The organism is Sinorhizobium terangae, assembly GCF_009601505.1.
Taxonomy (GTDB): Bacteria; Pseudomonadota; Alphaproteobacteria; order Rhizobiales; family Rhizobiaceae; genus Sinorhizobium; species Sinorhizobium terangae.
The window spans coordinates 117,844-166,108 of the sequence record NZ_WITC01000090.1 but is presented as its reverse complement, the minus strand read 5'-3'; the positions used below and the strand labels follow the sequence as shown (position 1 = coordinate 166,108).

Here is a 48,265-nt window from a genome sequence, read left to right as displayed (position 1 = left end):
ATCAAAGAGCTACAGCGCCGTGCGTCCTAAAGGACGCACGGCGCTGTAGATCACGATGTTTTTAGGTCGAATCGATCTAAAATCATAAACGTGATGATTCTAATGAGACGCGGGATACGGGCGGAAAACCGCTCACACCTTTCCTCATCCCGCTCTAACGATTGATCAGCCACAGTATGACCGAGAGCACGATGCTGAAAAGCAAGCCGGTGGTGATCGGGATGTATATGGTGAAATTCTCGCGCTCGATGAGGATATCGCCGGGCAATCGACCGAGGCCGATACGCGTGAGCCAAGGCCAGAAAATACCGACCGCAACGATAACAAGTCCGACGATGATCAGCACACGGGACATGGCGAAGGCACGTCGTATTTCACGTATTCAGCAGCCAACATCATGTTTGAATTCGCAACGCAGAGCAACGCGCGACAGCGCCGCGCGTCTTATCAGACGCTTTAGATCAACATTGGTGATGGTGCGCTCCGCACCGACCGCACCGACGCTGACAGTGCTCGTCGGGGCGGTACCGGCGAAGGTGTAGGTCGTGCCGCCGATCACGGTGTTGGGCGTTGCCACCGCAGCCGAGACGGTCGAACCATTGCCGAGCACCACCGCGCCGTCGAGACCGAAGGCGGCCGTCACGCCGCTGCCAACCACGAATGCGTTGTTGGCGGCGATGGTGTTGTTGCTGCCGAGCGAATAGAGCCGGAGCCGGTAGTTGTGTTCGGATCGCCGATGGCGGCGGAATTTGCGCCGCTGACGATATTGCCCGTGCCGATGCTGATGCTGTTTGCACCGTCGCCTGCGCGCCAGTGCCCATGGCGATGGCGCGCAGGCGATCGGCCTGCTGTTCATCTTCTCCGGCATCGTCAGAATGCTGCTCAGCATAAGCCGCTGGCGTTGGGCAGGATGGACCATGATGCTGTCGGGAGTCTTCGGCGCCGGCGCAGGGTTGGTCATTCTGGCCGAATTCCCGAAGATGGCTCCTTGGGTCCTGGCGCTCTTGCTCGGGATCGATTTCCTGGCGCATGGCTTGGCGTGGCTGCGATATGCCTATTTCCCGCAGCCGAATGGAGGTGAAGACAAAGCGGCTTCACCTCCCGCATGACCGGACTGCAGCGATCACCGCTCAAGCCGCAGCGCGATCCTGCTGCCTGTTTCCTCGGATGCCGGCTCTCGTCACAGCACCCTTATCTTTCAGCCGCAAGCAGGCCGGAGGCCATTGACCGGAAAGCGTCGATGGCCTTTGGCAGGACTTCCTTCGGATTGTCGCTGGCGGCAACCCAAAGGGCTGCGTTCAGCGCCGCACCACTAAGGAGTCTCGCCGCGGCCTCCGCGTCAACCGGTTTGAAAACTTCAGCTTCCAGCAACCGCTCCACTGTCAGCCGTGTCGCATGAAGGCAACTGCTCTGACTGGGCCATTTCGACGGATCGCCGAGCACCGCAGGTCCATCGAGCAGTACGACCCGCTGCACTTCAGGATCGAGGGCCATCTCGATATAGGCGATGCCCTCGGCGAGCAGCCCCTGCCAATCGTTTTCTGCCCGAGCGCCGATCTCTTTGGCTCGTGAGGCCATTTCACCGTCAATCTGGTTTACGACCGCAGCCAGAAGCCCACGCTTGTCTCCGAAATTGTGGTAAAGCGCGCCTCGCGTCAGGCCGACATCGGCTGTCAGCTCGTCCATAGATGCCCCGGCATAACCCTTCTCGGCGAAGGCCTTTCGCGCCGCGGTAATCAGCTTGGCGCGATTCTCTTCCATCATCTCGTGGCGGCGTTTTGCCATCCTGCCCTCAAATTTCATATACGCTACGTATGTTGATTGACATACTCGTCGTATCCGAATTAGTCTGTATACGCGACGTATATCCAATAAGGCGAAGTTTGTGAAGCTCCCCGCAACGTCGCGCGTATCTCATCAGCTTCAAAGGCGCCAGCAATTTCAAGGAAACCAGACAAACGACCAAACGCGATGCGATCTTTCCCGCAAACAGACATGCTCTTTACGAGGCGCACGGCTATTCCGCGGCGATCCGGTCCGGCGACCTGTTGTTCGTCTCCGGCCAGGTGGGCAGCCGCGAGGATGGAACGCCTGAACCGGACTTCGGACGCCAGGTGCAACTCGCATTCGATAATCTTGAAGCGACCCTGAAGGCGGCAGGCTGCACCTTCAACGATATCGTTGACATCACAACCTTCCACACCGATCCCGAAAGGCAGTTCGAGACAACAATGGGCGTAAAGAACAGGATATTCAGCGAGGCTCCCTATCCGAACTGGACGGCAGTCGGTGTCAATTGGCTCGCCGGCTTTGATTTCGAAATCAAGGTCATCGCGCGCGTCACCGACGCTGTGCAATCCGTCCGGTAGCGGCAGCCTTCGGCGCCGCGTCCAAGGAGCGCATAAAGGACCGCCAGATCGCATGTCCGTACCCGGGGGCGGAGTTTCCAGCGGCCGACGGTGCGCCGATCAGGTTGAGAGGCGGGAACGGCTGGCGCGAAGTCTGCCGCGCCGACCCGTTCAACTCGCGCTGCCATAGCGAGAGGCGGAGGTATCGCGCACGCGATCGGCGAGTGATCGGGCCTGCATCTTGCGCATCAGGTTGCCGCGATGGATTTTGACGAACAAGTGGCTTTGCGAAATCCGGTTTCGGCGATGGGAAGCGGGAAGATCGATCCACTGAGGTCATCGCCCGAGACAGCCATCTGTTCAAGACCCCCCGCAAGGAAACTTACCGGGTCGGACCGAGACGTTGCTCCGAGCCAGTGGTTTCCTGTCCGGAAAAGCGCCGCGGCCGGCACCCGTCCAGGAAAAGGCGCGCGCAATAGCGAGCCCGCTCGGCGATCTCGGCGCGATCTGGCGGCCTACGCTGGCCCAGCATGACGGCGCGCTGCGGTTCCATGATCATCATGCCTCTGAGCATTCCGATGGCTGTCGACGGATCGTCGATCTCGATTTCTCGGCGGTCGAGCTGTCGCTTCAGCCACGCCTCCATGCTTTCGGTCGTGCGACGGATGGCGAGCTCCGAGAAAGCCGCGGCGATCTCCGGAAAGCGATCGCATTCGGCGAAGACGAGACGAAGACTTAGGACCGTGTCCTCGTCCAGGGTCAGGGTCCCGTAGGTGAAGAGTATGTGCTCGAGGGCTCGCTCGAGCGGAAGCATGTCGAGATGCTCCTCGTCCAGTTCCAGCATATAGCGCGAAATGCGCTCGGAGATGACACTTCCGAACAACTCCTCCTTGGTTGGGATCAAACGATACATCGTCTTGGTGGAGACGCCGGCGCGCTCCGCCACACGTGCCATGCTGGCGCCGGCATAGCCATTGGCGTGAAACTCCTGGCGCGCGGCGTCAATGACCAGCCGTCGCGTCTCCTCGTCCGGCCGGATCTGCGGTCGTCCGCGGCGTTTTGCGACTTTGGTATTATGGACCATGATCATTTTCCAAATTCCGTTGACTTCCGGAATATTCCTGCATATTTTAGAAAATGTCAATTTTCCTAATTTGCGGACGGCGCATTTCGCCCGCGACACCGGGAAGGAATCGGACATGAGCCAGCACCAGTCAGTCTTCACTGCCGAGAATCCCTTGCCTACTGCCGAGGCGGCGCCGGGGATAGACATGCCCCGCGAGCTTGTTCCCATGCCTCCCGCGACGGCTGCGACTGGGCCGAACGCGTCCCGCAAGCGCTGGCTGCGTGCCCTGCTGTTCGCGTCGGTGGGCGTCGCTGCCTTTGCGGGCGCAGCCGATTTCGGGTGGCAGTACTGGACCGTCGGCCGCTTCGAAATTTCGACGGACGACGCCTACGTCAAGGCTGACAGCACGACGATTGCTCCGAAGGTCTCCGGTTACATCGCCGCGGTGCTCGTGGGCGACAACGAGCCGGTAAAGGCGGGGCAGATCCTCGCCCGCATCGATGACCGTGACTACAAGGTCAACCTCGAGCAGGCAAAAGCCGAGGTTGAGGCGGCCGAGGCCAATATCGCCAACAAGCAGTCGGCTCTCATCGCCCAGCAATCCGCGATCGACGCGGCGAAGGCGACGGTCGAGGCCGATAAGGCCGACGAGACCTTCGCCGAGCATGACGACAAGCGCTATGCCGAGCTCGCGAAGCAGGGTTTCGGCACCGTTCAGAACGCGCAGCAGGCCGCCTCCCGCATCGCCGCCGCACGGGCGGCGGTGACGCGCGATAGCGCAGCGCTCGCCAATGCGACCAAGCAGCTCGACGTGATAAAGGCCGAGCTCGCCCAAGCGAAGGCGGCGCTCGACAGCGCCAAGGCGGCCGAGGATCAGGCCGAATTGAACCTCTCCTACACCGCTCTCACAGCGCCCATCGACGGCGTGATTGGCAACCGCACCTTGCGTGTCGGTCAATATGTCCAGGCGGGTACGCAGCTTATGGCGGTCGTGCCGACGGATGCCGCCTATATCGTCGCAAACTACAAGGAAACCCAGCTCACCGACGTCCGCCCCGGACAGAAGGTGGAAATCGAGGTGGACACGTTTCCCGGGCTGGTCTTCAAGGGGCACGTGGACAGCATCTCGCCGGCGAGCGGCCAGGAGTTTGCGCTGCTGCCGCCGGACAATGCCACGGGCAACTTCACGAAGGTGGTGCAGCGCATACCTGTGAAGATCGCGCTTGATCACGACAGCCCGGCTTCGGTGGTGCTGCGGCCGGGTATGTCTGTCTACCCGACCATCGACACCAAATCCACCGCGACCGAGGTTGCCTCGGTGCCGAAACACATAAACTGAGGGCGCCAGACGCCCGTCTCACCAGCCAAAACTTGGCAGGAGGGTGCGATGTCCAACACGACGCAAACGCTTTCGTCCGGCTCTCCCGGCATCGCGACGGCGTCTTCTTTCGAGAAGGCGAGCACCACGGCTTGGATCTCAGTGCTCGCCGGCCTGATCGGCGCGTTCATGGCGATCCTCAATATCCAGATCACCAATGCCTCCCTGCTCGATATCGAGGGTGGCATCGGCACCGGGGTCGACAACGGCGCTTGGATATCGACCTCCTACCTGATCGGCGAGATCGTGGTGATCCCCCTCACCGATTACCTCAGTCGGGTCTTTTCCTTCCGGCGCTACATGCTGGCGAACGCCGTCCTGTTTCCGATTTTCTCCGCCGCCTGTGCCTTCGCCCATGATCTCGGCTCGATGATCGCGCTGCGCGGCCTGCAGGGCTTCGCCGGCGGTGTGCTCATTCCGATGGCTTTCACCATGGTGCTGACCAAACTGCCAAAGGCGCAGCAACCGTTCGGGCTGGCGCTGTTTGCGCTGTCGGTCACCTTCGCGCCGGCAATCGGCCCGACCATTGGCGGCTACCTCACCGAAAACCACGGCTGGCAGTCCATCTTCTTCGTCAATACACCGCCCAGCCTCGTGATGGTCATCGCGCTCTATTTTACGCTCGAGAAGAAGCCCATGCAGCTTTCGCTGCTCAAGGAAGGCGACTGGGCCGGCATCGTCACTATGGCGATCGGGCTTTCGGCGCTGCAGACGGTGCTCGAAGAGGGCAACAAGGACGACTGGTTCCAGTCGCCGTTCATCGTCAAGCTCGCCGTGACAGCAGCCGTGTTCCTCACCGCCTTCGTCGTCATCGAGCTGACGGTTGCAAAGCCACTGGTTCAGTTGCGCCTGCTCAAGCAACGCAACTTCGGCGTGGGCGTTCTCGTCAACGTGCTGGTCGGCGTCGCGCTGTTCGGCACTGTCTACATCCTGCCCCAGTACCTCGGCCAGGTGCAGCGTTATAATGCCGAGCAGATCGGGTTCGTGCTCGCCTGGACCGGCTTGCCACAGCTCCTCATCATTCCGCTCGTGCCGCTGCTAATGAAGCGGTTTGACGCACGCTACATCGGCTTCGTCGGCATCAGCATCTTTGCGGCAAGCTGTTTCATGAACATTACCCTGTCGCTCGATAGCGCCGGCGACCAGTTTTTCGTGCCCAACATCGTGCGCGCCATAGGTCAGGCGTTAGTGTTGACGCCAATCACCGTGATCACGACAGCCGGCATTGCCCCGAGCGAGGCGGCTGCCGCTTCGGGCCTTTCCAACATGCTGCGCAATTTGGGTGGTGCAGTTGGCACAGCTACGCTCGCAACGGTATTGACCAAGCGCGAGCAGTTCCATTCGAACATCATCGGCCAATCCGTCACGATTTATCGCGATGAGGTGCGCGACAGGATCGGCGATTTGACGCAATACTTCATGGCACATGGTGTTTCCGACATCGCTGTTGCGCAACACAAGGCGATCGCCGCGATCGGCGCGACGGTGCGCCGCCAGGCTCTGATCCTCGGATTCAGCGACACGTTCGCCGTGATCGGAACGGTCCTTGCGCTCGCCGCCGTCGTGCTGCTCTTTACGAGAAAGATCCAGGTCGGAGCCGGCGCTGCGGGCGGCGCCCACTGAGCGGTCGATCGTCTCTCGCGGCAAGGTGATCAAATGAAGTGGCCTGCCCCAACGCGTCCTGGCGATACATGCACGTCGAGAGCGAGGTCGTCGAGATCACGCCTTCCCGCTCGAGGCCCGATCGGGGCATTGCAATCATTCTAAGCCGCACGATCAACCAGCGTGGCGAGGTCGTCCAAATTCTCGGATAAGGGTGCTTGGGAAAGGTTGATGGCGGACAGAGAGGGATTCGAACCCTCGATACGCTTTCACGTATACACGCGTTCCAGGCGTGCGCCTTCAACCACTCGGCCACCTGTCCATCCTTGAAGCAGCCGCTGGTCAATCCGGCTGGATGGGGAAGAGCAAGCTCTTCCGGCGTGCGCCGGACGAAGCGGCGGACGGGCGCGATATATACCGATGATCGACGCGGGATCAACTGCTTTCTGACAGTTTATTGACATCTTGTGCGATGGCCTTGGCGAAGTCGACCGTTGCACTCGCAACTTGCGGCGACTATTTCTTGGCGCACAAGCGTAAATGATCGGAGAAGCGCGCATCGGCGCGCATCGGGCCATGGAGGCCGAAGGGACGAAGATGCGGTTGCTGCTGAGGCTTGCAAGCTTTCTCGCGCTGGCGGTGGCCGTGCTTGCCGGGACCGTCGACGCGATCCAGTCGGTTGCCGCCTCGCAGCCGGCAATGACCTCGCTCGCCGATGCCATATCCGCCCTTGGCCCGGATGCACTCAACTGGGTGCACGGCCTGCAGCGCACCGACGCCGGCCCTGCCATCTGGCTGGCGGCGCTGCAATGGCTCCTTGCCCGGCCCGCTTTCGCGGTGTTCTTGGCGCTCGCCCTGCTGCTGTGGATGGCAGGTTACAAGAAACGCCCCGCCGCCGGGCGATTTGCCGCCTGATCGCGGCTATAGCGCCGAGTCTGGTTAGATGCGCGGCGCTGTAGGAACGGCGTGCCGATTGCCCCCTGGAATGAGCGTCCGGCGACCTCTCGCCGGGCGCCGTATCTTTTTTACCATCCGAAAAATTTTGAGTGTTTTTTTGCGGAAGCCGTGCAAGGATGCGCCCACCCAAGCCTTAACAAGAGAGGGGCGGGTTGCGCGGAGGGGGCCTTGGCTGGGCTGCCGCCAGACCCGATAAGATCAATAGCACAACAGGGCTGCACGATGAAAAAAACCATTCTCGGTCTCTTTGCTTTCTCCATGATGTCCGCGACGGCACTGGCCGCCGACATCAAGCCGGCGATCATCTACGATCTCGGCGGCAAGTTCGACAAATCCTTCAACGAAGCGGCATTTAACGGCGCCGAAAAGTTCAAGACCGAATCCGGTATCGAATACCGCGAATTCGAGATCGCCAACGATGCGCAGCGCGAACAGGCGCTGCGCCGCTTCGCCAGCGACGGCAACAGCCCGATCGTGATGGCCGGCTTCAACTGGGCGGCATCGCTCGAGAAGATTGCCGCGGAATATCCGGATACGAAATTCGCGATCATCGACATGGTGGTCGAAAAGCCGAACGTCAAATCGATCGTCTTCAAGGAGCAGGAAGGCTCCTATCTCGTCGGCGTGCTTGCCGGTCTCGCCTCCAAGTCGAAGACAGTCAGCTTTGTCGGCGGCATGGACATCCCGCTGATCCACAAGTTCGCCTGCGGCTATGTCGGCGGCGCCAAGTCGGTTGGCGCGGACGTCAAGGTGCTCGAGGCCTATACCGGCACGACGCCGGACGCCTGGAACGATCCGGTCAAGGGCGGTGAAATCGCGAAGTCCCAGATCGACCAGGGCGCGGACGTCGTCTACCACGCCGCCGGCGGTACCGGCGTGGGCGTGCTGCAGGCAGCAGCGGATGCCGGCAAGCTCGGTATCGGCGTCGACTCCAACCAGAACATGCTGCAGCCAGGCAAGGTTTTGACCTCGATGCTGAAGCGCGTCGACGTCGCCGTCTATGAATCCTTCATGGCGGCCAAGAACGACAAGTTCGAGTTCGGCATTTCCAACCTCGGCCTCAAGGAAGACGGCGTCGGCTATGCCCTCGACGACAACAACAAGGCCCTGATCACGCCCGAGATGCACGACGCGGTCGAAAAGGTGAAGGCCGACATCATTGCCGGCAAGGTCCAGGTGCACGACTACATGAGCACCGAATCCTGCCCCTACTAATTGCGGTGACCTGACATCAAGAGGCCGCCTGCTTCGAGTGAAGCAGGCGGCCTTTTCGTTCGACTGTTACGGATCTTTGCGCGTCTCAAAAGACGCGCGGCGCTGTCGGCGGAGCATCATGAAACGCGGCTTGCGCCCCGTTCTCTCGACTGGCTTAGTAATGCGGCGGGCGGGTCACCGGTATCGCATCGCGCGTCTGCTCCTCGAGACTCAGGAAGCGCTCCGTCAGGCGGTCGAGCTTCGCCCGGGCCTGTTCGACCACCTTCCACTGCTCGGCCAACTGGTCCGACAGTTCCTCGATGACCTTCGTCTGGTGCGCCACCATTTCTTCGAGACGCGTGATCCGGTCGTCTGCGTCGCTCATGTGATTGCTCCTGCGCCTGTGGTTATCGGCAAGTTGTCCAAGACGAACGCGCTGTCAAGCGATCGACACTACGCGCCGACTGCCGCCTTTTGAGGCGAAAAACCGGGATCGCGTGCCGAAAGCCTCTTGTGGAGATGCACCATCATGCCGGCAGCAAAGAGCGGTGTCAGCAGGTTGAGCAGCGGCACAGTCAGGAAGGCCGCCAGCACAAGCCCCGCCAGAAACACGGTCGAGCGGTGCTTGACACGAAAGAGCCGGGCCTCGGCAGGCGGACGATAGCGCATGGCGGCGAACTCAAAAAATTCCCGCCCGAGCAGATAACCGTTGACGAGAAAGAAGGCGATGAGATTGACGCCCGGCACGAGCAGCAGCAGGAGCGCAACGATGTTGCCGAGGATGACGACGCCCAGGAATTTCGCCGATCCGGTCATCGCCGCCACGAGCGGCAGCGGCTTGCCCGGCGCGCCATCGGGATAGTCGCGCGTCTCGATCACCTCGGCAACGTCATCGAGGAAGAAGCCGGCGATGAGTGCGGTGACCGGCGCGAGCAGTAGGGCGAGCGCCAGAGCCAGGCCCAGACTCGCGAAGATACCAACGATGAATGTGAGCCAGCCGGCCCATTCTGGCGTGCCCGGCATCAGCGTGTCGAACCAAGGCAGCGCCAGCCAGACGAACAGCTCGCGCACCGCAAACCAGAGTGCGACGAGCGCCAGCAACGTCAGTCCGATGACCTTCCAGAAGACCGCGCGGGTCTCCGCCGCAAAGAGATTGGCGAAGGCAAGCCGCGCCGCATCGAGAATCATGACCGCTCTCCATCGAGAACAGCGCCGCGCGTCAGATAAGACGCGCAAAGGACGCTGCAGCACTTTCAGTTGCTGCATGTTTCATCCTTCAATCGGGCTATGATTGACGGAAACATGCAGAAGGTGGCTCAAGCCCATGTAGGCAGGTCGATTGCGAACGGCAAGATAGGCAGCAATTGCCGCCAGCGACGGTCCACGGGGCGCTGCAAGCCGTACCGCACCGCCGTCTCGCCACGCAAAAATCGCGGATCATTCTCCCCGCCGCTGGCAAACGGGGCGCAGGGCGATATGCTATGCCTAAAATCGATGCAGGGCTGCGTTGCGCCGGAAATGTCCCGCGGCCAGCCAGGGAGACCAAATGACCAATCAGAAAACGCTCGCGAGCCTCGCGGTCCTTGTTCAGTCGGGCAAGCTCGATCCTGTCAAACTCGTCGAAGAGACGTTTCATCGCATCGAAGCGCATCCGGACCGGTCGATCTTCGTTGGGCTGACGCGCGACCGCGCAATCAAGGAAGCGCAGGCCGCCTCGAGCCGCCTCAAGGCCGGGCGCTCGCTCGGCCTGCTCGATGGGCTGCCCGTCGCCTGGAAGGATCTTTTCGACCTTGCCGGCAGCGTGACGACGGCGGGTTCCGTCGTCTTCAAAGACAACCCGCCCGCAGCGGCGGACGCTCCCGTGGTCGGCGCGCTTGCGGCCGCCGGCATGGTCAGCGTCGGCCGCACGAACATGAGCGAGTTTGCCTTCTCCGGCCTCGGCATCAACCCGCACTATGGAACGCCGCGCAATCCTGCGTCGCCCGATGTGCATCGGATCCCCGGCGGCTCTTCCTCCGGTTCGGCCGCGGCTGTCGCCGCCGGCCTTGTGCCGCTCGCGATCGGCACGGACACGGGCGGCTCGGTACGCATCCCGGCGGCGATGACCGGCATCGTCGGCTACAAGGCGACGCGCGGCCGCTATGCGATGAAGGGCGTGTTTCCGCTCGCCGAGAGCCTCGATGCGCTCGGCCCCCTCTGCCATACGGTGCAGGACGCGGTGTGGGCGGATGCCGCCATGCACAGCCTGACGGCGCCGGTCATCCGCCGCGCCGAGCTTGCCGATCTGTCGCTTGTCATTCCGGAAACGATCGTCTTCGACGAGGCCGAACCGGAGGTGGTCGCGGCCTTCGAGGCGGCGATCAAGAGGTTGGAAGCAGTCGGCGTCAGAGTCAGGCGCGCAGCCTTCCCGAGCTTTGCCGCCGTGTTCGATCTGATGGCGCGCCATGGCGCACTGGTGACGGCTGAAGCCTACGCCCTCCACCGCGAGCGCCTCGCCGGCCCCGAAGCGGCAAAGATCGATCCGCGCGTAGTCACCCGCACCCGGCTCGGCGAGAAGATCACCCTCAGTGATTACATCACCCTTCTCGACGCACGCGATCAATTGATCCATGAAACGGTCGAGAGCCTGGCGCTCGGCGAGCTGATCGCGCATCCGACATTGCCGCATGTCGCCCCGCCGGTCGCACCGCTTCTTTCCGACGACGAGCTTTTCTTCAAGATCAACGCGAAGACGTTGCGCAATACGTTGATCGGCAATTTCCTCGATTTCTGCGGCGTTTCCATCCCGTGCGGGACGGGCGCTGCCGGCATGCCGGTCGGCTTCCTCCTCTCGGCGCCGCATCACCAGGACGACCGGCTGCTTGGCGCGGCGCTCGCTGCCGAGGCGACCATCCGGGGTGAGGCATGATCATCTGCTTCGACATCGGCGGATCTGCGATCAAGGGTGCCATTACGCACTCGCCGGAACGGATATTCCCTCTGCCGCGGCGCACCACGCCGCTCAACGACTTTCGCCGCTTTGTCGCGACACTCGAGTCGGTGCTCGACGAGGCGGGCGGCCTGCCGCAACGGGTGGCGATCTCGATTACCGGGGTCATCGATCCGCAGACCCGCCGGATCAAATGCGCCAACATTCCCTGCATCGACGGCCGGGAGCTTGCCGCCGAGCTCGAGGCGGCCTTGCACCTGCCCGTGGTGATAGCCAATGACGCCGATTGTTTCGCGCTTGCCGAGGCCGGCATCGGTGCGGGGCGCGGTCACCGGATCGTCTTCGGTGCGATTCTTGGTACCGGGGTCGGTGGCGGCCTGGTGGTCGACGGCAAGCTGATCAATGCCGATGGCGGCTTTGCCGGCGAATGGGGGCATGCGCCGGCCGTCGCCTCCGAGGCGGGACATCCGCCCATTTCCATACCGATCTTCGACTGCGGTTGCGGGCAGCGCGGCTGCGTCGACACCGTCGGCGGTGCGCGCGGGCTCGAAAGGCTGCACATGACAGTGCACGGCAAGTCCCTCTCCAGCCACGAGATCATTGAGGCCTGGGAGAATGGGGATGAAGAAGCAGCGCGCACGATCGACGTTTTTGTCGATCTCGTCAGTTCGCCCCTGGCGCTCGTCATCAACATAACCGGCGCGACCGTCGTGCCGGTCGGCGGCGGCCTTTCCAACTCGGAAGCCCTGCTTGGCGAAATCGACGGCGCCGTGCGCGACCGAATCCTCCGGCAGTTTGATCGGCCGCTGGTCGTGCGCGGGGAATGCCGGCTGGAACCGGGCCTGATCGGCGCGGCGTTGCTCGGCTTTGGAGGAAAGGGCGCATGAGCGGCATCCTGCTCGAAGTCTGCGTCGACGACCCCGACGGCCTGGCGGCAGCGATCGAGGGCGGCGCCGATCGGATCGAGCTCTGCTCGGCCCTTGCCGTCGGCGGCTTGACGCCAAGCCCGGGATTGATGGCGCTCGCCGGTCCCCCTCCGGTGCCGGTCTACGCAATGATCCGCCCCCGTCCCGGCGATTTCGTCTACGGCCCAACCGATCTCGACGCCATGCGCCGGGACATCGATGCGGCCCGCGACTCCGGGCTTGCAGGGGTCGTCCTCGGCGCATCGCTCGCAGATGGCCGGCTCGACGCGCGGATGCTCTGCAAGCTTACCGGCCACGCGGCGGGATTGGGGCTGACACTTCATCGAGCCTTCGATCTCGTTCCGGATTTCGCCGAGGCGATAGCGATCGCAGAAGATTTGGGATTTGAAAGGATTCTGACCTCGGGCGGCGCGAAAAGCGCGCCGGAAGCGGTCGACACCCTGGCGCGCCTCGTCGAACTGGCGGCAGGTCGGATTTCCGTGATGCCCGGCGCCGGCGTTAGCGTCGACACGATCGATGCGCTGCTGCCGAGGCTCGCCGTAACGGAGGTCCACTCCTCCTGCTCCGTTCGTGAGCCGGCTCAGGACCCGCGGCTGGTGGCAATGGGCTTCGTCTCGGGAGAGAGGCGCCGGACGGATGCGGCGACGGTCAAGGCACTGAAGGCGCGGATTGGTACCGTCTGCATCTAAATTGAGTCGAACCGCCCGGAGATCACCCCTCCCCAACCCCTCCCCACAAGGGGGAGGGACTTAATCCGCCGCACCGTCTTCGCGCCCTTTTCCGCGTTGCGACAAACCCGGTGGTTCAAGGATGGTGGGCCGTTGCGCCGGCGCAAAAGCCCCTCCCCCCTTGTGGGGAGGGGCTGGGAGAGGACTCAAAGCCGCCTCCACTAATCCCAGCTACAGCCGAGGCATTACGCCGAAAAGACCTGCTCTCCGCCGATCCAGGTGGAACTCATGCCAAGTTCCGGCGTCAACAGCACGAAGTCGGCGTCCGTCCCGGGCAAGAGCCGTCCCTTATGGGAGGCAATGCCCATGACATCGGCCGGGTAGGCGGAGGCCATGCGGATCGCCTCCTCGATCGGCAGGCCGAGTTTTTCGTGTACGAAGCGGACCGAGGACAGCATGTCGATGTCTGCTCCGGCAAGCGTCCCGTCGGCAAGCGTCAGGCGGCCGCCCTGGCGCAGGATTTCGCGGCCGTTGAGATGGAAGGTGGTCATGTCGGTGCCGATCGGCGACATCGCGTCGGTCACCAGGAAAATCTGCCCCGGACCCTTCTTGCCCCTAAGCGCGATGCCCATCGACGCCGGATCGACATGGAAGCCGTCGGCGATCAAACCGGCATGCAGCGTGCCCGTCGCGAGCGCCGCGCCGACGACGCCGGGTTCGCGGTGGCCGAGACCGCTCATCGCGTTGAAGAGATGGGTGACCGTCCGGGCGCCGGCCCTGGCGTAGCTGCAAGCCGTGTCGTAGCCGACATCCGTATGACCCAGGCTGACGACGACGCCGGCGTCACAAAGGGCGCGCACCTGCTCTCGCGTCGCGTTTTCCGGGGCAACCGTCACCATCAGGCAGCCCAGGGCACGCGCGCAGGCGACCATTTCCCCAAGGTCGGCATCGTCCATCGGGCGAATGAGCGACGGATCATGCGCCCCCTTGCGGGCGATCGAAAGATGCGGGCCTTCAAGATGCAGGCCGAGAAAGCCGGCGACGGCAGCCTTCTTCGCCTCGAGGCCGGCCTGAATGGCCGCAGTCCGCACTTCGCGGGTGTCGGTGATCAGCGTCGGCAGCAGCGCGGTGGTGCCGAATTTCGCATGCGCGGCGCAAATCTGCCGAATGCCGTCGAGCGTCGGTTGCTCGTTGAGGAGCGCGCCGCCGCCGCCGTTGACCTGCAGGTCGATGAAACCCGGAACGAGAAGCAGGCCGTGTGCGTCGACCATATCGGCATCGGCGGGTGCGGCGGATGCCGGAACGATCGCCTTCACCCGGCCCGCCTCTACAACGAGGACCGCGCCGTCGTGCCAGTCGATGCCGTCGAAGATCCGCGCGCCGGTGATTTTCTTCTTCGCAGTCATCGTGTCTCCGTTACCTTCTTGAGGCTTTCCGGTGCATCCGGATTGAGGCCGCGCGAACGCGACCAGGCTTCGACGAAGCCGTAGAACGGCAGGATCAGCGTCAGCGCATCGGTGATCGGATGTCCCGTTTCGACGAAGGGCAGGCGTTTCGCCTTCTGGGCCCGCGCCGAAGTGACATGCACGACCGCACCCTTGGTGCTCATGCCATCGGCGCTTTCGACCACCGAGGCCTCTGCCGCGTCCCGGGCGGCGAGCGCCAGCACCGGAAATTTGGCGCCGACCAGCGCCACCGGACCATGCAGCACCTCCGCCGAGGAATAGGCTTCGGCATGCATGCCGGACGTTTCCTTGAACTTCAACGCCGCTTCGCTGGCGATCGCCAGCGCCGGGCCACGGCCGAGCACGTAAAGCGATTCGGCCTCGCCGAGATCGGCGGCGAAATCCTGCCAATCGAGCTTCACAGCCTTGGCGAACTGGTTCGGCAGGTCGGCGACGGCACGCTTGAGTGCCGCGTCTCCCGTCCATTCGCCGAGTACGGTGAGGCCCGCGACGATCGAGTTAACATAGGACTTTGTCGCGGCGACGGCGAGTTCGGGACCGGCAAGAATATCGAGCGGATGGGTGCAGGCCTCGGCGATCGGCGAGGGCACCGTGTTCGTGAGCGCGATCGACACCGCACCGGCGCGTGTCGCCGATTGCGCCATCGCCACGATGTCGGGACTCTTGCCTGACTGGGAAATCGCGATTGCCGCCGCGCTGCCGAGTTTGAGGTTGGCGCCATAGATCGAGGCGAGCGACGGCCCGAGCGAAGCGACCGGGCGCCCGGCCGTGAGCTCGATCGCATATTTCAGGAACAGCGCCGCATGATCGGAGGAGCCGCGGGCGATCGTCACCAGGAACGCGGGATCCTTGGCGTTCAGCGCCGCACCGGCCGCTTTCAGCGCGTTGGCAGAACCCTCCAGCAACCGCGCAGCGGCTTCCGGGATCTCATCGATTTCTCGCCGCATGTTGGTTTGCATCATCCATTCCTTTTTGTTGGCCATTTCCTGGCACGGGCGGATCAGGACTCCGAAAGCGTCAGTTCCGCGACAAAGTCATAGGCATCGCCCCGATAGAGCGAGCGGGTGAATTCAACGACGCGTCCGGACGCAAGATAGGAGACACGTTCGATCGAAAGGCCGGCGGCGCCGACCGGAACGCCGAGCATCGACGCGTCGGGATCCTTGATATTGCAGGCGGAAATACGCTGCACCGCCCGGACGGGTCGGGAGCGGGTCTTGTCGAGGGCGGCATAGAGCGACGAGGTCACGGCCAGCGGATCAGGCAGGAATTCGGTCGAGATGCTGGCGCGCTCGATCGCCAGCGGCATGCCGTCGGCGATGCGCAGGCGGCCGAGACGCGCGACCAGGGCATCGGCCGGAAGACCAAGCGTCATCATTTCGTCGGGCGACGGATGGAACAGTCCCCGCTCCAGCCACTCCGCCCGTGCATTCAGGCCGCGCCGGGCCATGTCCTCGGTAAAGGACGTCAGCCTCGACAGCGATTGCTCGACACGCGAGACGGGCCTGACTACGAAGGTACCAGAGCCATGCCGGCGCACGAGCAGCCCATCGCGCACGAGGTCATCGACCGCTTTGCGCACTGTCACCCGGCTGATATTGGCATAGTCCGCGAGATCCCTCTCCGGCGGCAGCGCATCTCCGTGGTTGAGCTTGCCCGAGAGGATCGCCTCCTCGAGCGACTGCCGGAGCTTCAGATAGAGCGGGCCAGCCCCGCCCGACTGCAGGCTTTCCAGCGGCAGGATGGCGGCAAGCTGCTGGGTCATGCACCAACCTCCGGCCTGGAGCCGAAGCGTTGGGCAGCGAGCGCCACCGCTCCGGTTAAGGCGTCGGCCTCGGCTTCGACAAAATGCTTCTGGTGGCGTTCGGCGAGCCACGGCCGATAAAGCGGCGCCAGACCGCCGAGCAGGCAGAGCCGCTCGCTTCCTCTCGACACCACCACGTCGAGCGCCTCGTCGACAGTGGTCGCAGCTGCCTTCAGCAGGCGCAGCGCCACGGCATCGCCGCGTGCGGCATGTTCGAAGACGCGCGGGGCGTAGCGTCCGAATTCGCCGGGCCTGGCCAGCCGTGCGAAGTCGACGACATCCCTCGGATCGTTGTTGAATTCTGCCATGACGGAGTCGGTTATCGGCGAGCCGTCGTGGATACCATCGAAGGCAAGCAGGCTTTCCTGCAGCAGCGCATGGCCGATGCGCGCACCGCTGCCGTGGTCGCCGATCGTGAAGCCCCACCCGCCGATATAGCTCACGGCCTCGCCGTGGCGCGCGATATAGATGGTACCCGTACCAAGAATGGCGACCGCGCCGTCCTTTTCGCCGAGCGCGCCCTGAAGCGCGATCAGTCCATCGGACTCGATCTCTGCCGCCGCAAAGGGAAGGCGCCGCTTCACGTAATGCACGGCATCGCCGACATTGTGGCCCGCAACACCCAAGATCGCGCTGGCCGCGGTGATCCCAGACGGATCGAGGCCGGCATCTTCAAACGCGGCCCGCGAGGCTTCGGCTATATTCGCGAGTGCCGTCTCCGGATCGGTAAGGATATTTGCGGCGCCAGCCTTTCCGCGGCCGAGAATCCGCCCGTCCGGCGCGGCCACGGCCGCCCGGCAACTCGTTCCGCCACCATCGATTCCGATCAGATAAGACGTCATGGGCACCTCCGTCAGATAAGATACCAAAAAAAGACCAATAACCAAGCGAGATTTCCTCAAGCGTCTAACATTTGAAATAAATCATTGTTTTTTCGCGGCTATTTTCAGCATCTACCGCCCAAAACCACAAAACTTAAAATTCTCCTAGACAATTGGTATTTTTTTGGCATTAATTCACGGGAGAGGAGACACAGCCAATGCCGTCAGCGAGGACCGAAGAGCGCCACGACAAAGCCAAGGGCCTGGATGTGATGCATCCCGCGCTCGCGCTTCGACTGCTCGCCGCCGGCCAGCAGGCCGCGGCGAAATCGGTCGATGCGGCGATCGAGCAGATCTCGGCAGCGGCAGCGCTTGCGGCGCAAGTCCTCTCTGCCGGCGGACGGCTTGCCTATGCGGGGGCGGGAAGCTCCGGCCTCATGGCGATGGCCGACGCACTCGAACTGCCCGGCACCTACGGCATTCCGCAGGCGCAGATCGTCATTCTTCTCGCAGGAGGCGCGGCAAGCCTTACCGATCTCGCCGGTGGTTACGAAGACGACATGGATCTCGCTCGCGAGGATGTGCGCAACGCCGGGATCGCGGCCGGTGACTGCCTCATCTCCGTCTCCGCCAGCGGCTCCACGCCTTATGCGCTCGCTGCCGCTGACGAGGCAAAGAAACGCGGCGCAAAAGTCATCGCGATTGCCAACAATGCCGGCGCGCCGCTTTTCAAGGACGCCGACGTCTCCATTCTGCTGCAGACGCCGCCGGAAATTGTATCCGGCTCGACCCGGATGGGCGCCGGCACGGCGCAGAAAATTGCCTTCAACATGTTTTCGACGCTGGTCGGCATCCATCTGGGCCACGTGCTCGACGGCCACATGGTCAACCTGCGCGCCGACAACATCAAGCTGCAAGGGCGCGCAATGCGCATCGTCTGCGACATCACCGGCGTCAGTGCTGCCGAGGCCGGCCGGCTGATCAAGGCGGCCTCTGGCTCCGTCAAGGTAGCGATCCTGCTCGCGTCAGGGGCCGACAATGTTGCTGCCGCCGAAACGGCACTCAAAGACGCCGATCAGAATTTGCGCCGGGCGATCGAAACCGTCTCGCGCTGATAAAACTGGGATCCAAACCGCGCCGTGGCGCGCCTATAAAAGGGAGAACATGCATGACCCGCACAACAATGAAAGGCTTGCTGCTCGCGTCGAGCATCCTCGGCTCGGCCGGGCTTGCGCACGCAGACACCACGCTCACCATCGAGAGCTGGCGTAATGACGACCTGGCCATCTGGCAGGAAAAGCTGATCCCCGCCTTCGAGGCGAAGAATCCGGGCATCAAGGTCGTCTTCTCGCCGTCCGCGCCGACGGAATACAACGCCGCCCTCAACGCCAAGCTCGACGCCGGATCCGCGGGCGACCTTATCACCTGCCGACCCTTCGACCCTTCGCTCGAAGTCTACAACCGGAAGCACCTCGCCGACCTCACCGACCTGCCCGGCATGGAAAACTTCTCCGATGTCGCCAAAGCCGCCTGGACAACTGATGACGGCAAGACAACCTTCTGCGTGCCGATGGCTTCGGTCATCCACGGCTTCATCTACAACAAGGACGCCTTCGAACAGCTCGGCCTCTCCGTTCCGACGACCGAGGAAGAGTTCTTCGCCGTTCTCGACAAGATCAAGGCGGACGGCAACTACATCCCGATGGCGATGGGCACCAAGGATCTCTGGGAAGCCGCGACGATGGGCTACCAGAACATCGGCCCAACCTACTGGAAGGGCGAGGAAGGCCGCCTGGCGCTGATCAAGGGCGAGCAGAAGCTGACCGACGAACCATGGGTCGAGCCTTTCCGCGTGCTCGCCAAGTGGAAGGATTATCTCGGCGACGGCTTCGAGGCCCAGACCTATCCGGACAGCCAGAACCTCTTCACGCTCGGTCGCGCGGCGATCTATCCGGCCGGTTCTTGGGAAATCTCCGGCTTCAATACCCAAGCGCAGTTCAAGATGGGCGCCTTCCCGCCGCCGGTGAAGAAGGCCGGCGACACCTGCTACATCTCCGACCATAACGATATCGGCATCGGCCTCAACGCCAAAAGCCCGAATGCCGAGGCCGCCAAGACCTTCTTGAGCTGGGTCGCCTCGCCGGAGTTTGCGGAAATCTATGCGAACGCGCTCCCCGGTTTCTTCAGCCTGAATTCCACGCCGGTGAAGATGTCCGATCCGCTCGCCCAGGAGTTCGTCTCCTGGCGTGAAAAGTGCAAGCCGACGATCCGCTCGACCTACAAGATCCTGTCGCGCGGCACGCCGAATCTCGAGAACGAGACCTGGGTCGAGTCGGCGAACGTCATCAATGGCACCGACACGCCCGAGGCGGCTGCCAAGAAGCTTCAGGACGGCCTCGACAGCTGGTTCAAGCCGGCCAAGTAACGATGAAATGGGCGCGTGATCCCGCGTGGCTCACGCGCCCCTTCTTCTCGCACGAATTTGCCGTCGTGCGCTGTGAACGACGCCGTATTTGTGTTTGGGTATCCGGCGAGAAGCCGGACGTGAGGGGACCTGGGAGCTCGGCTCAGCCGGCATTTTCCATGGTCGAGGCGGTGCCTTCGCCTGCACCACACCCTCATACTCGGCCTACAGCGCCGCACGTCTTTGGAGACGCGCAAGGGACGCTGTAGCACTTTGAATTGCTGCATGTTTTATCCTTAAATCGGTTGGGATTTAAGGATAAATGCAGTAGCCGGGCACCCGCGCCACGCTCCAGTGGAGAGGCGCAAGGGCGAACCGATCATGACCGGAAATCCCACGTTCGGACAAGATCGCCGAACGTGAAGGAGGACCTGAACCAAGGGACTGGGACGTCTCGACGCGTCATGCGGGCGCGCTGTATTTCGGATGAAACCGGAGCTGTGCCGATAACGGCCAGCCAGATTTAGAGCGGGCCAGAGGGCGATGAACGCAAGCGACACCAAAACGATGGACATCAGCGAGATCAAGCGTCCCCGGCGCTGGCACATCCTGGTATTCCTGCTGCCGGCGCTGATCGTCTACACCGCGGTGATGATCCTGCCGCTGATCGAGACGCTCAGGCAGTCCTTCTTCAACACCGTCGAAGGCCAGTACACTTTCGTGGGCTTAGGCAATTTCAAGGTGCTCTTCGGCGACCCGCGCTGGGCGGCGGACTTCTGGAATGCGCTCAAGAACAATTTCATCTTCTTCCTGATCCACATGGCGGTGCAGAACCCGATCGGTATTGCGCTCGCCGCCATGCTGTCGATCCCCAAGCTGCGATTCAGCGCCTTCTATCGCACCGCCATCTTCCTGCCGACGCTCCTATCCTTCGTCATCGTCGGCTTCATCTGGAAGCTGATCCTGTCGCCGATCTGGGGCGTCGCACCATTCCTGCTCGATACCGTCGGCCTGAAATGGCTGTTCGCGCCCTGGCTCGGCAAGCCGGATACCGCCCTGATCGCGGTCTCGCTGATCTCCGTCTGGCAATATATCGGCATCCCGATGATGCTGATCTATGCCGCCCTGCTCAACATTCCCGACGAGGTGATCGAAGCGGCGGAATGCGACGGCGTCACCGGCCGGAGCCAGTTCTGGAAGATCAAGCTGCCCTTGATCCTGCCAGCGATCGGCATCGTCTCGATCCTCACCTTCGTCGGCAACTTCAACGCCTTCGACCTGATCTACACCGTTCAGGGTGCGCTCGCCGGCCCGGATAAGTCGACCGACATTCTCGGCACACTGCTCTACCGCACCTTCTTCGGTTTCCAGCTCCAGCTCGGCGACCGGTCGATGGGCGCGACCATAGCGGCGATCATGTTCCTGATCATCCTCGCCGGCGTCTCGCTCTACCTCTTCGCAATCCAGCGCCGCATGCGCCGCTACCAGTTCTAAGGGAGGATCCGAAATGTCGAAAGCACGCGCCTCCCTTGGCCGGACCGCCGGCGCTCATATCGCTCTGATCGCCTACACGCTCGTCGCGCTGTTTCCGGTGTTCCTGACGATCGTCAACTCGTTCAAGAGCCGCAACGCGATCTTCCGCGAGCCCTTAGCGCTGCCGACGCCCGAAAGCTTCAGCCTCATCGGTTACCAGACGGTGCTGAAGCAGGGCGACTTCCTCGGCTATTTCCAGAACAGCACCATCGTCACGGTCGTCTCGATCGCGCTCGTGCTGCTCTTCGGCGGCATGGCCGCCTTCGCGCTCTCCGAATACCGCTTCCGCGGCAATGCCCTGATGGGCCTCTACCTGGCGCTCGGCATCATGATCCCGATCCGCCTCGGCACCGTCGCCATCCTGCAGGGCATGGTCGCAACCGGCCTCGTCAACACGCTGACGGCACTGATCCTGGTCTACACGGCACAGGGCCTGCCGCTCGCCGTCTTCATTCTTTCCGAATTCATGCGCACCGTATCGGATGACCTGAAGAATGCCGGTCGCATCGACGGGCTTTCGGAATATGCGATCTTCTTCCGGCTGGTGCTGCCGCTGGTGCGCCCGGCGATGGCGACCGTCGCCGTCTTCACCATGATCCCGATCTGGAACGACCTCTGGTTCCCGCTCATCCTGGCGCCGGCGGAGACGACCAAGACGGTGACACTCGGCTCGCAAATCTTCATCGGGCAGTTCGTCACCAACTGGAATGCGGTGCTCTCGGCGCTCTCGCTGGCGATCTTCCCGGTTCTCATCCTCTACGTCATCTTCTCGCGGCAGCTGATCCGCGGCATCACGGCAGGAGCAGTCAAGTGAACTCACCCGTCAACCCGGTTCGCGTGCTGTGCGCAGGCCTCGGCAATATGGGGCGCAGCCACGCGCTCGCCTACCATGAAAACCCCGGATTCGAGATCGCCGGTCTGGTCAATCGCTCGAAGGTGCCGCTGCCGGACGCGCTTTCCGGTTACGAGATCCTGCCATCCTTCCTGGAGGCGCTCGCCGAGCTCAAGCCGGAGCTCTGCTCGATCAACACCTATTCCGACAGCCATGCGGATTATGCCGTCATGGCTATGGAGGCAGGCTGCCATGTCTTCGTCGAAAAGCCGCTCGCAACGACCGTTGCCGATGCCGAACGGGTCGTCGCCTGCGCGCGGGCCAACGGCCGCAAGCTGGTGATTGGGTACATCCTGCGTCATCACCCTTCCTGGATGCGGCTGATCGCCGAGGCGCGGAAACTGGGCGGCCCTTATGTCTTCCGCATGAACCTGAACCAGCAGTCCAGCGGACCGACCTGGGCGACGCACAAATCGCTGATGCAGACGACGCCGCCGATCGTCGACTGCGGGGTGCATTATGTCGACGTCATGTGCCAGATCACCGACGCAAAACCGGTCGAGGTCCGCGGCATGGGCTTGAGGCTCTCGAACGAGATCGCCGCGGACATGTACAACTACGGGCATCTGCAGGTGATCTTCGATGACGGTTCCGTCGGCTGGTACGAGGCCGGCTGGGGACCGATGATCTCGGAGACCGCCTTCTTCGTGAAGGACGTGATCTCGCCGAATGGTTCGGTTTCGATCGTCATGGACCAGAACGCCAAATCCGATGATATCGACGTCCACACCAAGACAGCCGTCATTCGCCTCCACAGCGCCGCGACCGCCCCGGACGGCAGCTTCCTCAAGTCCAACGAGGACCTGACAATGGAAGGAGAGCCGGGCCACCAGGAACTCTGCGACCGCGAGCAGGCCTTCGTGCTCAAGGCCATTCGCGAAAACATCAATCTCGACCGCCACATGGAAGACGCCGTGCAGTCGCTCAAGATCTGCCTGGCAGCGGACGAAAGCGTGCGCACTGGCGTGCCGATCAAGCTTTAACCAAGAGGGCCAACACGTGGGATCACTTGAGCTCAAATCCATCCGCAAGGCCTTCGGCGGCCATGAAGTGCTGAAAGGTATCGACCTCGAGGTGCAGGACGGCGAGTTCGTCATTTTCGTCGGCCCGTCGGGCTGCGGAAAATCGACGCTGTTGCGCACGATTGCCGGTCTCGAAGACGCCACCTCGGGCAGCGTACAGATCGACGGCGCGGAAGTCGGCCACGTTGCCCCGGCCAAGCGCGGCATCGCCATGGTGTTCCAGTCCTATGCGCTTTATCCGCACCTGACGGTCAAGGACAATATGGGGCTTGGCCTCAAACAGGCGGGCGCGCCGAAGAAAGAGATCGACGAGAAGGTCGCCAAGGCGGCCGGCATGCTGTCGCTCGAGCCTTATCTCGCGCGCCGTCCGGCCGAGCTTTCCGGCGGCCAGCGGCAGCGCGTGGCGATCGGCCGCGCGATTGTTCGCGAGCCAAAACTGTTCCTCTTCGACGAGCCGCTGTCGAACCTCGATGCGGCGCTCCGCGTCAACACGCGTCTGGAGATCGCCCGGCTGCACCGCAGCCTCAAGGCAACGATGATCTACGTCACCCATGACCAGGTCGAGGCGATGACGCTCGCCGACAAGATCGTCGTGCTCAATGCCGGCCGTGTCGAGCAGGTCGGTTCGCCGATGGAGCTCTACAATCGGCCGGCCAACGTCTTCGTCGCCGGCTTCATCGGTTCGCCGCAGATGAATTTCATCGAGGGCGAGCGGCTCGGCGATGCGCATGCCAGGACCATCGGAATCCGGCCTGAGCATATCGGCCTTTCCCGCGAGAGCGGCCAGTGGAAGGGCAAGGTCATCCACGTCGAACATCTCGGCGCAGACACGATCGTCTATCTCGATTCGGAAGAGGTCGGCACGATCACCGTGCGGCTGTTCGGCGAACATCGCTATGCCGAGGACGATATCGTCTACGCGACGCCGGTCATCGGCGGCATACACCGTTTCGACGCGGACGGCCGGGTGATCAATTCCGGGCAGTGAGGTGATGCCAGTGTGACTGCCCTCTCCTCGGCTTTAACCCGAGGACTAACCCCCTCCCCACGTACGTACAGGGAGAGGGAATTGAAACGGCGCGGCAAGTCCCTTCTCCCCGCCTGCGGGGAGAAGGTTGCGGCAGCGGGGTGAGGGGCTGATTGCCGCCCTCAACACCGCTTCGACGCGGATCACGGCGGTGTGATCGCCGACAGCCACAGCGATCAAATCATTGCGACTCCTCGCTTTTTGCCTCTCCTACCGATCTTCGGAAATGGTGTTGCACTGCGGGAGAAATTAACATACATTTGTGTCTGTATATTAGATTCCCGGTATGTTCCCACGCCGATACCGGATCCGCTTCATCTCACTATCGGACCGCGCAACACTGCAAGGTGCAACGGCTGCGGGCGGTCCTTTGATTATGGACATTGCGATGCGCATGAACCGACCGACACTGGCCGCGACCCTGGCAACCGTGATTTTTCTCGCCGGCTGCCAGAAGAACGAAGAGCAACAGGCAGCCCAGGCATTCCCACCCTCGGCCGTGGCCGTTTACACGACCGCCGCGGAAGCTTTGCCGATCACCAATGAACTGCCGGGCCGCATCACCGCGACGCGCATCGCCGAGGTTCGGCCGCGAGTTTCCGGCATCGTGGTCGAGCGCGTGTTCGAGCAGGGCACCATCGTCAAGGAAGGCGATGTGCTCTATCGGATCGACCCGGCCCCCTTCCAGGTGAAGGTCGACAGCGCCGAGGCCACGCTGAAGCGGGCGCAGGCGGTGCTCGACCAGGCCAAGCGGACCGCCGATCGGCAGTCGCGGCTGAAGGACGCGCAGTTCACGGCGGTTCAGCAGTTCGACGACGCGATTGCGGCGGTCGCCCAGGCGGAGGCCGATGTCGGCATCGCCGAGGCGGGCCTCGCCGACGCAAAGCTCAACCTGCAATACGCGAATGTCACGGCGCCGATCGGCGGCCGCATCGGCCGGGCGCTCATCACCGAGGGCGCTTTGGTCAGTGCGAGCGACACGCAGAACCTCGCGACGATCCAGCAGCTCGACCCGATCTATGCCGACTTCACCCAATCGGCGACCGACCTCATCCGCCTGCGCAAGGCGCTCAAGGACGGCCAGATGATGAGCTCCGACAACGAAGCCGAAGTGCAGCTCATCCTCGACGACGGAACGCCCTATGCGCTGAAAGGCAAGCTGCTCTTCTCCGAAGCGGCCGTGGACGCGACCACCGGTCAGGTGACGTTGCGCGGCGAGTTCCCCAATCCCAACAACGATCTGCTGCCGGGCATGTATGTGCGCGTGCAGATCCAGCAGGGCCTGGAGAAAGATGCGATCACCGTTCCGCAGCAGGCTGTCCAGCGCAACAATGCCGGCCAGTCCCAGGTCTACGTCGTGAATGCCGACAACAAGGTCGAATTCCGCAACGTCACGCTTGGACGCACCGTCGGCGACCGCTGGCAGGTGACCTCCGGTCTCAAGGCCGGCGAAAAGGTGATCGTCGAGGGCTTCCAGAAGGTCGGCCCCGGCGCGCCCGTACAGCCGTCCGCCTGGGACCCGAATGCAAAGCCCGCGGCCGAACAGGCCAGCGCTTCGGCAGCCGACGGCGAAAAGCCCGCCACTGAAGTGAAGTGAGAGCTTGAACATGCCCAGTTTCTTTATCGACAGGCCGATCTTTGCCTGGGTGGTGGCGATCTTCATCATGGTCGCCGGCATCATTGCGATTCCGCTCCTGCCGGTTTCGCAATATCCGAGCGTGGCGCCGCCGCAAATCTCGATCAACACGAGCTACCCCGGTGCCTCGTCGCAGGATACCTATCAGAGCGTCACGCGTCTGATCGAGGATGAACTGAACGGCGTCGAAGGCCTGCTTTATTTCGAGTCGACGACGAGTTCTTCCGGCTCGGCCGAAATCAGCGCAACCTTCGCACCGGGCACCGATCCCAGCCAGGCCTCGGTGGACATCCAGAACCGCGTCCAACGCGTCGAGCCGCGCCTGCCCGATTCGGTCAGGCAGCAGGGCGTGCAGGTCGATGAGGCCGGCTCCGGCTTCCTGCTGATCATCTCGCTCACCTCGACCGACGGTTCGTTGGATGCGACGGGCCTCGGCGACTATCTGAGCCGCAACGTTTTGAGCGAGATCCAGCGCGTGCCGGGCGTCGGCCGCGCGCAGCTGTTTGCGACCGAGCGCTCGATGCGCATCTGGCTCGATCCGGACAAGATGCTCGGCCTCAATCTGACAGCGGCCGACGTGACGGCGGCGATCCAGGCGCAGAACGCCCAGATCGCTTCGGGCTCGATCGGCGCCCAGCCGAACCCGATCACCCAGCAGGTCGCCGCTCCCGTTGTGATCAAAGGCCAACTCTCCAGCCCGGAAGAGTTCGGCGCGATCGTTCTTCGCGCCAATGCCGACGGCTCCGCCGTGCGGCTGCGCGACGTCGCCCGGGTCGAGTTCGGTGGTGAGAGCTACTCTTTCTCGACGCGCCTCAACGGCAAGCCTTCGGCGGCCATTGCCGTGCAGCTCTCGCCGAGCGGCAACGCGATGTCGACTTCGGCTGCGATCAAGGCGCGCATGGACGAACTCGCAGAATTCTTCCCTGAGGGGCTGGAATACTCCATTCCCTACGACACCTCGCCCTTCGTCGCGGTATCGATCGAGAAGGTGCTGCATACCCTCGTCGAGGCCGTCGGTCTCGTCTTCCTGGTGATGTTCCTGTTCTTGCAGAACATCCGCTACACCATCATCCCGACAATCGTCGTGCCAGTCGCCCTTCTCGGCACCTGCGCGGTCATGCTGGCGATGGGCTTCTCGATCAACGTGCTCACGATGTTCGGCATGGTGCTGGCGATCGGCATCCTCGTCGACGACGCGATCATTGTCGTCGAGAACGTCGAGCGCATCATGTCGGAAGAGGGGCTGACGCCGAAGGAAGCGACCCGCAAGGCGATGAAGCAGATCACCGGCGCGGTGATCGGCATCACGCTGGTGCTGGCTTCCGTGTTCATCCCGATGGCCTTCTTCCCGGGCGCCGTCGGCGTGATCTACCGCCAGTTCAGCCTGACCATGGTCGTCTCGATCCTGTTCTCGGCGCTGCTCGCGCTGTCGCTGACGCCGGCGCTCTGCGCGAGCTTCCTGAAGCAGGTTCCGAAGGGACATCATCACGCCAAGCGCGGCTTCTTCGGTTGGTTCAACCGCAGCTTCGACCGCACTTCGCATGGCTATAGCCGCGTCGTCGGGGGCCTCGTTCGTCGCGCAGGCCGCTTCATGATCATCTATGTCGCGCTGCTTGCGGGCCTCGGCTGGGCCTTCCTGCAGCTTCCCTCGTCCTTCCTCCCGGACGAGGACCAGGGCTTTGTCATCGTCATGATGCAATTGCCTTCGGAAGCGACCGGAAACCGCACGACCGAGGTGATCGAGCAGGCGGAGAAGATGTTCGGCCAGGAGCCCTCGGTCGACACGATCGTCGCGATCAACGGCTTCTCCTTCTTCGGCACCGGCCAGAATGCGGGCCTTGCCTTCGTGACGCTCAAGGATTGGAGCGAGCGTGACGCGAACAATGCGGCGCAGTCGATCGCCGGCCGGGCAACGATGGCCATGAGCCAGATCAAGGACGCGATCAGCTTCGCGCTGTCGCCGCCGGCGATCCAGGGCCTCGGCACCACCGGCGGCTTCTCGTTCCGCCTGCAGGATCGCGGCGGTCTCGGCGAGGCGGCCCTTGCCCAGGCACGCGACCAACTGCTCGGCCTCGCCGCGCAGAGCAAGGTGCTGGCCGGCGTTCGCTTCGAGGGCATGCCCGATGCGGCACAGGTCAGCGTCAATATCGACCGCGAGAAGGCCAACACCTTCGGCGTGACCTTTGCCGACATCAACTCGACCATCTCGACCAATCTCGGTTCGTCCTATGTCAACGACTTCCCGAATGCCGGCCGTATGCAGCGCGTGACGGTGCAGGCGGACGAGACGAAGCGCATGCAGACCGCGGACCTCCTGAACCTCAATGTTCGCAACTCGAACGGCGGCATGGTTCCGCTCTCCGCTTTCGCAAGCGTCGAGTGGGTCAAGGCGCCGACGCAGACGGTCGGTTACAACGGCTACCCGGCAGTGCGCATCAGCGGCCAAGCCGCGCCCGGCTATTCTTCCGGCGACGCGATTGCCGAAATGGAACGGTTGGCAGCCCAGCTTCCGGCGGGCTTCGGTTACGAGTGGACCGGTCAGTCGCTGCAGGAAATCCAGTCTGGCTCGCAGGCGCCGCTCTTGATCGCGCTCTCCTGCCTGCTCGTCTTCCTGTGCCTGGCCGCCCTCTATGAGAGCTGGTCCATTCCTGTCTCGGTCATCATGGTCGTGCCGCTCGGCGTCATCGGCGCAGTGCTCGCCGTCATGATGCGCGACATGCCGAACGATGTGTACTTCAAGGTCGGCCTGATCGCGATCATCGGGCTGTCGGCGAAGAACGCCATCCTGATCATCGAGTTCGCCAAGGAACTGCGTGACCAGGGCAAGTCGTTGATCGACGCAACGCTCGAAGCCGCGCATCTGCGCTTCCGGCCGATCCTCATGACCTCGCTCGCCTTCACCCTCGGCGTTCTGCCGCTGGCGATCGCGACGGGTGCAAGCTCCGGCAGCCAGCGCGCCATCGGCACCGGCGTCATGGGCGGCATGATCTCGGCAACGGTGCTGGCGATCTTCTTCGTCCCGATCTTCTTCGTGTTCATCATGAAGATCTTCGGGCGAAAGGGCGCGTCAACGACCGGGCCGCAAACGGCCCCGGCTGACGCTAGCGCACCCGAAATCGCCGACGCTGCCGAGTGATCAATCACCGGCGGCCCGCCTCACCGGCGGGCCGTCGCGCTAGCGCATCGGCCCAAAAATCGGACCCGATTTTCGGAAAGCGCGATGCGTGGAATCCACGATGCGTGGAATCAAAGAGTTACGGCGTCCTTTGTGTGTCCTAAAGGACGCACGGCGCTGTAATGCATGATTCCTTAAATCGGAAGCGATTTAAGGGCAAAATCATGCAGCAATTGAAAGTGCTACAGCGATCTTTGCGCGTCCGATTGGACGCGCGGCGCTGTAGAGCGGGATGAGGAAAAGTGCGTGCGGTTTTCCGCCCGCATCCCGCTCTAACTTCTTGGAATCGATCACGTTTAAGATTCTGGGTCGATCCGACCCAAAATCACGTGATCTGGGAGGTACGCATGCGCAGAACCAAGGCCGAGGCCGAGGCCACACGAAGCCGGATATTGAACGCCGCCGAGCGGATGTTTTACGCCAAGGGTGTTTCCAATACGACGCTCGAGGAGGTGGCCAAGGCGGCTGGGGTCACGCGCGGCGCCATCTACTGGCACTTCGCCAACAAGACCGATCTTTTCCTGGCGCTCTACGATGCCGTTCCGCTACCCCAGGAAGACATGATCGCGCGCGAGATCGAGGCCGAGGCCTCCGACACGCTCGCGATCGTCGAAAGCGCCACGGCCGACTGGCTGGACATGCTGGCCAAGGACGAGCAGCGGCAGCGCATTCTTGCGATCATGCTCCGGTGCGACTACGACAGCGAAATGTCCGCCGTGCTCGACCGGCAGAAGGAAATCGACGAACGACACGACGCAGTGCTCGAACGTGCCTTCGCGCGTGCGCTGGAACGAGGGCAACTGCAAGTCACCTGGACGCCGGCATCCGCCGCACGCACCTTGCGCTGGACGATGATGGGTCTGTGCACCGAATGGCTGCTGTTTGGACGCCGGTTCGATCTGGCGGCCGAGGGACGCGACGCACTCAAACACCTCTTCGCCAGCTTCCGGCCGGCGCACCCCACAGAGACTGCCGCCTGAGGGCACCTCCAGCCGCTACACCCTGGATTTGGCCTTGGGTCACGATGGTTTTGGGTCGAATCGACCCAAAATCATAAACGTGATCGATTCCAAGTAGTCGGAGCGGGAAGCGGGCGGAAAGCCGCACGCACTTTTCCTCATCCCGCTCTACTGCATAATTCCTTAAATCGGAATCGATTTAAGGACAAAATCATGCAGCCATTCAAACTGTTACAGCGACCTTAGCGCGTCCGATTGGACGCGCGGCGCTTTAAGCGGCCAGCACTTTGGCGGCAGCGTCTACGAGATCCTGCTGAGTGGCCGGTTTGTCGACAATAACCGCGCCGTCACACTTCCGTTGCATCTCCGCGGGTAAGGTTTGTCCGGTGTAGAAGAGGAACGGGATGCCCCGTTCGGAAAGGAGGTCGCTGACCTCCTCGGTCGTGGCCGCGCCAAGGCGAACATCGAGCACGGCGAGCGAGAGTGCTTCTTTCCTGACTGCGTCCAACGCTGACCCGAGTGTCGCACACGGGCCTACGATATCAGCGCCGGCATCTCGAAATGCCGCCTCGATGTCGAGTGCAATCAGGATCTCGTCCTCAGCGATCAGAATTCTTGCGCCGCAAAGAAGTTGGTTTTCGTCAGCGATCCGCTCCATTTTGTGAGGTCTCCGGAAGCTCGATGTCGATCGTGCAGACCACCCCGTCCGGGTGGAAATCACGATGAACCGTAGCTCCGGGCAAACTCTTTTCGATCAACACGCCGCCGAAACCTTGCTCTCCTGGCGGCTCGACCGGCGGGCCACCGCGTTCCTTCCAGGTAACGATCAGTTGGCGGTCATTGTTCCCGCGCTTCCAACTGAGTTGGACCCGTCCGTTTGCCGTGGCGAAAGCTCCGTATTTCGCTGAATTGGTGGCAAGCTCGTGGAGAACGAGGCCGAAGGGCGTCGCAGTATCCGCCGGAAGCGTCACAGGCTCGCCCTCAAGCTGCAGTCTGTGCCGATCACCGCTCGCATAGGCCTCAAGCTGGCTGCGCGCCAGTGCGCCAAGCTCCGCGCCGCTCCATTCCGATTCGACGAGCAGCTTGTGCGCGCTTGAGAGTGCTGTGAGGCGCCCTTCGAAACGCTCGACGAAGTCCTCCTGCGAATCCGAGGTGCGCATCGTCTGGCGCGCCAGCGATTGGACGACGGCCAGCGTGTTCTTGATGCGATGGCTCAGCTCGTTCACAAGGAGCTGCCGGCGCCGTTCCCATCGCCTGTGGTCGGTCACGTCCCGGGTGCTTTCGAGAACGAGGCGCCGCTCTCCCATCGACAGGAGCTCGATGTGGCTCTCCACCGTCAAGACCTGCCCGTCCTTTGTCGTATGGTGCAGTTCGCCGCTCCAGTGGCCGCTCTCCAAAAGGGTCTGTCGCAGATTCTCGAAGGAGGAGCCGGGCACCTCGGTCTTGAGCAGCTTTTCCTTTGGCTTTCCGATGGCCTCTTCCCGCGAGTAGCCGTAGAGCTCCTCGCTGCCTCGGTTCCACTGCTTGATGCCGTCGTCGAAGTCCCAGACGAATATCGGTGACCGCGACAGCTCCACAAGTCGCGCTTCTTGTTCGAGGCGCTGTTTGCTCTCCCGCGCATCCTCTTCGGCCTGACGCCGCTCGGTGATGTCGACGAAGGTCGCCACGACGCCGTCGATCTTGTCGTCTATCGTCCGGTAGGGGCGCATCCGCACCAGATACCAGCGACCGTTGCGGCCCTTGACCTCGTGTTCTGTGGGCGCGAGGTGCTCCAACACCGCGCGCGCGTCATCGGCCAGGGCGTCATATTCGAGCTGATGGGTGAAGTCGGTGATCGGTCGCCCTTCATCACTGGCGGTGACGTTGAAGATCTCCATCAGACGTGGGGTGAAACGCTTGATGCGCAGCGATGGATTGAGAAAGAGCGTCGCGACGTCGGTCGCCGCCATGAGATTCTGCAAGTCGCTATGGGCGCGCGAGACGCTTTCCAGTTTCAGTTTCAGCTCGTTGTTGACCGTCTGCAGTTCTTCGTTGATCGACTGGAGTTCCTCCTTGCTCGTCTCGAGTTCCTCCCCGGTCGAACGGTATTCCTCGTTCATCGACTGGAGTTCTTCGTTTGCGGCGCGCAGCTCTTCGTTGGCCGCTTCGGATTCCTCCCGCACCACCCGCAGCCGGTTCTGCGCAAGCTGGAGTTCCTCCTGCAACTGCCGGATCGTCTGGCTGGTAGCCGGGTGCCCGTCAATTGTCTCGGAAACGGCGCCGTCGCTCTTGTCGATCGCCTCGCCTTCTATGAAAAGCACCAGGGCATGCCGCGTCCGGTCGCTTCCCTGAATAACCGGCTTCACCTGAAGGTAGACGCGATGCGCCTGTCCGTTAACCTGGGCCAGGATCGGCATGCTCAAGGTAGCTTCGTTTCGCTCGAAGGCGCGATGCAGCGCCGCCCTGAGGTCGAAGCGAAACTCGTCGCGCACCAGATCGGTAGCATCCGTGCTGACTGGCCCGCCCGACGGCTGCAGGAAGCGGCCGGCGTTTTCGGAAAGATGGACCGCGCGATGGCTCTCGTCCACCAGCATGCTCGGTGGGGCGATCTTCTCGAGCATCTGGCGGTGCAAGACAGCATCGCTTAAGCTGGCGGAGGGCGACGGCGGGCGGGCGACGACTGGAGCTCTTTCCGCCGTCTGGTACGGGCCGAGCAGCGCCGGCAGCGTCGGGCGCCGCTCTCCGGTGCCCGCCACCGACCGGTAAATGCGCGCCTCGCGGTCGACCGTGCGAAAGAGCCCGGCCGGATAGTCCGCGCTTTCCGACGATCCGAGGAAAAGGAACCCGCCCGGATTGAGCGCGTAATGAAATGTGCTGCACACCTGTTGCTGCAGCTGCCGGTCGAGATAGATCAGCAGGTTGCGGCACGAAATCATGTCCAGGTGGGAGAAGGGCGGATCTCGAAGAAGGCTATGGCTGGCGAAGAGAACGATATCGCGCAGTTCCCGGCGCACGCGATAATGATCGCCCTCGCGCTGGAAGAACCGGCGCAATCTCTCCTCCGACAGATCCCCTTCGATTGTCGCCGGAAACCGTCCCTCGCGCGCAATCGCGAGCGCGGCGCCGTCGAGGTCGGAGCCGAACACCTGTATTTCCGGCGTGAGATCGCGACGCGCGGCTTCCTCGAGGAGAAGGATGCCGATCGTGTAGGTCTCTTCCCCGGTGGCGGAGCCGGGAACCCAGACCCTGATGCTGTCACCGGTTTCCTTTCCGTCGAACAGTTGCGGAACGATATTGTCGGCGAGCGACTTGAAGGCGGCCGGATCGCGAAAGAACGTGGTGACGGAAATCAGGAAGTCGCTGAAGAGAGCCTGCGCCTCCTCCACGTTCCCGCGCAGATAGGCATAATATTCCGCGATCGACTCTTTCCTGGTCACCTGCGCCCGCCGACCGATCCGGCGCAGAATGGTCGCCCGCTTGTACTGCGAAAAATCGTGACCGGTTCTGACGCGCACATGTGCGAGGATCCGCGCGAGCACGTCTTCGTCGCTCGGCCGCCCCTCAGCAGTGGGGAGCGATGTCCGGTTGGCCAGAAGCTCGGCCAGCCGTTCCGGAAGCTCCTGGACCGGCAGCACGAAGTCCGCCGCCTCCGTGGCAATCGCATTGCGGGGCATCGAGGCATATTCCGCCTCGTTCGGGTCCTGGACGAGCACGATGCCGCCCGCCTCCTTTATGGCCTTGACGCCGATGGCACCATCCGCCCCCGCGCCGGTGAGAATGACCGCGAAACCGGGGCCATGCTCCTCGGCAAGCGATCGAAAGAACAGATCGATCGGTGCGCGGTGCGCCCGGGCCTCCTCAAACGGGAGTGCCGAGATCGTGCCGTCACCGATCTTCAGCCTCCGGTTCGGCGGGATGACATACACGTGGTTGCGTTCGAGCCGGGCCTCGTTCTCCACCTGTGTCACGGGCATCTTGGTGCGTGACGCCAGGATATTGGCAAGCTCGCTCCTGGCGTCAGGATCGAGATGGACGATGACTACGAAGGCCGCATCCGTATCGGTCGGCATATGATCGAAGAAGGTCTGAAGTGCCTGGACACCTCCAGCCGAAGCTCCGATGCCCACAATCGGCGGATCCGATTCATGCCCCATGCCTCACTCCTCCTGCGCCCAGCGAATCACAGTTACCTGCACGACCGCGGCCTCGTTCGCCGGATTCCGACACCCCTTCAAAGCGAGAGTAGGTTATCATTTTACACCGACCGGCGCCCCGGCGTAACATTGTTATATCCGCTAAGGGGCGGTCACCAAGAGCTGCGCCTGGGAAAATCTTCCGTTGCTCCAGGCGATCTGACTTTGCGTCGAACCTATCAGCGCATAAAACGTTATAGCTGAATGGAGCATTCCATGGCCCACCGCGACGTGATCGCGATAGGGGGGTCGATGGGAGCAATCGGCGCACTGAAACATTTGCTTCGCGAGCTTCCTTCCGACTTCGCCGCCACTGTATTCGTCGTCATTCATGTGGGCGCGCGCGGGAAAGATCTGCTCGCTGATATTTTCAACCAACATGTGGAGATTGCCGTCAAGACGGCAGTCGATGGCGAGCATGTCGAGTGCGGTTGCGTATACGTTGCGCCGGCCGACCGTCATCTCCTCGTTCTCGACAACAAGATTCGGCTCGGCCGCGGGCCACGGGAGAACCTCTCTCGACCGGCAGTCGATCCGCTTTTTCGATCGATTGGCCTGAGCTATGGGCCAAGGGCGGTAGGGGTCGTGCTCACCGGCATGCTGAACGACGGGGCAGCCGGCCTCGCCGACCTCAAGCGATGCGGCGGCATAACCGTTGTTCAAAATCCGTTGGATGCGGTTGAACCGGGCATGCCCATGGGGGCGCTCAAAGCCAGCGACGTCGACTATCGGGCTCCGCTCGCGGACCTCGGCTCGCTGCTCCTCAAGCTCACCGGCGAACAGGCCGGTCCGGCTGTTCCCATACCGTCTGATATCAGGCTGGAGGTCGATATAGCGCTCGGCCGCCCGGTCGATCCAGCCGCGATCGGCACGATTGCAGACACCGTGCCCCTGTCATGTCCGGCGTGCGGCGGCGTTCTTTCCGAGATCAGGAGCCGGCCGCCTCTCAGATTCCGCTGCCAGGTTGGCCACGCCTACACATCCGAGACGCTGGTCACAGAGAAGGAGGGTGCCGTGGACGAGGCGATGAGGGTGGCGCTCAGGATCATCGAGGAAAGGGTGACGCTCTGCGAGAAGATGGCGGACGACGCCTGGCGCAGCGGCTTGGACGCGGCCGCCAGGGCAAACAAGCAGCGGGCGGAAGAGATCCGGGGACACGCCGAAACCTTGCGCGGCGCCATTCTCGCCAAAACCGACGTGCCCGCCAATAAAGTCGACGATGCAGAGTAGATGCCCCAAGTCCCCTCCCAAACGCTCCCCGCTGGGAAGAGGTGGACGGTACGAATTCCGCTCTACTGCATGATGCTCTAATGCGCCTCGTCCCAATTGTGCGCGGCGCGGGCATCGACCTTCAGCGGCACTTTCATGTTAAGCGCCGGCATGGCAGCGTTTTCCATTACCGAGACGATCACCGGAATGGTGCGCTCGATTTCGCTGTCCTCGACCTCGAAGATCAGTTCGTCGTGCACCTGCAGGAGCATCCGTGCGGAGAGCTTCGCCTCGTCAAGAGCCGGCTCCATCTTCACCATGGCGCGGCGGATGATGTCGGCGGCGGAGCCCTGGATCGGCGCATTGATCGACGCGCGTTCGTTGAAGGCGCGATGCGACGGATTGGAGGAGCGGATATCCGGATAGTGGGCACGACGGCCAAAGATCGTTTCGACATAGCCATGCTCGCGAGCAAAGGCCTTGGTGTTCTCCATATAGTCGCGGATGCCGGGGAAGCGCTCGAAATACTTCTTGATGTATTCACTCGCTTCCGAACGCTCGATCGAAAGCTGATTGGCGAGCCCGAAGGCGGAGATGCCGTAGATGATGCCGAAATTGATCGCCTTGGCGCGGCGGCGGATTTCGCCCGGCATGCCGTCGACGGGAACCCCGAACATTTCGGACGCGGTCATCGCGTGGATGTCGACGCCGTCGGCGAAGGCCTGGCGGAGCTGCGGAATGTCCGCCACATGGGCGAGCACCCGAAGCTCGATCTGGCTGTAGTCGGCAGAAACCAGCTTGTGTCCCGGCGTCGCGATGAAGGCCGTCCGGATCTTACGGCCCTCGGCGGTCCTGATCGGAATGTTCTGCAGGTTGGGGTCGGCCGAAGAGAGACGGCCTGTGGTCGTCGCAGCCAGCGCATAGGACGTGTGTACGCGCCGTGTTTCCGGATGCACGAAACCCGGTAACGCATCGGTATAGGTGGATTTCAGTTTGGTGAGCTGGCGCCAGTCGACGATTTTGCGCGGCAGCTCATGGCCTTCGGCGGCAAGCTCCTCCAGAACCTGCGCCGAAGTCGACCATTGGCCGGTCTTGGTTTTGGAGCCGCCCGGCAATCCCATTTTGCCGAAGAGAATGTCGCCGAGCTGCTTTGGCGAGCCGATCGTGAAGTTTTCCCCGGCCAGGCGATAGATCTCGTCCTCGAGCGCCGCAGCACCCTGCGCAAGCTCTCCCGAGAGACGCGAGAGAATCTGGCGATCGACGGTGATGCCGCGCTCCTCCATATGGGCAAGAACGCCGACCAGCGGTCTTTCGAGCCGCTCATAGACGCGCGTCAGCCCCTTGGAGGAAAGTTGCGGCTTCAGGACGTGCCAGAGTCGCAGCGTCACGTCTGCCTCTTCCGCCACATAGGCAGTCGCCCTGTCGATATCGACGAAATCGAACGTGAGCGAAGACCGCCCGCTGCCGGTGATGTCCTTGTAGGCCGTCAGCTTGTGATTGAGCCACCGCTCGGACAGGGAATCCATGCCATGAGCACCATTGCCGGCATCTATGACATAGGACATCAACATGGTGTCGTCGAAGCTTTGCATGGCGATGCCGTGCCGCTTCATCAACAGAAAGTCGAACTTCAGGTTCTGTGCGACCTTCAACACCGACGGATCCTCGAGCAGAGCCTTTAGCCGGCTCAGCGCTTCGCGAACGGGGACCTGATTTTCGAGGAGACCGCCGCCAAGCAGATCGCCGGCGCCATTCTTGTGGATCAGCGGCACGTAAGCCGCCCGGATCTTCGCACCGGAGGGATTGTCGCGATAATCGGCGATCGCCAGCGAAAAGCCGACGAGATCCGCCTGCATGGCGTCGGCCGATGTCGTTGCCACGTCGAAACCAACCACGCCGGCATCGCGCGCATCAGCGATCCATCGGTCGAGCATCGCAAGATCGCGGATCGCGACGTAACCGGAACGATTGAAGGAAGCCTTGGCAAAGAATTCGGCGCGCGCCCGCGCAAGCCCCTGCGGCGTCGCGCCGGTGACGTCCGCATCCTCGGCGCCCGCAACGAAGGAAACGGCCGCCTTGGCCGCCGTTCCGCGCGGCGGAGCGGTGCTCGAGGACTCGGCAGACGGCGGTGGGCCGGCGGCCTCGCCGACATCGAGATCCGGTCCGTGCGCCTCGATGCCCCATTCGATCGGCACATGGGCCGGTTCAATTGCTTCGGCGTCCGTATCCGTCGCCGCCGCGACGCGGCGCGTCAGCGTGTTGAATTCCATGGTCTTCAAGAAGGCGATGAGCTTCGGGCCGTTTTGCGGCTCGAGTCTCAGATCCTCAAGCGGAACGTCGAGAGGGGTATCGTTCTTCAAGGTCACGAGTTCGCGGGAAAGGCGCGCAAGGTCGGCATTGGCGATGATGCTCTCGCGCCGCTTCTGCTGCTTGATCTCGCCGGCGCGTGCAAGCAGCGTATCGAGATCGCCGTATTCTTCGAGCAGTTGGGCAGCGGTTTTCGGTCCGATGCCGGGGATCCCCGGCACGTTGTCGGTCGAATCGCCCGTCATCGCCTGGAGGTCGATCATCTTCTCCGGCGGCACGCCCCATTTTTCGATCACCTCGGGGATCGTGATCTGCTTGTCCTTCATGCTGTCGTACATCGACACCTTCGGCGTCACCAGCTGCATGAGGTCCTTGTCCGAGGAAACGATCGTGACATCGGCACCCGCTTCTTCCGCAAGCCTTGCGTAGGTCGCGATCAGGTCGTCCGCCTCATAGCCTTCCTTCTCGATGCAGGGCAGGTTGAAGGCGCGGGTCGCATGCCGGATCAGCCCGAACTGCGGGATCAGATCTTCGGGCGGCGCCGTACGGTTCGCCTTGTACTGGTCATAAAGCACGTTGCGGAAGGTCTTCGAGGAATAGTCGAAGATCACCGCGAAATGTGTCGGCGCCACCCCAACCGACGTATCGCGCGCGTCGGTCAGGAGCTTCCACAGCATGTTGCAGAAGCCGGCAACCGCATTGACCGGAAGACCGTCGGACTTGCGGTTGAGCGGCGGGATGGCATGGAAGGCCCGGAAGATGAAGCCGGAGCCGTCGACGAGGAAGAGGTGATCACCGTTTTTCATGCGGCCATGGATAGCGCGGGGTGAAGCAAACGTCCATTGCGGTTTTCACCGGCAGTGCCTATCTCGAGCTAACGCGGGGCAGACGCCGACGCCGCCCGAAGGCTCACGGAAACGTTACACATTTGTAATGTGCGATTCAGTCGGACAATCCTTGAAAAGCCACATTTGGCTCCTCAAATTATTATCGAACGGCACTGCAATGATGCCGTCGTCTGGTGATTGGCCTGTCCCCCGCCCGCACCAGATGTGGACAAAGGCCTTATCCCCCTCTCCGGGCCTTTGTCCTGCTTTCAAAGAACCGTCACGGCGCCGCCTCCGCGCCGCGACGGTTTTTTGTTGCGCAGTTTTCGCTCGCCTCCGCGCCGCCTACAGTGCCGCGCGTCTTAAATCGGGCGCCCATTCAAGGAAGCACGCATGGGCTCAAATCCCTGTGAAGTCAGGGTAAATCGGCTCCATCGCCGGCTTTGTAACTTGTCTTCGCCCCGGTTCACGCGTACCCATAGGCCATGGCCTTCAATCGTATGGAATCTGCGACATACCTGGCCAGCCTGCTGGCAAAAGGCTTTTCGCGCGCCCTGCAGGAGCGGGGCCAGAAGCTCGGCTTCGCGCCCGGCCAGTTTCCGGTTCTGCTTGAACTCTGGTCCGAGGAGGGCCTGACGCAAAAGCAGCTCCTCGCTCGGCTGGACATCGAGCAGGCGACCATGGCCAACACGCTCGCGCGCATGGAGCGCGACGGGCTCATCACCCGCCGCAAGCACCCGAGCGACAGGCGCTCGCAACAAATCTTCCTGACGGAACGGGCGAGAGAGATCGAAGCGGCGGCGAAGGAAGCGGCAATCGCGGCGGAGCAATCGCTGCTGTCGGGCTTTCGCCGCTTCGAACGGGAGCTGATGCTCGAATTCATGCGCATGGCACTCGCCAATACCGCGCGCAACGGCGACGCTTCCTGAACCCGCGAAGGACAGCTTTATCGCTGGATCAACGATTTAGCCTGAAGCCGCACGCAGTCGATTCTCAGCACGCCGCGCAGCCAAATGGCCGCGGCAATACCTTGAGATGTACAAAATCCTTCTCTGAAACCGATTTCGTTTTTTCGGGGTTATAGGCTAGGTTCCGCGCGAAACGCACATAAGGATTTCGCATGATGGCAGATATCATTCCCGTTCTGGAGCGCGCCGACGCCAACCTTCCGAAGAGCCTCGACCGGCTTTTCGACCTCGTCCGCATCAAGTCCATTTCCACCGACCCGGCCTTCAAGGCGGAGTGCCGCAAGGCGGCCGAGTGGCTGGTCGCGGAACTGAACGGGCTCGGCTTCACTGCCTCCGTGCGCGAGACGCCCGGCCATCCGATGGTCGTCGCCCACCACGTCGGCGCAAAGGCCAGCGCTCCGCACGTGCTGTTCTACGGCCACTACGACGTGCAGCCGGTCGATCCTCTGAACCTGTGGGACGCACCTCCGTTCGAACCGGCGATCAAGGAGATCGAGCCGGGGCGTAAGGTCATCACCGGCCGCGGCACGTCCGACGACAAGGGCCAGTTGATGACTTTCCTCGAAGCGGTGCGCGCCTACAAGGAAATCCACGACGCGCTTCCCTGCCGGATCACCATTCTCTTCGAAGGCGAGGAAGAGTCGGGCTCGCCGTCGCTGAAGCCCTTCCTTGAGGCCAATGCCGCCGAACTCAAGGCCGACTATGCGCTCGTCTGCGACACGAGCATGTGGGACAGCGAGACGCCGGCGATTTCCGCAGGACTGCGCGGGCTCGTCGGCGAGGAGATCGTCATCAAGGCAGCAGATCGCGATCTGCACTCGGGCTATTTCGGCGGCGCGGCAGCCAACCCGATCCACATCCTGACCGGTATTCTTGCCGGCCTTCACGATGAGACGGGCCGCATCACGCTCGAAAACTTCTACGATGGCGTCGAAGAGACGCCCGCCCAGATCAAGGCGTCCTGGGACACGCTCGGCCAGACGGCCGAGAAATTCCTCGGCCAGATTGGTCTGTCGATCCCCTCCGGCGAGAAGGGACGTTCCGTGCTCGAACTGACCTGGGCGCGCCCGACGGCCGAGGTCAACGGCATCACCGGCGGCTATACGGGCGAAGGCTTCAAGACGGTGATCGCGGCGCAGGCATCGGCCAAGGTGTCGTTCCGGCTCGTCGGCCATCAGGATCCGGCCAAGATCCGCGAAACCCTCCGCGCCTATGTCCGGTCGAAGGTGCCGGCGGACTGCTCGGTCGAGTTCCACGCCCATGGCGGTTCACCGGCGATCCACCTGCCCTATGATTCGTCCTTGCTGAACACGGCGAAGATGGCCCTTTCCGACGAATGGCCGAAACCGGCGGTCGTCATCGGCATGGGCGGTTCGATCCCGATCGTTGGCGATTTCCAGAGGATGCTCGGCATCGAATCGCTGCTTGTCGGCTTCGGCCTTTCCGACGACCGCATCCATTCACCGAACGAGAAATACGAGCTCACGTCCTTCCACAAGGGTATCCGCTCGTGGATCCGCATCCTCGACGCGCTGGCCGCCTGATTGCCTCTCTCAAACCGTGGCGGAGCTTTCGCCACGGTTTGCCAAAGGGGACCCCGCAATGCCTTCACGTTTACACATCCCTGGCCTTGGACCCGCTTGCATCTTTCCGGATGAGCATCGGATATCCGGTCATCGCTGCTTGACCTCGTGGCTGCAGGATGCTTCCCTTTTCAAAACAATCAGAATGGGGAAATGGGCTGTTGGCTAGGTCGACGACCGAGACATCGCGTTGCGGACGCGGCCCTTTTGGAATGCGGAACAGGGATGGCATACTTCGCCGTCCTCCAAGGTCCCCTGTCAACCTCGCCCGCGGAAACACCCTGGCGCTGGCATGGAGAGGTTAAAAGCCTATCTTTGGCCCGCCGTCGGACTGGCGGCGATCCTGATTTCGGGCAATGCGCTCTACCATGAACTGCGAGGCCTTTCGGTCGATGAGTTCATCGCCAGTTTCCAGGCGATCTCGCTCGGAAGCTGGCTGCTTGCCATCGGCGCGACCCTCGTCGCCTACGCGGCACTTGCCGCCTATGACAAACTCGCACTCGATCATCTCGGCCACCATCACATTTCCATCTGGTACATTACGGTCTGCTCGTTCACGACCTACGCGCTCTCGCACAATCTCGGCGCGTCGGTGTTTTCAGGCGCCGTGGTGCGCTACCGGGCCTACCGGTCGAAGGGACTGACGGCCGGCGAGGTCGGCATCCTCGTCGCCTTCTGCTCCTTCACCTTCACGCTCGGCACGCTGACGCTGTCGGCCATCGTTCTGTTGGCGAAGCCCGACATCATCGAACGCTTTGCGGAATTCCTGCCGATCGAGATGTCGCTGACCTCCGGGGTCATCATCCTCGTGCTCATCGGCCTTTACGTGCTCGGCAGCCTGATCGGCCTTCGCCCGATCCGCACGCGCTGGTTCCAGCTTCACTATCCAAGACCCGCGATCGTTCTCAGGCAGTTGGTGATAGGTCCCGTCGAACTCCTCGGCGCCGCCGGCATCATCTATTTCGCACTGCCAGAGGTCGGCAATCCCGGCTACATCGTCATTCTCGGCATCTTTCTCGCCTCCTTCTCGGCAGCGCTGCTGTCGCATGCGCCCGGCGGACTCGGCGTACTCGAGCTCGTCTTCATCGCGGCGCTGCCGGAGGTGGATCCGGCCGGCGTGCTGGCGGCACTCGCGATTTTCCGACTGCTCTACCTCCTCGTGCCGTTCGTCATGGCGCTCGTTGTCATCCTGATCTACGAGCGCTTGCGCTTCCTGGCGCAACGAAACGGCGGCATGCCGTAGCCGGCGGCCGAATCCCTGAAAGGCCGCTGCAGGGAGTCGATCAGGGCACGTCACAGACGGCAGGTACTGCCTGCTCGATCGGCCCCTCCACCTCCTTGAGCCGCGCCGTCTCGATCTGATAGGGCGTGAAGGGCGGCGCCTGCTGCGCCGGATTGATGATGCGGGCGACATAGCAGCCGGCAAATAGACGGATCTTTTGAGGCCGCTCGATGGATTTGACCGCGACGGGAATGCCGGCATAGACGCTGCCGGCTGCACCCTCGGTCGTCACCTTTCCAACCCTGACCTCGACCGAAACGGTATTCGCATAGCCGCGCGAGAAATCCGCGAACCCCCCGACCGGCTGCGTGTCGGCGAAATAACCATAGGCGCGGGCATATTCCTTGCGGTTGATGGCGTTGTAGAGCGAACGCACGAGCGCGGCGCCGTCGGAGCGATCGTCGATATAGGGGAGCGCCTCCTCGGCCGAGGCTTCGGCCTTCACCACCGCGAGGGCTGCAAATGCGATCGCTGCCGTCAAACAAACCTTCATCGCCTTCTCCTTAACCGAAGGCCTATTCAAGACCCGGCAAGTGGCAGCCAGAAGGCAAGACAGGTTTCGCTGCCCGCGATGGCCGAGTGCGGAAGCGATGCGGGATCACTTCGGCGGCAGGCCGGCCTTGCGCCTCGCGACGACATGCTCGCGCCAGACCGTGAAGATGCCGGCTGCGACCACCAGGATGGATCCCAGAATCATGTTTGCCGTCAGCGTCTCGCCGAAGATGGTGACGCCCATGATCGAAGCGAAGACGAGTTGCAGATAGGTGAGCGGCTGGACGGCGACGGCATCGAGCATGTCGTAGGCGCGAATCAGGAAATAGTGACTGGAGGTCCCGGTGATGCAGAGCAGCAGCATCCAGCCCCAATCGGTCGGCGCCAGCGCCGTCCAGAAGAACGGGCCCACCAGGCTGATCGCAGCCGCGCCGACGATGCCGGTGTAGAAGAAGCTCGTCATCGCCGAATCGCCGCCGCGGCTCGCCAGTCGCGTAGCGATAATATAGATGGAAAACATCAGCGCCGCCGAGAGCGGCAGCAGAAAGCTCATGTCGAAGCCGCCCTGTTGCGGCTTCAGAATCAGGAGCACGCCGACAAGGCCCGCCGAAATCGCCGCCCAGCGCCGCCAGCCGACCCGCTCGCCAAGAAGCGGCATGGACAGGAGCGCAACGAAGAGCGGGGTGGCCGCCAGGATCGCCTGCGAATGCGCCAGGCCGACGATCGTGAAGGCGGTGATGACGATCACGATCTGCGCCGGCAGCAACACGCCACGCAGCACCTGCAGCGCCGGCTTCTTCGTCACGATCGTCGCCTTGAGCCCGCCCGGCGCCCGCGCCGCCAGCACCACGGCAAAGGCGGCAAAGGCCCAATAGCGGATCATCGACACGAAGACCGGCGGATAGATGGCGCCAAGATGCTTGGAAATGCCGTCCTGGATCGCGAAGATAACGATCGCAAGAAGCGCGAAGACGTAGCCGTTTGCCCTGGATTTCATGACGAGTCTGATATACCGGCGCCGGGCGTGGAGCCATGGCTTTTTCGGTGTGCGGTCGGCTGATACAAAAAGACCCCGAGCCGGGAGGAGGTGGCTCGGGGTCCTTGAACTCGATCGGTTCCTGGGAGGAGGAGTGAAACCGATCCGTGATCGGGCGCCGCGGGAGGAGGTGCAGCGCTTCGATGAGTTGAAGATAAATCATTTCGGCTGATTTAATACCGTCAATGCTGCAATGCAGCAATGCGTTTGACGCAGGGCAAAATGGCAGGGGTAAAGTGGTAAGGCTGCGAACCAGAATTTGGTCGCGCTTAAGTTTGTAAATTCGGCAGTCAAAATGGCCCGAACTCATTGATCGGCAACTCTTAACTCCCCCTTAAATTGCCGCATTTAGAGTCCAACGCATCGGCCGGTGCGGCGAGATGAGATCGAACCGCACGACAGCAATGGCGCCGCCGGGGATCGCTTTCGAGCGATCAAGGTCCGGCCTCAAGGGGACATATCCTTCCGGCATGGCAGCACGCGGCAAATCAGGACAACGAATCGAACCTTCCTTCGGCGGCGTCGACAGCGATGACGACGATTTGCGCGTCGAGGCGAGCGACCGCGTGAGCGGAAGCGCCCGCCGGCCCGCCCGCGGCAAGTCCGAATCAGGCAAGCGAAAGGCTCGCGGCAAGCGCGGCAGTCAGCGCGGCTCCGGCAGCGGCGGCGGCTTTTTCGGCCTCGTGCGCAGGCTCGCCTATTGGTGCATCGTGCTCGGCATATGGGGCGCAATCGGTATCGGTGGGCTGGTGCTCTATTACGGCGCGCGGATGCCGAGCGCCACCAGTTGGTCGATCCCAGACCGGCCGCCGAATGTCAAAATCCTTTCGGTCAGTGGCGACATCATCGCCAATCGCGGCGCGACGGGCGGCGAGGCGCTGTCGCTCGAAAACATGTCGCCCTACATCCCGCAAGCGGTGATCGCCATCGAGGATCGCCGCTTCTATTCGCATTTCGGCGTCGATCCGCTGGGCTTGGCGCGCGCCATGCTGACCAATCTGACGACCGGCCGCATGGTCCAGGGCGGCTCAACGCTAACGCAGCAGCTCGCCAAGAACCTGTTCCTTTCGCCCGAGCGCACGCTGGAGCGCAAGGTGCAGGAGGTGCTGCTCGCCTTGTGGCTGGAGCAGAAATACTCCAAGGACCAGATTCTCGCGATGTATCTCAATCGCGTGTTCTTCGGTTCCAACGCCTATGGCGTCGAGGCGGCGTCGAGGCGCTACTTCAACAAGTCGGCGCGTGACGTCAATCTCGGCGAGGCGGCCGTGCTCGCCGGGCTGCTCAAGGCGCCTTCCCGCCTCTCGCCCGCCCGCGACCCTGACGCCGCCGAGGAGCGCGCGCAGGTGGTGCTCGGTGCGATGCGCGAGGAAGGCTTCGTTACCGACGCCGAGATCAAGACGGCCATGTCGCAGACGCCCACCAAGGCCAAGAGCTTCTGGTCGGGCGCCGAGCACTATGTCGCCGACATGGTCATGGACCAGCTTCCCGGCATGATCGGTGAAATCAATCAGGACCTGGTGATCGACACGACGATCGACCTGACGCTCGAAAAGAAAGCCGAGGAAGCCATTTCCGCGACACTCGATGCAGAGGGCGGGAAGCTCAACGCTTCACAAGCCGCCCTCGTGTCGATTGACGGCACGGGCGCCATCCGGGCATTGGTCGGCGGCCGCGACTATGCCGAAAGCCAGTTCGACCGCGCCTCCAAGGCCAAGCGCCAGCCGGGCTCTGCCTTCAAGCCCTTCGTCTATGCGGCAGCCCTCGAGATCGGCCGCACGCCCATGTCGGTCCGGAACGACGCGCCGGTCCGGATCGGCAACTGGACGCCCGAAAACTACGATCAGAAATACCGCGGCGAGGTCACGCTTGCCGACGCGCTCGCCAACTCGCTGAACACGATCGCGGCCGCGCTCGTCATGGAGGTGGGCCCGCAGAACGTGGTCAAGCTCGCGCATCGGCTCGGGATCGATTCGGAGATGCAGGCGAACGCTTCGATTGCGCTCGGCACGTCTGAAGTGAGTCTCGTGGAGCTTACCTCCTCCTACGCACCTTTCATGAATGGCGGCTTCAAGGCGACCCCGCACGTCATCCGCCGCATCTCCACCGCCGACGGCACGGTGCTCTACGAAAATACCTACGATAATCCGCCGCGCGTGCTCGACCCGGCGATCGTCAGCGAGATGAACCAGATGATGGTGCGCGTGCTGACGGACGGCACCGGCAAGAAGGCTCGCATCAAGGGCTGGGAGGCGGCCGGCAAGACGGGCACGACGCAATCCTTCCGTGACGCACTCTTCGTCGGCTTTACCTCTAATCTGACGACCGGCGTCTGGTTCGGCAATGACGACGGCAAGTCGATGAAGAAGGTCACCGGCGGCGGGCTTCCCGCCAAGGCCTGGCATGACTTCATGACCGCTGCCCACGAGGGTCTGTCGCCCTCGCCGCTGTTCGGGACGACCGGCGTGCAGCCCATGTTCGACAACGGTGGCGCGGTCGCCGGCCCCGGCACCCTGCCCGACGGTTTCGCAACCGCCAATCCCGATGCGTTTCCCGAGCCGCCGGCAAGCGTGGACGGCACGGCCGCCATCGAACAGGTGCGACCCGCCAGCGGTGAGAGCGCCGGGCCCATCCCGCCCGCGGGTGTCGGCGAGACGACCGGCGCGACCCGCCGGACGACGCTATTCGAGCTGTTGACCGGCGGTTGAGCCGTCGCGCCGACTGCGCCTTTCGACCGGATTCGCCGAAGGTGCCAACGTGCCGTGCCGATATCGCTTCATCCCGCGATCAAGAGCGCTTGCTTTTGCCCCTGATCCCCCCGCAGAATGCCTTGCAGTCCGAAACGCCGGTCCTTATATACGCCGCATCGACGCAGCCTCGGCTGCAATGAAATCCAAAGACCATCCCGTTAGGGGCTGTCCCATGAATGCCTGACCGGGTTCCGACAGTCCGCTGCAAGGAGAGAACGACATGGCTAAAGTTATTGGTATTGACCTGGGAACGACCAACTCCTGCGTCGCCGTCATGGACGGTAAGGACGCGAAGGTGATCGAAAACGCCGAGGGCGCGCGCACGACCCCCTCGATGGTGGCATTCACCGACGACGGCGAACGTCTCGTCGGCCAGCCGGCCAAGCGCCAGGCCGTCACCAATCCGGAAAACACTCTTTTTGCGATCAAACGTCTGATCGGCCGTACCTTCCAGGATCCGACCACCCAGAAGGACAAGGGGATGGTCCCCTACAAGATCACCAAGGCCGACAATGGCGATGCCTGGGTCGAAGCGCACGGTAAAGGCTACTCGCCGTCGCAGATCTCCGCCATGATCCTTCAGAAGATGAAGGAAACCGCCGAATCCTACCTCGGCGAGAAGGTCGAGAAGGCCGTCATCACCGTTCCGGCCTACTTCAACGACGCCCAGCGCCAGGCCACCAAGGATGCCGGCAAGATCGCCGGCCTCGAAGTGCTGCGCATTATCAACGAGCCGACCGCTGCCGCGCTCGCCTATGGCCTCGACAAGAAGGACGGCAAGACGATCGCCGTCTACGACCTTGGCGGCGGCACCTTCGATATCTCGGTTCTGGAAATCGGCGACGGCGTCTTCGAAGTGAAGTCGACCAATGGCGACACCTTCCTCGGCGGTGAAGACTTCGACATGCGTCTCGTCGAATATCTCGCCGGCGAGTTCAAGAAGGAACAGGGCATCGACCTCAAAAACGACAAGCTCGCGCTGCAGCGCCTCAAGGAAGCTGCGGAAAAGGCGAAGATCGAGCTGTCGTCCTCGCAGCAGACCGAAATCAACCTGCCGTTCATCACGGCCGATGCATCCGGTCCGAAGCACCTGACGATGAAGCTGTCGCGCGCCAAGTTCGAGAGCCTGGTCGACGACCTCGTCCAGAAGACCATCGCGCCCTGCAAGGCGGCGTTGAAGGATGCCGGTGTTTCGGCTGCCGAAATCGACGAAGTCGTTCTCGTCGGCGGCATGACCCGCATGCCGAAGGTCCAGGAAACCGTCAAGCAGCTATTCGGCAAGGAGCCGCACAAGGGCGTCAACCCGGATGAGGTGGTCGCCATGGGTGCCGCGATCCAGGCCGGCGTTCTGCAAGGCGACGTCAAGGACGTTCTGCTTCTCGACGTGACTCCGCTGTCGCTCGGCATCGAAACGCTCGGTGGCGTCTTCACCCGCCTGATCGAACGCAACACGACGATCCCGACCAAGAAGTCGCAAACCTTCTCGACGGCTGACGACAACCAGTCTGCTGTGACGATCCGCGTCTCGCAGGGCGAGCGTGAAATGGCGGCCGACAACAAGCTGCTCGGCCAGTTCGACCTCGTCGGCATCCCGCCGGCGCCGCGCGGCGTGCCGCAGATCGAAGTCACCTTCGACATCGACGCCAACGGCATCGTGCAGGTTTCCGCCAAGGACAAGGGTACCGGCAAGGAACACCAGATCCGCATCCAGGCATCCGGTGGTCTCTCCGATGCCGACATCGAGAAGATGGTCAAGGACGCCGAAGCCAATGCCGAGGCCGACAAGAAGCGCCGCGAGACCGTCGAAGCCCGGAACCAGGCGGAGAGCTTGATCC

Annotated in this window: 39 protein-coding genes and 1 tRNA gene (1 of these 40 cut by a window edge); 24 read left to right on the top strand and 16 right to left on the bottom strand. The window is 62.6% G+C overall.

Annotation, left to right across the window (positions count from 1 at the left end):
• Positions 1 to 154: 154 nt before the first annotated feature.
• Positions 155 to 355 carry a DUF2905 domain-containing protein gene (locus tag GHK62_RS21920; RefSeq protein WP_153441193.1) on the bottom strand — a complete coding sequence of 67 codons (201 nt, stop codon included), beginning with the start codon at positions 353 to 355 and terminating at the stop codon, positions 155 to 157.
• 27 nt (positions 356 to 382) lie between these two features.
• Positions 383 to 961 (bottom strand): hypothetical protein, encoded by a 579-nt coding sequence (locus GHK62_RS34895; protein ID WP_202982051.1) that lies wholly within the window; start codon positions 959 to 961, stop codon positions 383 to 385.
• On the opposite strand from GHK62_RS34895, the gene GHK62_RS21910 reads away from it, so the two are divergent.
• A complete protein-coding gene (locus GHK62_RS21910) occupies positions 876 to 1,109 on the top strand; it encodes a hypothetical protein (protein WP_153441210.1) in 234 nt (77 codons plus the stop codon). The genes GHK62_RS34895 and GHK62_RS21910 overlap by 86 nt on opposite strands.
• Positions 1,110 to 1,191: 82 nt before the next feature.
• Here the strand turns inward: GHK62_RS21910 and GHK62_RS21905 are convergent, their stop codons facing one another.
• Entirely contained in the window at positions 1,192 to 1,785 is a 594-nt protein-coding gene (locus GHK62_RS21905) for a TetR/AcrR family transcriptional regulator (protein ID WP_184108400.1), read from the bottom strand.
• Between the two features lie 131 nt (positions 1,786 to 1,916).
• On the opposite strand from GHK62_RS21905, the gene GHK62_RS21900 reads away from it, so the two are divergent.
• Positions 1,917 to 2,369, top strand: coding sequence for a RidA family protein (locus GHK62_RS21900; RefSeq protein WP_184108446.1), 453 nt, complete (start codon positions 1,917 to 1,919; stop codon positions 2,367 to 2,369).
• 361 nt (positions 2,370 to 2,730) lie between these two features.
• Here GHK62_RS21900 and GHK62_RS21895 read toward each other — a convergent pair whose 3' ends face one another.
• Positions 2,731 to 3,432 (bottom strand): TetR/AcrR family transcriptional regulator, encoded by a 702-nt coding sequence (locus GHK62_RS21895; protein WP_153441191.1) that lies wholly within the window; start codon positions 3,430 to 3,432, stop codon positions 2,731 to 2,733.
• Between the two features lie 115 nt (positions 3,433 to 3,547).
• On the opposite strand from GHK62_RS21895, the gene GHK62_RS21890 reads away from it, so the two are divergent.
• Both GHK62_RS21890 and GHK62_RS21885 read left to right on the top strand, forming a co-directional pair.
• Positions 3,548 to 4,753: an HlyD family secretion protein gene (locus GHK62_RS21890; RefSeq protein WP_153441190.1), complete on the top strand. Its 1,206-nt coding sequence runs from the start codon at positions 3,548 to 3,550 to the stop codon at positions 4,751 to 4,753.
• A 48-nt stretch (positions 4,754 to 4,801) separates the two neighbouring features.
• Positions 4,802 to 6,415, top strand: a complete 1,614-nt coding sequence (locus GHK62_RS21885; RefSeq protein WP_153441189.1) for a DHA2 family efflux MFS transporter permease subunit — start codon at positions 4,802 to 4,804, stop codon at positions 6,413 to 6,415.
• A gap of 211 nt (positions 6,416 to 6,626) precedes the next feature.
• Here the strand turns inward: GHK62_RS21885 and GHK62_RS21880 are convergent.
• A tRNA-Ser gene (locus GHK62_RS21880) sits at positions 6,627 to 6,716 on the bottom strand.
• A gap of 275 nt (positions 6,717 to 6,991) precedes the next feature.
• Between GHK62_RS21880 and GHK62_RS21875 the strand changes: the two genes are divergently transcribed.
• Together GHK62_RS21875 and GHK62_RS21870 are read left to right on the top strand one after the other, a co-directional pair.
• A complete protein-coding gene (locus GHK62_RS21875; protein ID WP_153441209.1) occupies positions 6,992 to 7,309 on the top strand; it encodes a hypothetical protein in 318 nt (105 codons plus the stop codon).
• Between the two features lie 264 nt (positions 7,310 to 7,573).
• Positions 7,574 to 8,566 carry a BMP family lipoprotein gene (locus GHK62_RS21870; protein WP_153441188.1) on the top strand — a complete coding sequence of 331 codons (993 nt, stop codon included), beginning with the start codon at positions 7,574 to 7,576 and terminating at the stop codon, positions 8,564 to 8,566.
• A 154-nt stretch (positions 8,567 to 8,720) separates the two neighbouring features.
• On the opposite strand, the gene GHK62_RS21865 is transcribed toward GHK62_RS21870, so the two are convergent.
• Positions 8,721 to 8,930, bottom strand: coding sequence for a SlyX family protein (locus GHK62_RS21865; RefSeq protein ID WP_153441187.1), 210 nt, complete (start codon positions 8,928 to 8,930; stop codon positions 8,721 to 8,723).
• A gap of 68 nt (positions 8,931 to 8,998) precedes the next feature.
• Positions 8,999 to 9,733, bottom strand: a complete 735-nt coding sequence (locus GHK62_RS21860; RefSeq protein WP_153441186.1) for a sulfate transporter family protein — start codon at positions 9,731 to 9,733, stop codon at positions 8,999 to 9,001.
• Between the two features lie 358 nt (positions 9,734 to 10,091).
• Between GHK62_RS21860 and GHK62_RS21855 the strand changes: the two genes are divergently transcribed.
• The 3 genes from GHK62_RS21855 to GHK62_RS21845 are packed head-to-tail and all read left to right on the top strand — an operon-like array spanning position 10,092 to position 13,089.
• Entirely contained in the window at positions 10,092 to 11,453 is a 1,362-nt protein-coding gene (locus GHK62_RS21855) for an amidase (protein WP_153441185.1), read from the top strand.
• Complete coding sequence (locus tag GHK62_RS21850; RefSeq protein WP_153441184.1) at positions 11,450 to 12,361, top strand: ROK family protein; 912 nt, start codon at positions 11,450 to 11,452, stop codon at positions 12,359 to 12,361. The genes GHK62_RS21855 and GHK62_RS21850 overlap by 4 nt, the downstream gene beginning before the upstream one ends.
• The gene (locus tag GHK62_RS21845; protein ID WP_153441183.1) at positions 12,358 to 13,089 is read left to right on the top strand and encodes a copper homeostasis protein CutC; all 732 of its coding nucleotides are present in this window, start codon (positions 12,358 to 12,360) and stop codon (positions 13,087 to 13,089) included. The genes GHK62_RS21850 and GHK62_RS21845 overlap by 4 nt, the downstream gene beginning before the upstream one ends.
• Positions 13,090 to 13,313: 224 nt before the next feature.
• Here GHK62_RS21845 and nagA read toward each other — a convergent pair whose 3' ends face one another.
• From nagA to GHK62_RS21825, 4 genes are read right to left on the bottom strand one after another with little or no spacing between them, the layout of a single operon-like run.
• A complete protein-coding gene (nagA, locus tag GHK62_RS21840; RefSeq protein WP_153441182.1) occupies positions 13,314 to 14,474 on the bottom strand; it encodes an N-acetylglucosamine-6-phosphate deacetylase in 1,161 nt (386 codons plus the stop codon).
• The gene (locus GHK62_RS21835; RefSeq protein ID WP_153441181.1) at positions 14,471 to 15,493 is read right to left on the bottom strand and encodes an SIS domain-containing protein; all 1,023 of its coding nucleotides are present in this window, start codon (positions 15,491 to 15,493) and stop codon (positions 14,471 to 14,473) included. Before GHK62_RS21835 ends, nagA begins: the two co-directional genes overlap by 4 nt.
• Before the next feature lie 41 nt (positions 15,494 to 15,534).
• Positions 15,535 to 16,299: a GntR family transcriptional regulator gene (locus GHK62_RS21830; RefSeq protein WP_153441180.1), complete on the bottom strand. Its 765-nt coding sequence runs from the start codon at positions 16,297 to 16,299 to the stop codon at positions 15,535 to 15,537.
• A complete protein-coding gene (locus GHK62_RS21825) occupies positions 16,296 to 17,180 on the bottom strand; it encodes a glucosamine kinase nucleotide-binding domain-containing protein (RefSeq protein ID WP_153441179.1) in 885 nt (294 codons plus the stop codon). The genes GHK62_RS21830 and GHK62_RS21825 overlap by 4 nt, the downstream gene beginning before the upstream one ends.
• A 197-nt stretch (positions 17,181 to 17,377) precedes the next feature.
• Here GHK62_RS21825 and GHK62_RS21820 point away from each other — a divergent pair, with 197 nt between their 5' ends.
• The 9 genes from GHK62_RS21820 (at position 17,378) to GHK62_RS21780 (ending at position 29,828) form a co-directional block, all read left to right on the top strand.
• Positions 17,378 to 18,274 (top strand): N-acetylmuramic acid 6-phosphate etherase, encoded by an 897-nt coding sequence (locus tag GHK62_RS21820; RefSeq protein WP_153441178.1) that lies wholly within the window; start codon positions 17,378 to 17,380, stop codon positions 18,272 to 18,274.
• Positions 18,275 to 18,327: 53 nt separating this feature from the next.
• Complete coding sequence (locus tag GHK62_RS21815) at positions 18,328 to 19,584, top strand: ABC transporter substrate-binding protein (RefSeq protein WP_153441177.1); 1,257 nt, start codon at positions 18,328 to 18,330, stop codon at positions 19,582 to 19,584.
• Positions 19,585 to 20,106: 522 nt separating this feature from the next.
• Positions 20,107 to 21,057, top strand: a complete 951-nt coding sequence (locus GHK62_RS21810) for a carbohydrate ABC transporter permease (protein ID WP_153441176.1) — start codon at positions 20,107 to 20,109, stop codon at positions 21,055 to 21,057.
• A gap of 13 nt (positions 21,058 to 21,070) precedes the next feature.
• Positions 21,071 to 21,910: a carbohydrate ABC transporter permease gene (locus GHK62_RS21805; protein ID WP_153441175.1), complete on the top strand. Its 840-nt coding sequence runs from the start codon at positions 21,071 to 21,073 to the stop codon at positions 21,908 to 21,910.
• Entirely contained in the window at positions 21,907 to 22,971 is a 1,065-nt protein-coding gene (locus GHK62_RS21800) for a Gfo/Idh/MocA family protein (RefSeq protein WP_184108399.1), read from the top strand. The genes GHK62_RS21805 and GHK62_RS21800 overlap by 4 nt, the downstream gene beginning before the upstream one ends.
• Before the next feature lie 16 nt (positions 22,972 to 22,987).
• Positions 22,988 to 23,998 (top strand): ABC transporter ATP-binding protein, encoded by a 1,011-nt coding sequence (locus GHK62_RS21795; protein WP_184108398.1) that lies wholly within the window; start codon positions 22,988 to 22,990, stop codon positions 23,996 to 23,998.
• Positions 23,999 to 24,413: 415 nt separating this feature from the next.
• Positions 24,414 to 25,634, top strand: coding sequence for an efflux RND transporter periplasmic adaptor subunit (locus GHK62_RS21790; protein WP_153441173.1), 1,221 nt, complete (start codon positions 24,414 to 24,416; stop codon positions 25,632 to 25,634).
• A 10-nt stretch (positions 25,635 to 25,644) separates the two neighbouring features.
• Positions 25,645 to 28,809 (top strand): efflux RND transporter permease subunit, encoded by a 3,165-nt coding sequence (locus GHK62_RS21785; protein ID WP_153441172.1) that lies wholly within the window; start codon positions 25,645 to 25,647, stop codon positions 28,807 to 28,809.
• A 386-nt stretch (positions 28,810 to 29,195) separates the two neighbouring features.
• Complete coding sequence (locus GHK62_RS21780) at positions 29,196 to 29,828, top strand: TetR family transcriptional regulator (protein ID WP_153441171.1); 633 nt, start codon at positions 29,196 to 29,198, stop codon at positions 29,826 to 29,828.
• A 250-nt stretch (positions 29,829 to 30,078) separates the two neighbouring features.
• Here the strand turns inward: GHK62_RS21780 and GHK62_RS21775 are convergent, their stop codons facing one another.
• Positions 30,079 to 30,465, bottom strand: a complete 387-nt coding sequence (locus tag GHK62_RS21775; protein ID WP_153441170.1) for a response regulator — start codon at positions 30,463 to 30,465, stop codon at positions 30,079 to 30,081.
• On the bottom strand, positions 30,449 to 33,940 hold the full coding sequence (locus GHK62_RS21770) for a chemotaxis protein CheB (protein ID WP_153441169.1): 3,492 nt from the start codon (positions 33,938 to 33,940) through the stop codon (positions 30,449 to 30,451). Before GHK62_RS21770 ends, GHK62_RS21775 begins: the two co-directional genes overlap by 17 nt.
• Before the next feature lie 255 nt (positions 33,941 to 34,195).
• Between GHK62_RS21770 and GHK62_RS21765 the strand changes: the two genes are divergently transcribed.
• Positions 34,196 to 35,209 (top strand): chemotaxis protein CheB, encoded by a 1,014-nt coding sequence (locus GHK62_RS21765; protein WP_153441168.1) that lies wholly within the window; start codon positions 34,196 to 34,198, stop codon positions 35,207 to 35,209.
• A 77-nt stretch (positions 35,210 to 35,286) separates the two neighbouring features.
• On the opposite strand, the gene polA is transcribed toward GHK62_RS21765, so the two are convergent.
• Positions 35,287 to 38,301 carry a DNA polymerase I gene (gene polA, locus GHK62_RS21760; protein WP_153441167.1) on the bottom strand — a complete coding sequence of 1,005 codons (3,015 nt, stop codon included), beginning with the start codon at positions 38,299 to 38,301 and terminating at the stop codon, positions 35,287 to 35,289.
• Positions 38,302 to 38,807: 506 nt separating this feature from the next.
• Here polA and GHK62_RS21755 point away from each other — a divergent pair.
• The 3 genes from GHK62_RS21755 (at position 38,808) to GHK62_RS21745 (ending at position 42,116) form a co-directional block, all read left to right on the top strand.
• Positions 38,808 to 39,251 carry a MarR family winged helix-turn-helix transcriptional regulator gene (locus tag GHK62_RS21755; protein ID WP_153441166.1) on the top strand — a complete coding sequence of 148 codons (444 nt, stop codon included), beginning with the start codon at positions 38,808 to 38,810 and terminating at the stop codon, positions 39,249 to 39,251.
• A 191-nt stretch (positions 39,252 to 39,442) separates the two neighbouring features.
• Positions 39,443 to 40,834 (top strand): M20/M25/M40 family metallo-hydrolase, encoded by a 1,392-nt coding sequence (locus GHK62_RS21750; protein WP_153441165.1) that lies wholly within the window; start codon positions 39,443 to 39,445, stop codon positions 40,832 to 40,834.
• A gap of 331 nt (positions 40,835 to 41,165) precedes the next feature.
• On the top strand, positions 41,166 to 42,116 hold the full coding sequence (locus GHK62_RS21745) for a lysylphosphatidylglycerol synthase transmembrane domain-containing protein (RefSeq protein WP_153441164.1): 951 nt from the start codon (positions 41,166 to 41,168) through the stop codon (positions 42,114 to 42,116).
• A gap of 40 nt (positions 42,117 to 42,156) precedes the next feature.
• Here the strand turns inward: GHK62_RS21745 and GHK62_RS21740 are convergent, their stop codons facing one another.
• Positions 42,157 to 42,648 carry a hypothetical protein gene (locus GHK62_RS21740; protein ID WP_153441163.1) on the bottom strand — a complete coding sequence of 164 codons (492 nt, stop codon included), beginning with the start codon at positions 42,646 to 42,648 and terminating at the stop codon, positions 42,157 to 42,159.
• Between the two features lie 105 nt (positions 42,649 to 42,753).
• On the bottom strand, positions 42,754 to 43,644 hold the full coding sequence (locus GHK62_RS21735; protein WP_153441162.1) for a DMT family transporter: 891 nt from the start codon (positions 43,642 to 43,644) through the stop codon (positions 42,754 to 42,756).
• 509 nt (positions 43,645 to 44,153) lie between these two features.
• On the opposite strand from GHK62_RS21735, the gene GHK62_RS21730 reads away from it, so the two are divergent.
• A complete protein-coding gene (locus GHK62_RS21730; RefSeq protein ID WP_167528323.1) occupies positions 44,154 to 46,388 on the top strand; it encodes a transglycosylase domain-containing protein in 2,235 nt (744 codons plus the stop codon).
• A 262-nt stretch (positions 46,389 to 46,650) separates the two neighbouring features.
• A protein-coding gene (dnaK, locus tag GHK62_RS21725; protein WP_153441161.1) for a molecular chaperone DnaK crosses the window boundary here: on the top strand, positions 46,651 to 48,265 show its 5' portion. Its footprint extends 308 nt past the window's final position; 1,615 of the gene's 1,923 nt are visible here — the first part of the coding sequence; the start codon lies at positions 46,651 to 46,653; its stop codon lies beyond the right edge, outside the window.

Bases quoted from the DNA above. Each gene is read 5' to 3' on its own strand.
- GHK62_RS21865 (WP_153441187.1), bottom strand. From the start codon at position 8,930: ATGAGCGACGCAGACGACCGGATCACGCGTCTCGAAGAAATGGTGGCG.
- GHK62_RS21750 (WP_153441165.1), top strand. From the start codon at position 39,443: ATGATGGCAGATATCATTCCCGTTCTGGAGCGCGCCGACGCCAACCTT.
- GHK62_RS21910 (WP_153441210.1), top strand. From the start codon at position 876: ATGCTGCTCAGCATAAGCCGCTGGCGTTGGGCAGGATGGACCATGATG.
- GHK62_RS21730 (WP_167528323.1), top strand. From the start codon at position 44,154: ATGGCAGCACGCGGCAAATCAGGACAACGAATCGAACCTTCCTTCGGC.
- GHK62_RS21830 (WP_153441180.1), bottom strand. From the start codon at position 16,299: ATGACCCAGCAGCTTGCCGCCATCCTGCCGCTGGAAAGCCTGCAGTCG.
- GHK62_RS21770 (WP_153441169.1), bottom strand. From the start codon at position 33,940: ATGGGGCATGAATCGGATCCGCCGATTGTGGGCATCGGAGCTTCGGCT.
- GHK62_RS21810 (WP_153441176.1), top strand. From the start codon at position 20,107: ATGAACGCAAGCGACACCAAAACGATGGACATCAGCGAGATCAAGCGT.
- GHK62_RS21870 (WP_153441188.1), top strand. From the start codon at position 7,574: ATGAAAAAAACCATTCTCGGTCTCTTTGCTTTCTCCATGATGTCCGCG.
- GHK62_RS21820 (WP_153441178.1), top strand. From the start codon at position 17,378: ATGCCGTCAGCGAGGACCGAAGAGCGCCACGACAAAGCCAAGGGCCTG.
- GHK62_RS21765 (WP_153441168.1), top strand. From the start codon at position 34,196: ATGGCCCACCGCGACGTGATCGCGATAGGGGGGTCGATGGGAGCAATC.
- GHK62_RS34895 (WP_202982051.1), bottom strand. From the start codon at position 961: ATGACCAACCCTGCGCCGGCGCCGAAGACTCCCGACAGCATCATGGTC.
- nagA (WP_153441182.1), bottom strand. From the start codon at position 14,474: ATGACTGCGAAGAAGAAAATCACCGGCGCGCGGATCTTCGACGGCATC.
- GHK62_RS21740 (WP_153441163.1), bottom strand. From the start codon at position 42,648: ATGAAGGTTTGTTTGACGGCAGCGATCGCATTTGCAGCCCTCGCGGTG.
- GHK62_RS21745 (WP_153441164.1), top strand. From the start codon at position 41,166: ATGGAGAGGTTAAAAGCCTATCTTTGGCCCGCCGTCGGACTGGCGGCG.
- GHK62_RS21735 (WP_153441162.1), bottom strand. From the start codon at position 43,644: ATGAAATCCAGGGCAAACGGCTACGTCTTCGCGCTTCTTGCGATCGTT.
- GHK62_RS21875 (WP_153441209.1), top strand. From the start codon at position 6,992: ATGCGGTTGCTGCTGAGGCTTGCAAGCTTTCTCGCGCTGGCGGTGGCC.
- GHK62_RS21920 (WP_153441193.1), bottom strand. From the start codon at position 355: ATGTCCCGTGTGCTGATCATCGTCGGACTTGTTATCGTTGCGGTCGGT.
- GHK62_RS21780 (WP_153441171.1), top strand. From the start codon at position 29,196: ATGCGCAGAACCAAGGCCGAGGCCGAGGCCACACGAAGCCGGATATTG.
- GHK62_RS21790 (WP_153441173.1), top strand. From the start codon at position 24,414: ATGGACATTGCGATGCGCATGAACCGACCGACACTGGCCGCGACCCTG.
- polA (WP_153441167.1), bottom strand. From the start codon at position 38,301: ATGAAAAACGGTGATCACCTCTTCCTCGTCGACGGCTCCGGCTTCATC.
- GHK62_RS21855 (WP_153441185.1), top strand. From the start codon at position 10,092: ATGACCAATCAGAAAACGCTCGCGAGCCTCGCGGTCCTTGTTCAGTCG.
- GHK62_RS21905 (WP_184108400.1), bottom strand. From the start codon at position 1,785: ATGGCAAAACGCCGCCACGAGATGATGGAAGAGAATCGCGCCAAGCTG.
- GHK62_RS21815 (WP_153441177.1), top strand. From the start codon at position 18,328: ATGACCCGCACAACAATGAAAGGCTTGCTGCTCGCGTCGAGCATCCTC.
- GHK62_RS21805 (WP_153441175.1), top strand. From the start codon at position 21,071: ATGTCGAAAGCACGCGCCTCCCTTGGCCGGACCGCCGGCGCTCATATC.
- GHK62_RS21785 (WP_153441172.1), top strand. From the start codon at position 25,645: ATGCCCAGTTTCTTTATCGACAGGCCGATCTTTGCCTGGGTGGTGGCG.
- GHK62_RS21825 (WP_153441179.1), bottom strand. From the start codon at position 17,180: ATGACGTCTTATCTGATCGGAATCGATGGTGGCGGAACGAGTTGCCGG.
- GHK62_RS21835 (WP_153441181.1), bottom strand. From the start codon at position 15,493: ATGCAAACCAACATGCGGCGAGAAATCGATGAGATCCCGGAAGCCGCT.
- GHK62_RS21890 (WP_153441190.1), top strand. From the start codon at position 3,548: ATGAGCCAGCACCAGTCAGTCTTCACTGCCGAGAATCCCTTGCCTACT.
- GHK62_RS21885 (WP_153441189.1), top strand. From the start codon at position 4,802: ATGTCCAACACGACGCAAACGCTTTCGTCCGGCTCTCCCGGCATCGCG.
- GHK62_RS21895 (WP_153441191.1), bottom strand. From the start codon at position 3,432: ATGGTCCATAATACCAAAGTCGCAAAACGCCGCGGACGACCGCAGATC.
- GHK62_RS21845 (WP_153441183.1), top strand. From the start codon at position 12,358: ATGAGCGGCATCCTGCTCGAAGTCTGCGTCGACGACCCCGACGGCCTG.
- GHK62_RS21850 (WP_153441184.1), top strand. From the start codon at position 11,450: ATGATCATCTGCTTCGACATCGGCGGATCTGCGATCAAGGGTGCCATT.
- GHK62_RS21860 (WP_153441186.1), bottom strand. From the start codon at position 9,733: ATGATTCTCGATGCGGCGCGGCTTGCCTTCGCCAATCTCTTTGCGGCG.
- GHK62_RS21775 (WP_153441170.1), bottom strand. From the start codon at position 30,465: ATGGAGCGGATCGCTGACGAAAACCAACTTCTTTGCGGCGCAAGAATT.
- GHK62_RS21755 (WP_153441166.1), top strand. From the start codon at position 38,808: ATGGCCTTCAATCGTATGGAATCTGCGACATACCTGGCCAGCCTGCTG.